We start from the raw sequence: 57,671 nt of genomic DNA on the forward strand, positions 1-57,671 counted from the left end.
CGGCGAGCCCCGCGACCGCGAGAGCAGCGACGTCGCCCTGGCCGTGATGAAAACCCTCGCCAATCTCAACGCCAAGGATCGCCGCACCAAGCAAGTCGGCAAGTTCGGCGCCAAGTTCGAGGGCAACTCCTATCTCTGCGAACTCACCTGCCAGGGAACGCAAGCCGGCGAGCGAGTCGTCCTCCACCTGATGCACGACAAAGGCCGCCCCGCGACCTACGATCAACTCGGGATGCGCGAAGGGCTCCAGGAAAAATGGGGCGAGCTCATGGCGCGCGACCGCGGGCTGCTCGTCTTCTCGGCGATGCCTGCCGGCGGGCTGACGACCATGATCGACGTCTCGCTTCACGAAACCGACCGCCTCATGCGCGACTTCGTGGCGATCGAGGAAGTGCACCATCGCGAGCACGAAACGCAAAACGTCAACGTCACCACCTACGACGCTGCCAAGGGCGAGTCGCCCGTCACGATTCTGCCGGCGCTGATCCGCACGTATCCCAACGTCTACATCCTTCGTGATTTCTCGAATCCCGATGCGGCCAAGATGCTGATGAGCGAGATCCGCGACGAGCGGCTCGTGATCACCAGCGTCCAGGCGCGCGACGCGGCCGAGGCCCTGCTGAGGATTCTGCAGCTCAAGGCCCCCCAAGATTTGTTCGCCCAGAACGTCACCGCAGTGCTGTACCAGCGGCTGGTCCGCAAGCTGTGCGAGACGTGCAAGGTGGCCTACAAGCCCCCGCCGGACGTGCTGAAAAAACTGGGCATCCCGCCGGGGAAGGTCGCCGAGCTTTATCGCCAGCCGAAGCCCGAGGAGTTGGAGAAGCCCTGCCCGACCTGCGCCAATCTCGGCTACGTCGGCCGCACCGGCATCTTCGAATTGCTGGAGGTCACCGACCAGATGCGCGAGATCCTGCTCAAACAGCCCAACGGCGACCTGCTGCGCAAAGCGGCCCGGGCCTCCCAGCAACGCTCGCTGCAGGAGGAAGGCATCCTGCTGGTGGCCAAGGGCGTGACCTCGATCCCCGAACTGATGCGAGTGCTCAAAACCTGAGATGCGAGGCCTGAGCAACAAGCCTCCCCCGTCCTCAAGACATACGACTCACCCCCCCCCGACTCACTCACCCCGACGCCCCCATGCTCTGGCTCAGCATCCTGCTGTTCGTCGTCCTCTTCGCCGGCATTGCCATGACCGTCAACGAAGGGTTGTGGAGCAACACCGTCTCGCTCCTGGCGATCTGGCTCGCGGGAATCTTCGCGACCTTGCTCGGCCCGGCCGCAGGGGCGTGGGCCCTCGAACAGTTCGGCAAGGACCCGCAGCTTGGCTGGTACTTTCTGTTCGCCGGCATGTGGCTCGTCTTCTTCGTCGCGGTGATCGTGATTCGCGTGCTCTTCGATCGCCTCTCGCGCGTGCGGCTGAGGTTCATTCCCCAACTCGACGCCGCGGGAGGGCCGCTCATGGGCCTGTTCGTCGCGGTCATGTTCGCCAGCTTCTGCGCCTATACTCTCGTCAAGGCGCCCATCGCCGCCGGCGAGTGGAAGATGTCCGACGCCACGGAGTGGCAAAAATCGACCTTCGAGTATTTGCAGGCCCCGTTCCACAATCTCGACAAGGCGTGGGACGGACAGAACGTCGACTTCGGCAAGTGACGTGAGCGATCGGTTCGCCGCGCAGCGGCGTCCGTGGCGTTCGGGTTTTGGCTTTCGGCGATCGGCCGCGGAGGATGACCAGCATGGAGCGACCCGACCGCGAACCTCAAGTGTTGCTCAGCGCCGTCGACGAGGAGACGTCCTACCGACCGCTCGCGCCGCTGAGCTTGGCGGCGTTGGCGTTGGGACTGGCGGCGCCGCTCGCCTGGGCGGCCCCGTTTCTGATGATCGTCCCCGCCGCGGCCATCGCCGCTGCGCTGATTGCCCTGAGCCAAATCAACCGCAGCGGCGACCGGCTCAGCGGACGCCGCGCCGCGCTGGTCGGGTTCGCCTTGGCGATCGCCTTCGCCGCCTCGGCCGCGGTTCGCGGGCCGATCCGGGCGAGGATCATGCAGGGACAAATCGATCAAGCGGCTCAGCACTGGGTCGAGCTCGTCGCCGCCGGCGAGTTCGACAAGGCGTCGATGCTGATGACCGCCTCGGCGATCTCCTCGTTCAGCCCCCAACGCGACCCGGGCGCCCCTCCGCTCGGCGAAGACGAGATCCGCGAGAACTACTTCCTCAAGATCGCCCAGGACGACGTCGTCCAGACGCTGCAAGCGATCGAGCCGCGACCCGCGGTGCGCCGCCAAGGGCCCGTCGGCGAGCCCGCCTTCGAGGGCCCCTCCACGCGCATGCGCTCGCACTACCTCGTCGCCTCTGCCGAGACTCGGGACTCGAAGTCGCCAGGCGTGACCCTCGAACTGCAGTTCTTGCGACTCGCCGCCTACGAAGCCGACGGCGCCCCCTGGCGCGTCGAACGCTGGACCCTCGTCGCGGCTGACGGCCAATAGCGTCGCTCCGTTGCTCCTCCCGTCGCGGCGCCCCGTTCTTGGGCGCCGGCTCCTGCGGTTTTGCCCGATTTGACAATCCGCCGCCGCCGAAGCCGGCGCCCCCTCCGCGGTTTCGCGAGGCGCTCTTTGCCAGCCGCCGACTCGGGGTTCGGGGGAGTTGGGGAACCTTTGCCGCACGTCGTTGCCGCGTGATGGCGCCCCGGCGCGACGCCGCGTCCGGCTTGGCCGGCCTACGATTCGGTCAACCGGCAAAGTTTGCCAAAAATCGGACAGGGCGAAGCAATTTTGCGGCAAAAGCCCGGCCGGCCCGTCGATCGGCAAGCTCGGCGTCGTCGATACATGACAGCGAGGCGGATGGAAGTCCCTCGCAAAGGCGCTGCCAATGCCAACCGTCCCTTGGCAGCGGCTTTGCAAACCCACCGTGTCCGACGGCCTTCCCCCCCGAGCCCAAGAATGGGCCTGTCGTCGGACCGTTTCGAGAAGGAGCGAACCAGTGAAGATTCGGAAATGGACAGCCGGTTTGGCCGCGCTGGCGTTCTACGCGGCCCCCGTGGCCGCGCAAACGAACGTCGATGCGTGGTCCTATGACAATCATGTGCAAGGCGTCGCCTTCGCCAGCGATTGCTGCGGCGACGACTGCTGCGGCGATCCCTGTTGCGGCGACGACGCTTGCTGCGGCGACCCCTGCTGCGGCGCCGGCGTTGCCGGCGGCGGCTTGCTCAGCGGCTGCGGCCTGCTGGCCCCCGTCGAGGGTTTCTCCCTCGCCTCGGCCCTCGGCCTGGCTGACTCGGGCCTCGAGTTCGGCGGCTGGACCCAGATCGGCGGCGTGACCGATTTCACCCCCCTCTCGACCGCCTCGAACGACCTGTTGTCGTTCAACGATCACCGCGATCGCATCGACCTCCACCAACAGTGGTTCTACCTCGGCAAGGTCGCCGACGGCTCCAGCGGCTTCGGCCTCGGCGGTCGCGTCGACGTGGTCTACGGCATTGACGCGCAGAAGACGCAAGCCTTCGGCAACCCCAACGCCGGCGTCCCCGGGTTCGGCACCTGGGACGCCTCGCTTGACCATGGGTCCTACGGCTGGGCCATCCCGCAGGCCTACGGCGAAATCGCCATGGGCGACCTCTCGGTGAAGATCGGTCACTTCTTCACCTTGGTCGGGTACGAAGTCGTTCCGGCGACCGGAAACTTCTTCTACACCCACGCCTACACCATGTTCAACAGCGAGCCGTTTACCCACACCGGCGTGCTGGCCACCTACAGCGGCATGGAAAACCTCACCCTGTACGGCGGGTGGACCGCCGGCTGGGACACCGGCTTCGACTCGGTCAATTCCGGCAGCAGCCTGCTCGGCGGTTTCTCCGCGCAGGTCTCGGACGCCATCAACTTCACCTACATCAACACCTACGGCAATTTCGGCTGGCGCGACGGCGGCGCCGACGAGAGCTACAGCCATAGCTGCGTGCTGATCGTCGACGTCACCGACAACCTGCAGTACGTCGGTCAAAGCGACCTCGTCGCCACCGACGACTCCGCGGGCGTCGCCTACGACACCGTCGGTTTGAACCAGTACCTGTTCTATTCGCTGAACGATGCTGTCCGGCTCGGCACCCGGCTCGAATGGTGGAAGGCCGACGGCGTCAGCTACAACGCCGTCACCGCGGGCGTTAACTTCAAGCTGCTCGACAACTTGATGATTCGCCCCGAGTATCGGCAAGATTGGTCGCCCGGCGCCGGCATCGATCAGGAACTCGTCGGCATGGACATGATCCTGACCTACTAAGGTCGGTCACGTCCGCGACGCCAGTCGCGAGAGGAGTCGGAGCAATCCGGCTGACGGCCCGCACCCGGCTGGCCGCCGACGGACGACAATGCGAATTCCCCCTTCGCCCGGGGGTCGAACTTCGGTTCGGCCCCCGGTTTTTTTGTGCGCTGGCAGCAAGCCCCTCAGCGGACGGCGCCAGCCGGTTCCCGCGAGTGCGTTGTCAGATCGGATGCTTCGGGCTGGCGGGTCCGTCACTTCCACGGCACGCCAATGTCGACGACGCGCACTTCCCCGAGCCGTTCCCGCGCCGCCGGCTCGACGAACCCCCGTTTCCGCGCGACGAACGTGCAGGTGAGATCCGCTTGCACCGTCGGGTCGCCGACCGTCCCCGCGTCGGCGTCGAGTCCCGTGGGGAGATCGAGCGCCAAGCGCCGCGCTCCCTGTGCGTTCATCCACCGCACGGCTGCGGCCAGCGGCGGCCGCAACGGCCCCGTCGCCCCGGTCCCCAACAGCGCGTCGACCAGCCAGGCGGCGCCCGCGAGCGCCCCGTCCAGCGCCGCAACGATCCCCGGCTCGTCGTCCGCCGGCAAGGCGCTCGCGTCGACGATCCGCAAGCCCAGGCGCGCGGCGATCCGAAAATTGAGCGCCGCGTCGCCGCTCATTTGCCGGGGATCGACCAGCGTCGCGACGGTCGCAGGGATCCCCAGCACGGCCAGCCGCCGCGCAACGACCAACCCGTCCCCCGCATTGTTTCCCCGGCCGCACAAAATGCCGACGGAACGGCCCCCGTCGCACAGCCCCGGATCAAACCGCAATAGCTCGTCGACCGCCCCCCGCCCGGCGTTCTCCATGAGCACGACGCCGGGAACGCCAAGCTCGTCGATAGCCGCGCGATCGACGAGCCGGCACTCGGCGACAGACAACAATCGCGCGGGGTCCATGCCCCCATTGTAACGGTCCCGCTTCGAGTTTTCGTACCGTTCGATTTTTCTGTCGAAAATGGGCCACCCGATCTGCGATAATGCCCTGCGTTCGACGACGGGCACGCGTCGTTCGCAGCCGCGGCGAGAGAAGGCCGTCGGCGGACTGGCAGGCTGAAATCGCCGCTCGGCTCGCGAGCCGGCGGTTCCCGGGGGCTTGCCGGGCCGATCGACGACTGACTCGCACGACGCGGCGCGCCGCCCCCGTCGCCCCCGAGTCGGCGCTGCTGACGTCACTTCCGCTCCCTACGCGGCAATACGCTCCAGAGAGGCCGCTCGCTTCGAGCGTTGGGATCCCAACATTTTTCGATCAACTGAAGAAACGCTGCTGCTGCATCATCCGCCGAACGGCCGGGGCCTCGCTGCGCTCGACCCCAGTCGCGCTCAGTTCAGGGTCGTCGGCGTTACGGAATCACGAACGCCGTGCCGGTCGTGATGAAGCCTTGGAACGCCGCGGCGCGCCAGGTGAACGGCACGGGCTCGATCATGTACGGGGCGCAACTCCCCGGGCGGTAGTGCCCCAGCGTGTAGACGCACTCGTTGGGCGTTTGCAGACCCATCTTGTACGGCAAGATCGGCAGCGACGCGAAGAAGTGGGCGCCCGACACGACCGGGTCCAGCAGCGGTCCCCACGAATGGCCGTAACGCTCGAGGTGCGCCTGCTCGAAATAAAGCGGCTTGTGGCACAGCCCCGCCGCCTTCCAGCGGTACGTGATCTCGGGCCACGAGCGGCCGGTGAACAGCTCGTCTCCCAATCCGCACTCGAACGGGAAATCCTCGCCGGGGTTCCCCTTCACGCCAATGTCGAGACTGATGTCGGTCAGCTTGCGCTGCCGGGCCAGTTCCTGCATTCGGCGGCAGTCCTTCTCGGCTTGCGCACTCTCCGCGGCGATCCGCTCGCGACGGGCCGCCTCCTGCTCGGGCGTCGCTTGCACGGCGCCGTCGTCGTGGCGCCAGTTGCGCGGCTCGTCGGTGAACTTGTCGAGATTGCTCGGGGCGCTCGCCGAGTCGAACCCCGGCAGCTCCTGCTCCTCGTCCGCGACCAACTCCTCCTCGACGGCGCCCTCGATCGCCGGCATCTCCGCGGCGAGCGATTCTTGCGCCTCGCGACGCACCAACTCTTGCTCGATCGCCTGGTCGGCGGCGCGCAGCTCCTCCTGCGGCGAGCTCAACGGCCGCGCCGGCGGAGCGGCGTACGCCTCCTCGGCCGACGTCTCGATCGCGACCGGCTCGGACCAAACGTCGCTCGCCGCAGAGCTCGAGTCGTCGATCGCCTCGGGTTCTTCGGTCGTTTCGACAGGTTCGGCGTCTTGGCCGAACATGTCGGGCGAATCGAACGGATCCGCCTCGGCCGGCGCACCGCGCTGGCCGATTGCGTCTTGCTGCGGCTCGGTCGCCTCGAACGGATCGAACTGCGCCGCTTGGCGAATGCCGAAGGAGCCGTCGACCTGCTCGGCGCCAAACGCTTGGGGCGCGGCGACCGGCTCGTTCCACGAGGCGAGCTGCACCCCGGTCGCGGCGGGGCGCGTCGGCGCCGCGGCGACGGCCAGCGTGGCGCGAACCCGCTGGCCGGAGTTCGTCGGAGGACCCCACTGCAACGGCGCGGCGAGCGCCGAGCCGGCCGTCAGCGGCGCCATCATCGCCGCGACGACCGCGACGAGATTAGTTGGCTTCGGCCGATTTGAATTCGGCCGTGTAATTGGGCGCTTCCTGCGTGATGGCGATGTCATGCGGATGGCTTTCCCGCACACTGGCCGGCGTGACCTGAACGAATCGCGCCTCCGTGCGCAGCTCCTCGATGGTTCGTGTGCCGCAATATCCCATGCCGGCCCGGAGGCCGCCGATGAGCTGATACAGGAAGGGGCTCAGGGGGCCCTTGTAGGGGACCCGACCTTCGACCCCCTCGGGGACGAGTTTGCCGTTGCCGGCGTCTTCTTTGGATTGTCGGTAGCGTTCGCTGGATCCGTGAACCATGGCGCCCAGCGAGCCCATGCCGCGGTACGCCTTGTAGGTTCGCCCTTGGTACAGGACGCGTTCGCCGGGGCTTTCGTCGAGGCCGGCCAGCAGGCCGCCGAGCATGACGACGTGGGCCCCCGCGGCGATCGCTTTAGTAATGTCTCCGGAGTAGCGGATGCCGCCGTCGGCGATGACCGGCACGTCGGCGTCCTTGGCCGCTTGCACGGCTTGGTGAATCGCGGTGATCTGCGGGACGCCGATGCCCGAGATGACGCGAGTCGTACAGATCGACCCGGGCCCGATGCCCACCTTGACGGCGTCGGCCCCGGCGGCGATCAGGTCGCGCGCTCCCTCGGTCGTGGCGACGTTGCCGGCCACGACGTCGATGTCCCAGCGAGCTTTCAGTTCCTTGACGGTGTTGAGAACGTTGGCCGAGTGGCCGTGGGCGCTGTCGACCACCAGGAAGTCGACGTCCTTGTCGATGAGGCTCGCGGCGCGGTCGAGGTCGTTGACCCCGATCGCGGCGCCGACGCGCAGGCGTCCCTGCGCGTCCTTCGCGGCGCGGGGGAACCGGCGCATCATGTCGATGTCTTTGATGGTAATGAGGCCCGTCAGTTTTCTGTTTTCGTCAACCAGGAGCAGCTTCTCGACCTTTTTTGCCATCAAAATCTTCTCAGCTTCCGCAAGCGTCACAGTCCCCGTCGCCGTGACGAGCTGCTCGCGGCCGGTCATGACCTCGGCCACCGGGATGTCGTTGCTCTCCAGGAACCGCAAATCCCGGCGGGTGAGGATCCCCACGAGCGTGCCGTCGGCCTCGGTGATCGGGATGCCCGACACGTTCGACTGGATCATCATCTCCCGCGCGGCAGCAACGCTAGCAGCGGGGCGCATCGTCACCGGATCGACGATGATCCCGTTGGCCGAACGCTTGACCTTGTCGACCTCCTCGGTCTGGGCCTCGATCGACATGTTCTTGTGAATGACGCCGATCCCCCCCTCCTGGGCGAGCCCGATCGCCATGCGGTGCTCGGTGACCGTGTCCATCGGCGAGCTGAGCAGGGGGACCGGCAGCGCGATCCGTCGGGTGAGCCGCGAGGCGACGTTCACCTCCGAGGGGACGACCTCGCTGTAGCGGGGGACGATCAGCACGTCGTCGAAGGTGAGCCCGGTCGTCGTCAGCTTGTCCTGCATGGCTCGGGTGGTCTCCAGGGCCGTGAGCGGGGAGGGGCGTTCGCAGAGGAATCACGCATTATCGGGCGGCTTCGAGAGGCTGACAAGTTGTCCGGTTCGCGCGGATTTTGCCGGCCATAGCGGCCTCGGCCTCGCCGCGGCGAAGTTTTGCAATCTCGGGACCGGAAAACCGCACTCCCGGTCGGGCCGCAAAGGCTATTCCTTTGGAGTGACCGCCTTGAATGCCGCGCCCTGCCGGGGGCGTATGTCGCCGCAGATTGCCCCATGCTTGCCGAGTCGCCTCCTGTCGAACTCCCAGTCCCGCCGGTGGCCGAGGGTTACTCTCGGCTGCCGCTCGCGGCGTTTTGGGAGGCGCATCGCCCGCAGGCCGCGCTGTACCTGCAGCCGGCGCCCCATGCCGCGCCGCGATTGTTGTGCAAACGGGGCTATGAGCTCAGCGACGCGCACCTAGAGGAACTCGTGGGCCGCGGGGTGCAGTCGCTGTTCATCGCCAACAGCGAGCTGTCCGACGTGGCCAACTCGCTTCTGGAGTCGCTCGACGGAATCCTCGCCAGCGAGCGAATCGCGCCTCACGATCGGGCGGCGATCCTGCAAGTGGCCGAGGCCCCGGCGCTCGAATCGGCGCTCGTCGCGATCGACGCCGGCCGGTCGATCGCCACGGCCGAGCGGATTGCTGCGCGGATGGCTCGACTTCTCTCCGAAACCGAAGTCGACGCCCGGAGCCTTTACTCGGCGCTGCAGCACGACGACCGGGCGAGCGTGCGAGCGTACAACGGCGCCGCCTATGCGGTCGTACTGGCCTTGCTGCTGGAGCTCGTCGCGCCGACCCAGGCGGCCGAACTGGCCGTCGGAGCGATGCTTCGCGATCTGGGCGAGCGCTTCATACCGTCGGCGATCCTCGGCAAACGGGGGCGCAACTCGCACGCGGAACGCGAGCTGATCGAGTCGCATCCGACGCGCGGCTACGTCGAGCTGCGGCGCCGCGGCGGGCTGACGACGGAACAACTGCTGATCGTCTACCAGCATCACGAGTGCTTTAGTGGAGGGGGTTACCCGGTCGGCGTACTGGCCGACGAGATTCATCCCTGGGCCCAGGCGACGGCCGTCGTCGACGCCTTTGACGGGCTCACCGGGTGGCGATCCTATCGCGCGGCGCTCGACGCGGTGACCGCGCTGCGGCAGATCGAGGCCAGCGCTTACAGCCAATTCAATCCGGAGATGGTGCGGTGTTGGTCGAACGCGATCTTGATCTGAACGACGATCAATGGGCCCGGCTGACGCCCCGCACGGCGCTGCCCTGCAGCGAGGCGGAGTTCCTGGCGCCGACCGGACCGGCGTACGCCAACAACTCCTCGCGCCGACTGTATCATCGATTCCACTATCGCCGCCGCGGCGTCCTGCACCTCAACGAGGAAACGCTTGCCGTCTACGCCAAGGACGTCTCGCGAATCGGCATCGGGCTGCTGGCGCCCCGGCAGCTCTTCCCTTGCGACCAGGTGCGGCTGGAACTCGCGGGGCTCGAGATCCCGCCGCTCGTGGTGCGGCGCTGCCGGCGAATCCAGACGGACTGTTACGAAATCGGCACCGCGTTCGAGGACGGCGTCCTCTCGACGGAACTCTACAAGAAGATGATTCGCCACACGTGGGAGTAGGCGTTGTGCGGTCGCCGCCGGCGTGCGCGGCGCGTTGGCGTGAGATCGGCAGGAAGCCTACAATGAACGGCGGCGTCGGCGTCGGCCGCGTCCGCATTGTTCCTCATCAGGCTCGGACTGCGATGGACAAACAACGCTTGCTGTCGTTGCTGGAGGAGTTGCACGCCGAACTGGCCGAGGCCGTCGAGCTCGACGCCGAGACGCGGACCGCGCTCGCCGGGCTGGCCGGCGACGCCCAGCGAGTGCTCGAATCGCCGGCCGAGCAGGAGACGACCCCCTCGGGGGACGACGCCCCCGTTTCGGGGTTGCTGCGGGAACGATTGCTGGAGTTCGGGTCCGAGCACCCGCAACTGGCCAAAGCGCTCAACCAAGTGGCAGACGGGTTGGCGAACCTGGGGATTTGACGCCTCCGGGGAGACGTGCGTAACAATCCCCCGGGGGGCTCGCTTGCAGTTCCAGCAACATGGTCGCCGGGCGCCGTGATCGAACACGACGGCCGGTTGCCTTGCCTCGTCGGCAGGGCGATACTGGGGGGGAGCTGGCCCGGGCGGACGGAATCGCCGCGAACGGGCCGCGCCGTAGTTTTCGTAGTGAAAGGAAATGGTGCGTGATGGCGTTTAAGAAACTGATTGCGAGCGCGGCGGCATGCGTGGCGACGACCTTGGTCGCGAGCTCGGCCGAGGCCCAGGTTCCCTACGTCGTGGGTTACCGACCGGTGACGGCGTTCTACGCCCCGGCGCCCTACGTGGTGGCCAGCCCCGTGATTCAGCCGGCGCCGGTCGTCGCTTACTACGCCCCGGCCCCGACGGTCGTGTACCAGCCGGCGGCGCGGGTGGTGACGCGGTATCGTCCGCTGTTGGGCGGATCGGTGACGCGCGTTCGCCCGGCCGGCTACGTGCCGGTCGTCTATCCGTAATCGGGCCGTTGCGCCGGGGACGGTCGGCAGGGGCGCGCGACCCCTCCGCGACCGCGTCGTGCCGACGCCGCCCCCCGACCTCAGCCTGCCTGCTCCCCCTCCATGGCCGAACTGAAGACCTTTCTCTTCACCGACATTTGCGGCTCAGTTCGCCTCAAGGGCGAAATGGTCGGTCGCAGCGTCACTGAACGGGACATGGCCTTCATCACGACGGTGCTCACGCCGCATCGCAAGCGGATCGAGCACGATCTGGCCGAGCGCGGCGGACGCGTCGTCTCGACCGCGGGCGACGGCCATTTTCTGGTGTTCGGCACGACCATCGACGCGGCGCTGTGGGCCGTCGGCGTTCAGGAGAGCCATCGCGACGACCCGATCGCGACCCCCTCGGGCGAACCGGTCGAGGTGCGGATCAGCATGCACGTCGGCGTGCCGCAGGTCGATCCCGGCGATCCCAACAATTTCGTCGGCAAGAGCGTCGACTACGCGGCTCGGCTCAACGACTACGCCACCGGCGGCCAGATTCTGGTGAGCCGCAGCGTGATGGCGATCCTCGACGACATCGGGCTCGAGGGGATTCGGCTCCATCTCCACGGCCGACGGCTGCTCAAGGGGATCGGCAACGTCGAGGTCCATGAGCTGCTGTACGACGACGTCGGACCCCGCCTGCTGCGCAATCAGCCCAAAAGCGGCGACGGTCGCCAATGGACCGTTCTCCCCACGATGGGGCACGACCGCTTCGAGGAGGAGACGCATCAGCGCGGCGGCGTGACTTCGCTCGCCAAGCTCGAGCGAGTCGGCAACTACGAACTCCAGGAGCTCCTCGGCTCGGGGGGCATGGGGGACGTCTACAAGGCCCGGCACGTGCAGTTCGATCGCGTCCGGGCCGTCAAGGTGATCAAGCCGCAGTTCCTCGGTCGCGGGCACGAGGACGTGGTGCGCCGCTTCTACAACGAGATCAAGGCGGTCGGCAAGCTCGAACACAAGAACATCGTCGTGGCGATCGACTCCTCGGCGCCGACCGATCAGATTCATTACCTCGTCATGGAGTACATCGACGGGGTGGGGCTCGACGAACTGGTGGCGCTGCACGGCCCGTTGGCCGTGCCCGACGCTTGCGAGGCGATTCGCCAAGCGGCCCGCGGGCTGCAGTACATCCACAAGAACGGCATGGTCCACCGCGACATCAAGCCGTCGAACCTGATGGTGACGATCGTCGACGGCGACCAAGTGCACAGCGACGGCTCGGGCACGCAACTCGGCGGCGAGCAGGAGCGGGCGGTCGTAAAGATCCTCGACCTGGGGCTCGCGCTGCTGGCCCAGGACGGGCACGATCGGCTGACGCGGTTCGAGAACCGCGCCATGGGGACCGGCATGTACATGTCGCCCGAGCAGTGGAAGACCACCAGCGTCGACATCCGCTCGGACGTGTACAGCTTGGGGTGTTCGCTTTATCATTTGCTGGCCGGTCATCCGCCGTTCGCCGATTCGGATCTGCGGCCTGAAAAGGCTCACGAGAAGTCGGCCATCCCGCCGATCCGCGCGAACGTGCTGCCGCGCAAGCTGTGGGACGTCGTTCGCAAGATGATGGCCAAGCTGCCGGAGGAGCGCTACAGCGAGCCGGCCGAGGTCGCCGCGGCCCTGGCGCCGTTTTGCGAGGGGCACAACCTGACGGCGCTGTTGCACGAGTACCTCGACGCCGAGGCGCCCCCTCAGTCGCGCTTGGCGACCGTGCCGAAACGTTCGTCGCAAGTGGACACGTGGCGCAGCCGGTTCACGGGCAGCACGCTCGTGCCGACGCGGCGGTGGCTGTTGGGAACCGGCGTGCCGCTCTTGTTGGTCGCGACCTTCGCCGGGAGCGCGCTGTTCTTGCTCGGCAAGCAGGCCGCGGCTCGCGCCGAGGCCGAAGCCCGCGCCGACTTGCCGGCCAAGGCGAAAACGGCCGCCACGATCGAGCTGCCCAAATCGATCTCCGAGCGGTTCGACTTGCTGATCACGTTAGCCGCGGACGAGGAACTGCTGAAACAACTTGCGGCGCACAACGCGGCTGCCGCGGCGCTGGCGGCCGCGGGAGACGACGCCTCGGACGAGGACAAAGCCCGCTGGCTCGCGCAGTTGAAGACTGCGAACGGGGCGCTCGAGAATTGGATCAACGCCATGGCCAACCCGCTCCACGAGAAGGCCCAGGCCGACAGTTGGTTCGTCAACGACGTCGAGGGGGTCCAGGTCGCACGGTTCACGAAGGGGGACACCGTGGGGCAGAGCTTCCGCGACCGCGACTACTTCCACGGGCAGGGCGTCAACCTGACCGACCCGCAAGCGATCTCCGCCGCGACGCCGATTCAAGAGCCTCACTTTTCGGCCGTGTATCGCAGCAAGACCTCGAACGACCTGAAGGTCGCGTTCTCGGTGCCGATCATCGCGCCGGCCGCCGAGGAGTCGGACGACGAGCCCGAGGTGCTGGGCGTGTTGTCGATGTCGGCCAAGGTCGCCCAGTTCAAGGTCCTCGACGAGGGGCTCACCGGCGCCGCCGACGTGGTGCTGATCGACTTGCGGCCCGACTCGGCCGACGAAGGCTCGCGCGAAGCCGAAGAGGGGGGGCTCGTGCTTCATCACCCGCGGCAGCAGTTGGGCAAGCGGGCTCGACTCGACGAAGTCTGGCGCGAAGTGATTCAGAACAGCCAACCGCTCGCCAAGGGCTTCCGCAGCGAGGAGCACTTTCTCGTCGGCTATCGCGATCCGCTCGAGCCGAACCCGAACAAGCTCTACTGGGCCGCCTACGAGCCGGTGCGGTTCGCCTACCGCAACCAGCGGACCGGCGAATCGCACGATGTGGCCCCCGGCCTGATCGTGCTGGCCCAGAAGCCGATGCAGCGGTAAGCGCGCAGATCGGGTTCTTCGCAACCGGCAATGTCACGGGCCCGGAGCGCGGGTCGCTTCCGCTGGACCCCGTGTTACGTCCCCGCGGCTGAACTCGCGCGGCGCTCCAGGCGCCAATCGATCAGGCCGGCCGAGACGTGCTGCAGCAGCGTCGCCATCATGATCACGAGGATCACCCGCGGGTGCTCGGCGAGAACTTGCCCGGCGAGCACGAGGGCGAGCCCCGTGTGCTTCATGCTGAGGGCGAACAACAGCGCGTCGCGCGAGGGCCGGCCGAGTCGCCACAGCTTGGCCAAGACGAGCCCGACGGCGACGCCGATCGCGGCGATCGAGGCGCCGATCACCACCGCGGCGGCCAGCGTCGCCCACTGTTCCTCCTGCCAGATCTGCCGCGCGGCGAGCGAACCGTTGGCGTAGTTCAGCACCAGGATGTCGGCGAGGGTCGTCAGCCGGATGATCGGCTTGAGCCGTGCGATCCGCTCGCGTCCGGCAAGCCACGCGACAAGCGCCCCGGCCAGCGACGGCAGGATGACCCACACGATGAACTTCCACCCCGAGAATTCGGCGACGACGCGTTCGATCTGCGCGGTCTCGGAATCCGAGAGCGCAAAGCCCATCACGTTGAGCATCTGCGGCGTGGCGAGCGGGCTGATCAGGATCGACAGCACGATCAACCCGAGCGCGAGCGCGACGTTGCCCCCCGCGTTCTGGGTCCAGCCGGCCGCGGAGTTGGCGACCGGCATTGCGGCCACCAGCGCGAGTCCCACGAGCAGGCCGGAGGTCGACGCGGTCTCGAACAGTCGCGGCAACAACACCCCGAGCAGCGCGACCGCCAGCGCCGGCGCCAGCCAGCCCGACAGCAGGGCGCCGAGCAGCACGGAAGGGCGTTCGACGACCTCGCGGATTTGCCCCAGGTCGATCACCGCAGCGGCGCAGAACAACAACAGCGCCACCAGCAGCATGGGGGCGTGGGTTTCGTGCCCGGCGATCAGCGGGATGGGATACTCGCGGATCGCGGCGCCCGGCCCCGGCGCCAGCCCTGCCAGCACGTACACGGTTGCGAGGATCGGCAGGAAGTAGTGATGCAGCGTCGCCCCCCACCGGGCCAGCGGCGTGGCGGGGGGACTGGTTGAGGACCGAGCGGACGCCATGCGGCACGTCGAACTGGCGAATCAGGGCGAGTCGAATCGTCGCCGCACGAGCGTCGACAGCCCCAGGATAGCACACCCTGAGAGTCCTTTCAGCCGCAACATGGGCTGCTCAAACCAGGGCGCGCGGTTCGGGGCGACGGTCGCCCCGCTCCAACCGAGCCCGCGAATCGCGCGATTGACCGCACCTCGGAAGCCGCGACCAGCCGCGGAATCGCCGGAGACCAACCCGCGAAAAGCAAGGGGACGTCGTCATCGATCGTCCTCGTCAGGGACGAAGCCGACCGCCGACAGCATCGGCGCGATCTCGGGGTTCGCCATGAACTTCTCCCATACGAGTCCCGTGCGGTGGTTTTCGATCATCACCGTGATCTGCGCCTGGTTGAGCGCCATGTAGACTTCGTCGAACCAATCCTCGGTCTCGTTGAACCCGTCGTGGAAACCGTACGCGCCCCAGCACTTGTCTCCCAGTTTGCGGTAGAAGTGTTTGAGCGCGGCGAGCGATTCGTCCGGCGTGAACGGATACACCCCGAGCGCCGCCGAGCAGCAGATCGTGCCGTTGTCGTCCCGCGGCAGGGCCCGACCGCCCCCCGAGTTGACCCCGGCCGAGCGCCCCCAACAGTCGGGGCCGTAGCCGGCGCGCCCCAGCGGGTTGTCGATCGCGTAGGCTCGGCTTGCCAGCGCGATGTTGCGGTTGTTGCGGAAGTAGTTGGCGTACTTGTCGCGCTTCCCGCGCGGGTCGAACCCCAGGAACGAAAACTGGTTGAAGAACAGCTCGCCCCCGTTGCCGCAGCCGACGTCGATTTTGTGGCCGTAGTACTCCTTGCCGTTGACGTACTGGTCGCCGTCGGTCGTACGGCTCCAGTTGCGGCGGTACTCGACGTGCAGCGGCTCGGTCCCCGCGAACCCCGTGTGGAACATCTCCGCGGGAACGCCGTGCGTGGGCGAGGCGATCGCCAGCAGGTAGACGATCATCGACTCGTTCCATCCCACCAGCGGATGGCTGATGTGCCACGCCGCGTCGGGGGACCAGTGCCAGTACAACACGGGGCCGGCGGGGGTTTTGCGGTGCCAGTCCCACTCGACCTCGCGCCACAGTTGCGTCGCCGTCTCGCGAATCTCGCGCTCGGCCGGCGTGTCGCGGTCGAAATACTGCCGCGCCGCGAGCAGCCCTTGCACCATGAACGCCGTCTCGACCAAGTCGCCGCCGTTGTCGTACTTGCCGAAGAAGGGGATCGTTTTGCCGGTGCGGCCGTCGAGGAAGTGGGGCCAAACGCCGTGGAACCGGTCGGCTGATTTCAGGAAGCGAACGATCCGCACCATCCGCTCGGCGATCGCCTCGCGCGGGGCGAAGCCGCGCTCGGCGCCGACCACCAGCGCCATCACGCCGAACCCCGATCCGCCGAGCGCGACAAGGTGCTCGTCGCCGGGGAGGATTTCGAGCCCGAGCCCCGCGTCGGGGTGGGCCGCCTCCCAGTAGAACCGAAAACATGCCCGTTGGACCATCGTCAGCAGTTCGTCGTCGGCCATCGCGCGGGTCGTCGCCGCGACCGGCTCCGACAGGGGCGATTCGTTCCCCGCGACGTCGACGGCGGTCACGCGATAGGCGTGGGAGACGCCGGGTTCGCCGACGAAATCAACGGCGCGCGTGAAGCTTGCCGACCGCGTGGCGATCGGCACGAAGCCGCCGTCGTCCGATCTTGCCGAGCCCGTAGGCGGATCTCGGCGAGACTCGCCTGCCGCAGCGCGATAGATCCGGTAGCTCGCCACGTCGTCGTCGTCGACTGGCTGCCACGCGAGGTCGACGTGCCGCTCGCCCCCTTCGGCCGTCAGCCCCGCGGGGGGCGGGGGGGGAATTTTGTCGTCGAGTTGCCTTTGATCGACGATCCGCACGTCGTCGACCAACAGCACATGGGGCCGACCGTCGTCGAGCCCTTGCATAAAGAACACGGTCTCGAGCTGCGTGACGTCGAACTTCGAATCGTCGGTCCCGCGGAACTGTCCGGCGAAGCTCGCAAGCGGGAATTCGAGCTGCACCCATTCGCCCGCGGGAAGAGGTCCGTGATGCTTGAGAAGCGGGATCGCGTGGAGCCAGGCGCCCGGGGAATTCACCCCCAGCCGCGGCGCTGCGTCGGGCTCGAGCCCCTCCTCGCTGCAGCACCGCATGACGAGCGTGTCGCCGGCAAACGCGAATCGCTGGCCGTAGCGCGTCGCGGCGTTGATCCGCGCGTGCCAGTCGCCGCCGAACGCCGAGGTCCACGCCAGCCGCAGGCAGTTCGGAGGGCTGGCGTACGTGCCGTGCTCGACAGGGATTTTGCCCGCGACGATCTCCAACCGGCTGGGCGCGGTGACGTCGGCCGAGCTGTGGCAGTGGGCGCGGCGCGAGGCGCTGAAGTCGAAGAAGACGTGCCGCTGATGGGCCTCGCCGGCGTCGGTTCGCACCGCGGAAAGGGACGACGAAACGGCGAGCATGAGGGCGACTCGTAGGGGCAAGGGGCGGGTCATGGCGGCGCGGTCCGAGGTCGAGAGGAGAGCGGAGCGGCGAAAGAAGACGAGGGAAGCTGAAAGCGCTTTCATATCGTCGGGGGCTGGGAGAGTCAAGCAGTTCGCTCACCATCCCCCCATAGGCCCATGGGACGCAACGTACCGCCCTTGCTTGATTGCCGAATTCCTCAGCCCAGGTGCAACGCTTTGCCGAGAAGTCAGGGTCGTCTCAGCCGCGGCGAGCGTCTGATGACAAAGTATTGAAATCCGCAATATCGTTGTCGCCCGAAGAAAGCTTTGGACCATTCTCCGGGGAGAAGATATCGTGGCTCGACACCCCTTGGAATTAGCTTACGGACTGACAAGCCATGAGTTGTTGGACGCCGTCAGCTCGCGCTTTCGGCTCAAAGTGGCGCTTGAGGGGGCTGTCGCCGAGGTGCACATGGCCAAGCACATCGAGCGATTAGTAGGGACCGCCGTCAAAAGGTACGAAGCGCACGATCTGGACGGGCGACCGGATTTCTCGATCTGGGCCCCGAATCGTAAAGAACCGCTGCTTGCCGAGTGCAAGAACGTACGAGAGAGCGGCAAAGCCGGCGGGGAGGCCTATCGCGAGAAGGGACAGGTCGTCGCTTACAAGGTGGAAACCCAGAAGACTCGGGCCGCCACGGGCGATCCGTCGAGCCGCTACTACGGTTTGGATCAATACGATATACTGGGCGTATGTTTAGGCAAGAAGACGGGCGACTGGTCCGATTTTCTCTTTGCACGTACTGCGGACCTCGAGCGTCATGCCAAGCACCCTCTCAAACTTGCGGTGATGCAGCGCGTGCCGTTGCCGGACTCCGGCGACCTGCAGTGTTGGTACGCTGACCTCAGCGAACTACTCCGTCACTTCGATGATCCGCCATGTCTATCTCGCCGATCTATGAGACCGAACTAGGACGCGCTTACTGCGGCGACAGTTTGGAGTTCATGCGATCGCTGCCGGACGGCGAATTGGACTTGGTCTTGACGTCGCCTCCCTATGCGCTTCACTTCAAGAAGGCCTACGGGAACGCCAGCCAAGCCGAATACGTCGAATGGTTCTTGCCGTTTGCCGAGCAGATCAAGCGAATTCTCAAGAGCACGGGGAGCTTCGTTCTGAACGTAGGCGGGGCGTGGACCCCCGGTGCGCCGCTACGATCCCTGTACCACTATCGCCTCCTTTTGGCGTTGTGCGACGACGTCGGTTTCCATTTGTGCCAGGAGTTTTTCTGGTACAACCCGGCGAAGATGCCTGCTCCGGCTGAATGGGTCAACGTTCGTCGCATTCGTGTCAAGGACTCCGTCGAGTACATCTTCTGGCTGGCTCCGACGCCTAGTCCGCAGGCGGACAACACCAGGGTGCTGCAAGAGTACAGCCCCGACATGAAGCGTTTGATCAAACGCGGCGCCAAAACGGCGAAGCGCCCTTCAGGGCATCACATCAAGGGCACGTTCGCCGCCGACAAGGGAGGTTCCATCCCCCCGAATCTGATCGAGTGCGGCAACAACGAGAGCAACAGCTACTACATCAAGGAGTCAAAGCGGCGTGGCTGCGGCATTCATCCGGCGCGGTTTCCGGCTGCTCTGCCCGAATTCTTCATTAAGTTTCTTACCAACGTCGGCGAGACGGTGTTGGACCCTTTTGCAGGGTCGAACACGACGGGCCGTGTCGCGGAATCTCTCGGTCGCAAGTGGGTGGCCGTCGAGCAGGACCGCAGCTATGCCGAGAACTCGGCTCTCAGGTTCCAAGGCGAGAGCGAGCCCGTCGAGTCGTCGAACGGGCAGAGTCTGCTCTTCTGACTGGGCCCCGCGCGGCTACGACCCGAGCCGAAGGAGCGGCTCTACCCCGGCGGCAGCGCGTTGAGCGCGTCGATGAGTTGCCGCAACCGGCCGTAGCTGCGGCGGTTGAAGTGGAACACCAGCCGGGACAGATCGGCGATCTCGACGTCGTCGGACTCGTCCTTCAGCGCGCCGCGTTGCACGAATGCGCCGTCGGCCAGGATGTCGGCGTACTCGGCGTTGATCGTCGCGAGCTGGTCGTCCGTGAGCGCCTGATTGAGCCGGAACACCAGATGCTTGCGCACGTACCGCTGACTGTGATAGACGCGGTAGAAGCTCAGCACCTCGTCGACGGCCGTTCCCACCCGGTCGGTGATTTTGTACAGCGACAGGTCGGTCGGCGAGATCATCTTGGCGCCCAGCAGTTGCTTGACGACGTACGCGTGCCAGTCGTGCCAGAAGGAACCGCCCGGTTCGTCGAGCATGACGATCGGGATCATTTCGCGTTTGCCGGTTTGCACCAGGGTGAGCACTTCGAGCGCCTCGTCGAGCGTGCCGAAGCCGCCCGGGCAGCAGACGACCGCGTCGCACTCTTTGACGAACATCAGCTTGCGCGTGAAGAAGTACTTCATGTTGACGAGCTTCGGGTCGTCGCGAATGACCTCGTTGGCGGACTGCTCGAAGGGCAACATGATGTTGAGCCCCATCGAGTTGGCCCGGCCGGCGCCGCGGTGGCCCGCTTCCATGATCCCGCTGGCGGCGCCGGTGATGACCAGCCAATTCCGCTTGGCGAACGCGGCGCCCAGCTCCATTGCTTGCTGGTAGGTCGGCGCCGTGGAGAGGGTGCGGGCCGAGCCGAACACGGTCACCTTCTTCCGATCGCGGTACGCGGCGAACACCTTGAACGCGTACCGCAGCTCGCGGAGCGTGCGGCTGAGGATTTTCAGATCGCCCCGATCGGTGCGATCGGCGTGGAGCCGGTCGGCCGACTCGCGGATCCGCTCGATCAGGTCGGCGATCGGATCGCCCCCGCCCCCGGCGGTCAGGTCGAGGTCAGGAACGTCGCGAGGCAAGTCGGCAGAGGCCATGGCGGAGAGGCAGGGTCGACGGCGTGGCATTCATGCGAGCAGGGCGGCAAGTCGCGAGCGGTCCGGATTCAAGCGCACTCGCGACTGGGCGCAAGTTCGTCCGTTCGAGACCGGTTGCGAGGCGTCGTTATACCGCAATCGCCGCGCCGGCGTCGCTAGCGATTGGCGCGAAAAAAACCCGGCAGAGCGACTGCCGGGTCGTCGAAATTGCCGGCAGGTCGTCCGCGACGGCTCAGGCGCCGGGGCGGCGATAGTACTGGTACGCCAACAGAACTTCGTACAGATCGGTCGAGATCGTGACTTCGTCGTCGGCGAAGTCATCGAGCCAAGTGCGGCGGGCGTTGGCGGCTTCGGCGAGCAGAGGGAGCACCTCGCTCAGCGCGACTTTGACGCAGGGGGCTCCTTCGGCAGTCTTCGCGAGCGCGGGAGCTGCGGTCTCTTCGGGGCAATACAAGCGGAGTCGGCTGGCCTGCATCGAGGGGTCCTTCCCTGTGAGCGGTCGGGGGGCGTACGCTTGCGTCCGCGCAAGCGCCCGCATTCGCGGCGGCCCCCCGTCGCAGAAGCAGGTATCGGCCTCGTCGCCTGGACGACTTGACCCGACTCGGAAAAAAAAGCTCGCCGCTAGCGACGCTATCTACTGCTGCCGGCTGACTCTTGCGCTGCAAGCGGCGCAGGGGACGCGGAGCGACTGCTGGCGGCGAAAATCCCGCCTGGAGGCGCAGGGCGGCATGGCGTACGATGATTCGTTGACGCTAGCACCCTTCCATCGACGATCGCCCGCTATGGATTTTCAGGAACGATTGCATCGCGCCGCCGAGCGCGGTCGGCAGGCTCGGGACGAGAAGGCCCGGGCCGAGGCCGCCGTCGCGATGAGCGAGGAGGAGTGCCGTCGGCGGCACGCATCGCTGCGGCATGACCTGAACGACCACATCGAGGCGTGCCTCAAGCAACTGGCCGACAACTTCCCCGGCTTCCATTACGAGCCGGTCGTCACCGAACGCGGCTGGGGAGGCGCCGTGCGGCGCGACGACTTGGCGATCGCCGACGGCCGGCGCGAGAATCTTTTCAGCCGGCTCGAGATGGTCGTCAGCCCTCACAACAAGTACCACGTGCTCGACGTCGTGGCGAAGGGCGCCGTTCGCAACAAGGAGAACTTCACGCGCAACCACTATCAAGCGCTGCGCGAAGCGAATCTCGATCGGTTCCGCGAATTGATCGAGCAGTGGACGCTCGACTACGCCGAACAATACGCCGCGGCGGAATAGCGTAGCCGATTCTCTCCGAGAATCGGCCAAAGCGGTTTCCTTACGGGCGAGCCGCGATCTTGGCTCCAGCCGGGCGATCGAGGCGGGGCGAGTTGGTCAATTCTCGGAGAGAGTTGACTACGGGCGGAGAGAATTGACGACGGGATCAATCCAGCGGCGCTTCGGCCAATTGCTTCAGGGCGTCGAGGCACTCGACGACCGCCTCGGGGGTGGTTTCGCTCCATCCTTCGCGGCGATGGGCGATGATCGCCAGTTTGAATTGCTCGAACGCCTCGGCCAAGTCGTCGGGCAGTTCGTCGACTTCGACCGACAGCCGCGTACGAGCGGCCTTCTTCGTCGCCGGCTCCGCGGGGCCGCCGCTCGCTTCGGTTCCGTCGTCGAACGGGGCGTCAGCGTCGTCGTCGTCGGTGCGGGGCTTGCTCTTGGCGGTCTTGGCAGCCTCGGCTTCCGCCTCGCGGGCCTCGACCTCGTCGGCGGTCAGTTCGCCGCCGCGCGGGCCGGTCGACTCGCCGCGGTCGGCCGGGTCCTCGACGACGAGTCCCTCGGCCGCGAACCCGTTGGCCACCGCCGCGTCGTCTTCCGCGGGGACCTCGCCGGGCGAGCCGAGGGTCTCCCACCGCTTGCCGCGCATTTGCGAGACGCTCCACCCGTTGTGGATGGCGCCCTCGAGCCACATTTCGGCGTCGTCCCAATCGAGCGCCGCTTGGAAATGGCTCCAGAACAGCCCCTCGTACTGATCGCGCGCTTCGCCGAACCGTTGGAACACGCGCCGCAGTCGGCCGACGTGTTGGCTGGTCACGCCGCCGACGAGTTGGGTCCAGGCTTCGTCGGAGTAGTCGGTCACCGGGGCGCCTTCGGCCAGCAGCGCCTCGCGCCATTGACAGATGATGCGGCCCTTTTCCCAGTTGGTCGTACTGACCAAGCGGTTCCATTGGCCGAGGAACTGCCGACCGACATCGTCGGCGGCGACTGCGGACGAGGCTTCGGCAGGGGACGAGGTCTTGCGGGACGCCATGGCGAGGTTGCTCCGTGCGGGGCGCGAATCCAAATTGGTCCGCCCGCGGCGATATCAGGGTCGGCAGGAACGCAAGGGACAGGCACGCTCGCGGAACGCTGCTTCCCGTGAGTTGCAGACGTTGGTCCGCGAGCCAGTCCCCGTGTTCAACGAGCCTCGTGGCGCCGAGCGGGGGGCGGATTCTAGCACGAGCGCACCGGGCCCCGCGACGACCTCGGAGGGGGGCCGACGAAAATCGAGCCAGTTGCGGCGCGGCACGGGCGGCGCATTCGGCAACAGTCGCAAAGTTTCCGCGCGGCGCGGCGCGGGCGCCGGTCCGAATGTGCCCGACATGCGGGGGATAACGCGTCGACAAGCGCGTGCGAGTCGGCCTCGAGACGCCGTCCGAGTCCAGGCGCCGGGCGGGCCTTCAGCTCGGCGATTGCTCGTCCGACTCGAACCCGCAGGTCTTGTGCGAGCCGTCGCAGAAGGGGCGGTTCTTCGATGCGCCGCACCGGCACAGCGCGAACGCCGGCTTGGCGGGATCGAGCGGGAACGAATTCCCCGCGGAATCGACCAGCGTGAACGGTCCTTCGACCAGGAACGGACCGTTGGGGCGGATGCGGATCGTGACGTCGGCCATGGCAAGACTCGCGGAGCGAAGGGGGAAGTCGGCAAAAAACAGCCCGGCCGTCACGCGGGGCGAACAGGCCGGGCGCCAGTCGATTAGTGTACCGCATCGAGCGGGCGCACATCACGCGCTACGGATCGGCGTCAGCGGGAGCCGCGACCGGCACGAGAACCACTGTGACGCGGACCTCGCCCGGAGTCGACTCGACCGCGGCCGCTGACGAGCGGGAACGCGTCTCGTCGTTGAAGCGTCGGTCGACCCGGCCTCCGCCGGAGAAGCCTTCGGGCAGCGACCCTGCGGGCAGATCGAGTCGCTTCGCCCGGCCGAACTGTTCGCGGGGAGCGTTCTCTGCGTCCCGGGCGGATTCCAGCGCCAGCTTGTCGGAGGTCGCGCTCGGGGAGGGGATCGTCGACTTGGACTTGGATGATTCGGGCTTGGACTCCTCAATAAAACGGAAGTGTTGCTGATCGAGACCAAAACTGGAGGGGATCGATTGCAGCCGGGCGACGAACCGCTCGACCTGTTCCGGCGAAGCAGCCACCAGATAGGCGACCGGTCGGGGCGATCCTGCGCCACGGGCCCCCGCGCCGCTGAGTCCTGGGCCGGCGAGGGAGGATTGGTCGAGTTCGACGCCTTCGGCAAATTCGCCCCCAGCCCCGCGGGCGGAGAGTGCGGAGAGCTCGGACGCTTGCAGCCCGTCGATCGACTCCGGCGAGCGGTCGACGCCGTCGTCTTTGGATTCCTGGACCAGCGCGATCCGCTCTGCGGCGAGCGCGGACCGCAGCGTCGCCTCGGCCGCGGCCATGTCGCCGGCGACGGGGATGCGGACGATCCGGTCGGCCGCCGCGACGTTGCTCTGCGGAAACGCTTCCGTGGCGCTCGGGGCAGGGGGGGACGCCAGCCCGTCGCTAAACGCCTTGCGAGTCGTTGCGCCGTCCCGACCATTGATCGCCGCACCGCCGCGACCTCCGAAGGTCGTCGCTTGGGGAGCGGCCGGAGCGCCCGTTGCGGGACTCGTCGGCGCGGCGTCGGCGGCCATGTCGAAGCCTTCCGCTACGGATTCGGGAGCGGCGGCGGTCGAAGCTTGGCGAGGCTGATCGGATTTGAGGAGGGCTCGCTCCGGTTGCGGACTTGCGGCGGGGGGGGAGGCCGCTTTCATGTCGAGCGGTTCGCTGCGTCGAGTCCGGTCGCCTGCGGGCGCCTGGGCGACTTGGCGTTCGACGGGGCCGGGCTCGTCGGGTTGAAACGCCGCGAGAACGAAGCTGGCCGCCGCGGCGAGACAGCCCCACGCCAGCCCGCGCCGCACGCCGGGACGACGCCAAACCGGCGCCCCCGGTTCGCGCGCGTCGCGTGCGGCGCCGGCCGTGGGACGGTCGGCGTCAATCGCCGCGAGCACGTCGCGCTGGAACTGCTCGTCGAGCGCCGGCAGCGGCAGGTTGCGGACCGCGTCGGCGGCGCTGCGCAGCTCGTCGAGCAACTGCCGGGCCGCGGGGTCGGCGGCCAATCGCTCTTCGACGAGCGCACGCTCGGCTTCGGTCGCCTCGCCGTCGAGGTAAGCGCTCAGCACTTCGTCGTCGAAGGGGGACATGGGCGGGGAGCGGTCGGGAGAAAGGGGTCGTAGGTCAGGAGGTTTGCGAGCGGTCGCGGCGTCGCGACCCCGTTTCGTCAAGCTTCATCTGCAGCATCTCGCGCAGTTGCATCCGCGCACGAAACAACCGGCTCCGCACCGTGCCGATCGGCAGGGCGAGGACTTCGGCGATGTCGTCGTACGAGCAACCTTCCATTTCGCGCAGGACGAGGATCTGTCGTTGGTCGTCGGGGAGCTCGGCCAAGGCGGCCCGCACATGGGCGACCTCTTCGGCCGCGGCGAGGGTACGGGTTGAATCTCCCGCAGGGTCGATCGGTTCGGCGCCGGCGTGTTCCTTCTGGTGATCGAGCGAGACGGTCGGGCGGCGCCGGCGTCGGCGGGTGAGTCCTTCGTTCATGGCGATGCGGTAGAGCCACGTGGCGAACTGCGCCTCGCCGCGGAACGCCCCGAGCTTGCGCCACGCTTGGACGAAGGCGTCCTGGGCCGCGTCGCGGGCCTCCTCGGGACAGCCGAGCAGGCCGACCAAGGCGGCGAACACCCGCTGTTGGTGGCGGAGCACCAACTCGCCGAATGCGGCGCGGTCGCCCCCTTGGGCTCGCTCCACGAGTTCAGCGTCGGCGATCTCGGGGCTCACGCTCGGCCAAGGGGTTGGATGCGCGGGGGCGGGGGAAAGTTCCGTCACGGTGCGGCATGGGGCGATCGCCGGCTCTCCTTGGCCCCGACGATCGGGCTGGATTGCGACCGGTTTTTTCCGCTGGCATTCTTTGGGGCTCGACGAGCGTTGTCAAACGGCGCCGGGGAATCGGCGTGGTACCATGAGCCGTCGGCGCTCGTTGCCGGCGAACGGCGAGCGAGGCCGAGTTTGCCTCAGACCCGTCGCGTGGCCGCGACCGTCGACAGCCTCGCTGACATTTCACCTCTCACCTCCGACCGCTTCCTCCCCCCATGTCCCTCGACTGGATTGCCGCTGAGCTGGCTGCATGGGAGGCCGCGGGGTTGCGCCGGCGGTTGACGCCGGGGCTCGGGGCGATGGGGCCCGTGGTGCACCCCGACGGGCGCGAGTTGGTGAACTTCGCCTCGAACGACTACCTAGGGTTGGCGAGCGACCCGCGGTTGGCCGAGGCGGCGATCGGGGCGTGCCGAGCGACCGGCGTGGGGCGCGGTTCGAGCCCGCTGATTTGCGGTCGCAGCGAAGTGCATGTCGAGCTGGAACGCCGGCTGGCGGCGTTCGAGGGGGTCGAAGCCGCGCTGTTGTTCCCCAGCGGCTTCGCGGCGAATTCGGGGACGATCCCTGCGCTCGTCGGTCCCGGGGACGCGGTGTTCAGCGATGCGCGCAACCACGCGAGCATTATCGACGGGTGCCGGCTGTCGGGGGCGGCGATCCATGTCTTTCCGCACAACGACCCGGCGGCGCTCGACACGCTGCTGCACGAGCAGGCCGGCTGTCATCGTCGGCTGTTGATTGCGACCGACACGCTGTTCAGCATGGACGGCGACCTGGCGCCGATGGCCGAGATTGCGGTGCTCGCCGCGCGGCACGGGGCGATGCTGCTGGTCGACGAAGCCCATGCGACAGGCGTGCTCGGGCGTCTCGGCCGGGGGGGCGTCGAGCTGGCCGCCGAGCGACGCCCCGAGTTGGCCGAGTTGCTGGAGCGCACCGTCCACGTGCGCGTCGGAACGCTGAGCAAGGCGCTGGGGACTGCCGGAGGGTTCGTCGCCGGGACGCGGGAGCTCGTCGAGTGGCTTGCCAACCGGGCGCGGAGTTACGTCTTCTCGACGGCGCAGCCCGCAGCGGCGGCGGCGGCCGGGATCGCGGCGCTCGAGATCGTGGAGCGCGAGCCGGAGCGCCGCACGGGGCTCTTGGCCGCGGCAGCCGAGTTGCGGCGTGCGCTGGCCGACCAGGGGTGGCGCGTCGGAGCGGGGGAGTGCCAGATCGTGCCGGTGATCGTCGGCGAGCCGCAGGCTGCGGTCGCCGTGGCCGAGAAACTGCGGGAGCGGGGCCTGTGGGTCCCGGCGATTCGCCCCCCGAGCGTCCCGGCCGGGGAGTCGCTGCTGCGGATCAGCCTCACGGCGAGTCATACCAGCGCGATGCGGGCCCGGCTGATTGAGTCCTTGGCCGCGGTCCGGTTGGGGGGGTAAACCGGCTCGTGCGGGGGCGCGGTCGCCGGCGCAAGTTGCTTTGCCGCAAAAACTTGACGCTCGGCAGGGGGCTACTTACCATCGAGATTGAATAGTTTCCCCAGATTGCCGCGCCTGACCCCGCGCCCAGGAACCGACGCGTTGAGTCTTGTCTTCACCATTTTGCTGGGCGTCGCCGTCTTGGTGGGGCTGGTGGCTACGTTCTTGACGATCAAGAACTGGCACTGGGCCCAGATGTTGCTGATGCTGGGGATCTTTCTGGCCAGCGTCGGCGCCGTGTTCTTGTCGGCCGAGGTGTTGCGGATTCACAAGCTGCTGCGGATGAACTTGCCGCGGCTCGAGGCGCAGCTCGAGGACCTCGAGACGCGCAACCGGGCGCTCCAGACCGGGGCGCGGGACCCGGCGGTGATCAACGCAGTGCTCAACGACTTGCGCGACCCCGAGGGGATCGCCGGCCGACTTGGCAACGACGAGGCTCAGCAGGCGACCGCCGAGGAGTTGCGGGCCCTGGCCGGGAACAAGCGGGCCCTCGACCGGCTGACGGCGATGGTCGACAAACTTGGCGAACTGGGGGATCTCCCCAGTCTGGCCGTGTGGAACCAACGCAACGCGATCATCGCCCGGCAACGGGGGCGGGCGTGGTTCGGAGCGAGCCCGGCCGGACCGGTGGCGCCGAACGGTCAGGTCCAGGTCGCCGTTCCCGTGCCGCGTCCGCACGGGATCGACAAGGACTCGATCGTGTACGTGTTTGAGATGGACTTGCCGCTCCCTGACGCGGCGCCGGCGCAGTACCTGGGCGAGTACCGGGTCGTCGAATCGTCGGGCGACGGCGTGGTGTTGTCGCCGGTGCTGCCGCTGGAGCCGCGTTCGCTGCAGCGGCTCGCCGCGAGCAAACGGCCGTGGCGACTGTACGCGACGATGCCGGCCGATCGGCACGAGTTGTTCGCGGGTTTGAGCGAAGAGCAACTGCGGCAGATGATGCCCCCGTCGACGGTCGAGGAGTACGTTCGCCACGGCGGCCCGGTCGACGTGAACGACGACGAATATCATCGGCAGAGCTTCAACGAGGAGGGTCTGCCGATCGGCCCCGAATCGACCGACAAGGTGGCCGAGGAGCGCTACAACCGGCCGCTGCGGGCGTACGAAGTGTTGTTCAATCGGCTGGCCGAGAAACGCGTCAACCTGCTGACGCAGATCGCCGCGAAGAAGGACGAAATCGTCAAGCTCGGCGAGACCGAGGCGAAGGGACAACAACTGCAGGCCGAGCGGTCCGAGGAGAAGCGCAAGTTGCTCGCAGACCAGGAGCGGATGCAGCGCGATCTGGCGACGATCCGCAAGCTGAGCGAGGCGATCGCCGGGCAGTTGGCGGTCGCCAAGCAGGGGCTCGTCGACGGTCTGGCGGCCAACGCGCAACTGGCTGCGGAGCTGGCCCGCCGGCAGATGGCGTTTCTCGGCGCCGCGGCGCAGTAAGCGAGCCTTCTTACGCCGAGACGCGGCGCTCGCAGTGTCGGGCGCGGAGGTTCTTGTTCAGCGCCTTGGACGCCGTCGTCCATCACGAATTGCGCTCCTTTGCGCAATTCGCGGGATCTTCCGGGGCGCGACTGGCGGCGACGGGATTCAACGCGGCGCGTACAATGGGGCGACTCGGGCAGGCCGCCGGCGTGGGCCGTCCCGACCGTCGGCGACGGCTCTCGCGCCGCCGGGGTTCGCCGCGCCGAGGGACTCGCTAGCTGGCGTTATGGGCATCTACGACCGCGAATACTCGCGCGACTCCGAACCGGGGGTGCAACTCGGGCTTCCTTACTCGATCACGGTGCGGCTGGCGCTCGTGACCGGGGCGGCGTATCTCGTGCAGATCTTCGGCACGGAACGGTTCACCGAGACCTTCGCCCTGTGGAACGACTGGTATCGCGAGCCGTGGCGGGCGTACCAACTGCTCACCTACGGATTTCTGCACGCCCCGCACGACATCGCCCATATCCTGATCAACATGCTGGTGTTGGTGATGTTCGGCCGCGAGCTGGAGTCGCGGTACGGGCGGGCCGAGTTCCTGCGGTTTTACCTGACGGCGCTCGTCGTTGCGGGGCTCGTATGGACCGGGTGGGAGATCGCCACCGGGCATGCCGCGGCGCCGCGGGTCAATCCCGGCAGCCCCAACGGCATCGTGTTCGGCGCCTCGGGGGCGGTGACCGCGCTGGTGGCGCTGTTCGCGGCGAACTATCCGCGACGGACCGTGCTGCTGAACTTCTTCATCCCGGTGCCGATGTGGCTGGCCGGGCTGCTGATGGTGCTGAGCGATCTCGCGGGCGCCAGCGGGCGATTCGGTCCGAGCAACGTCGCGTACTCGGCCCACCTCGGGGGCGCCGCGTTCGGGCTGTTGTACTTCTACACGCAGTGGCTGCCGCTGCGGAGTCTGGAAGGGCTGACCAGCCGGCTCCCCAAGGCTCCGCGGCCGACGCTGCGGGTTCACGAACCCGAGGAGGGGGACGACCTGCAGAGCCAGGTCGATCGCATTCTGGAGAAGATCCAAAACGAAGGGCAAGACAGCCTCACCCGCCGGGAGCGGGCGATCCTCGAACAAGCGAGTCGCCGGTACCGCGAACAACGGGGCGGCTGACGGATGCGCGGGGCTCCTGCCGAGCCGAATCGCACTGCGGCTTCCGGCTCGGCAGGAGCTTTGCCGCTTCCTGAACCGGGGCCGCTCGCCGTCGTGCTGATCTTGCGAACCATGGCGTTCCTGCTGGCCGGGGCCGCGAGCCTGTGGGGCGCCGCGTCGGGTCGGCCGCTGCTGGGGCCGGCTGTGGTCGCGGCGCTGCTGGTGGTCCATGCGTGGACGCTGACCGACCCCGTGCGGCAGTTGCGGTCGCTGTTGGCGGCGACGGTGATCGGAACGGCGCTCGAGTCGACTTGGATCGCCCTGGGGGCGTACGTCCCCGCCGGCGACATGCGAGGCACGCCCGTTTGCCCGCTGTGGGTTACCTCGGCGTGGTTGAATGCGGTCCTGTTTTGGCAGGGGGTCGCGGCGGAGCGGCTTTCGCCCGGTCGGGCGGCTGGCGCGGGGGCGATCGCGTTTCCGCTGGCGTATCTCCTGGCCGACCGGGTGCATGCGATCGTCGTCGTTTGGCCGCCGTGGGCGTTCGCCGCGGCCTTCAGCCTGTACGGGGCGATCGCCCTGGGGGCCGTCCACATCCTCATCGCCGTCAACGCACCCCGAGACCAAACATGTCTGAACGGAAAGTGATCGTCACCGGCGCGTCGGGGCTCGTGGGAACCCCGTTGTGCGAGAATCTGACCAGCAGCGGCTGGCAGGTCGTTCGCGCCGTGCGCCGTACGCCGCGCCCCGGCGGGGGGGAAGTGTACTGGAACCCTGCGCAGGGCGAGATCGACAAGGCCGGCTTCGAAGGCGCCAAGGCGGTCGTCCACTTGGCCGGCGAGAACATCGCCGAGCATCGTTGGACCGAGGCCTTCAAGAAGAAGATCCTCGACAGCCGCATACAGGGGACGCTGCTCGTGAGCGAGACCCTCGCGGGGCTCGCCGAAAAACCGGATGTGTTCGTCTGCGCCTCGGCGATCGGCTACTACGGCGATCGGGGGGACGAGGTGATGACCGAGCAATCGGCCCCCGCGGACGATTATCTGGGGCAGGTGTGCGTTCAGTGGGAGGCGGCCTGCCAGACGGCTCGCGATGCGGGGATCCGCACGATCAACGGCCGGATCGGCGTGGTGCTGAGCCCCAAGGGGGGAGCGCTCGCCAAGATGCTGACGCCGTTTAAGTTGTGCGTCGGGGGGACGATCGGCAGCGGCCGGCAGTACATGAGCTGGATCGCGCTGGACGATCTGGCCCGGGCGCTGCAGTTCTTGGTCGAGACGCCGGGACTGTCCGGGCCGATCAATCTGGTCAGTCCGCAGCCGGCCACCAACGCGGACTTCACGAAGACGCTGGCCCGAGTGCTGGGCCGGCCGGCGCTGCTGCCCATGCCGGGCTTTGCGGCGAAGCTGGCCTTCGGCGAGATGGCCGAGGCCCTGCTCCTGGCGAGCACCCGGGTCGTTCCGGAGGAGTTGGAGCGAGTCCGGTTCCGGTTCGAGTACCCGGAGTTGGAGGCGGCGCTGCGGCATTTGGTCGCTCGCCGGTGATCGGCCTCGAACGCCAAATTGAGCCCCGGGCGAATGACCGGGGGCCAAATAGGTTCACCAGGGGCCAAATAGGCCTCTCAAACGACCGACTCGCCCGCCGCGGCGTCCTTGTGGCCGCGATCTGACCCGGTAAACTAAGCGGTTCGGTCAAACCCGGCTGCCGTCGGCCCGCCGCGGTCCGATTGCGCAATCCCCCGACCGTCGTCCCGCCTTTGCCGACGTCGCGCGTCCGGGTTCCCCGCGCGGCCTTGCTGCGTTTGTTTGGCGTCTCGATTCCCCACCGAGTTGGTCTATGCATTCTCAAGTCGTTGTGCTCGGGGGCGGTCCTGGCGGATACGCCGCCGCGTTTCTTGCCGCCGACCTGGGGATGGAAGTGACCCTGGTGGAATCGGATCCGCGTCTGGGGGGGACGTGCCTGCTGCGGGGCTGCATCCCGTCGAAGGCGCTGCTGCACGTGGCCAAGGTGATCGCCGAGGCCCGCGAGATGATCGAGTGGGGGGTCGAGTTTGGCGCCCCGAAGCTGGCCGTCGAGAAGATGCGGGCTCGCAAAGAGAAGGTCATCGAGACCCTCTCCGGGGGGCTCGCCCAGTTGGCCAAGCGCCGCAACGTGAAACGCATTCACGCCACGGGCATTTTCGTCGACTCGAACACGCTGCAGCTCGAAGGGGGCGACCCCGCGACGTACGAGGAGGAGCGGCTGACCTTCGACCACTGCATTCTCGCCACGGGCAGCACGCCGGCGATGCCCAAGATGTTCGCCATCGGCAGCGAGCGGGTGATGGACTCGACCGGGGCGCTGCAACTGGCCGACATTCCCGAGTCGCTCCTGGTCGTCGGCGGCGGGTACATCGGGCTGGAGATGGGGAGCGTCTACGCCGAACTGGGCTCGAAAGTGACGGTCGTCGAATTCACCGAGGGCCTGCTCCCGGGGGCCGATCGCGACCTCGTGAAGCCGCTCCACAAGGCGCTCGTCGAACGGTTCGAGAAGATCTATCTCGGCACGAAGGTGACGGGGCTCAAGGCGGTCGGCGACAAAGTCGAAGCGTCGGTCGAAGGACCCGAGACGAGCGGCACGCTGACGTTCGACCGCGTGCTGGTGTCGGTCGGCCGGCGGCCGCGGACCGCCGGCATCGGGCTGGAAAACACCAAGGTCACGCTCGACGACAAGGGTTTCGTGCGGATCGACGACCAGCAGCGGACCAGCGACCCGGCGATCCTGGCGATCGGCGACGCGGCGGGCGAGCCGATGCTCGCCCACAAGGCGTCGCACGAGGGGAAGGTGGCGGCCGAGGTGCTGGCCGGCGAGCCGGCGGCGTTCGACAAGGCGGCGATTCCCGCGGTCGTGTTCACCGACCCCGAGATCGCCTGGGCCGGTCTGACCGCCGATCAGGCGAAGCTCGAAGGCCGCAAGGTCGAGATCGCCCAATACCCGTGGCAGGCGAGCGGCCGGGCGATCGCCATCGGCAAGACCGACGGCATGACCAAGTGGCTCATCGACCCCGAGACCGACCGCGTGCTGGGCTGCGGGATCGTGGGCTCGGGGGCCGGCGAGCTGATCGCCGAGGCGGTCGTCGCAATCGAGATGGGGTGCAACATCCGCGACGTCGCCGAGAGCGTGCACCCCCACCCCACTCTCAGCGAAACGGTGGCCTTCGCCGGCGAAGTCCACTTGGGCGCCGCGACCGAGGTGTACCGCCCGAAGCGCAAACACGCCCAACCTAACTAAGTCACGTGCTTGCCGGCATTTCACGCAGGGAACACAGAGGGCAAGAAGCAGTGCACGCGAAGTCATGACGACGCATCGTTTGCTCCGAGCTCTCTGTGCATTCCGCTGCGACTTGACCGCCAGATCACCAATAGCGAAATCCTACTAGGATCGCCCTATGGCTCAGACGAAGATGACGCCCCGCTCGCCCTTGCCGAACGACGTCGATCCGGCCGAGACCGTCGAGTGGCTCGAGTCGCTCGACTACGTGCTGGAAAGCAAGGGACCCGAGCGGGTCAGCCAGTTGCTCAGCGCGCTGGACGAATCGGCGCACCGCAACGGCGTCGAGTTGCCGTTCACGGCGACGACTCCGTACATCAACACGATTCCGCCGGACAAACAGCCCCAGTACCCCGGCAATCGCGAGTTGGAGCGGCGGATCAAGAGTTTCGTCCGCTGGAACGCGATGGCGATGGTCACCCGCGCCAACCGCGATCCCGCGGCGCCCGGCGGGCACATCAGTACGTTCGCCAGTTCGGCGACGCTGTACGAGGTGGCGCTGAACCACTTTATCCGCGGCCGGGGCGAGAGCGGCTACGGCGGCGACCAGGTGTATTACCAGGGTCATGCAGCCCCGGGAATGTACGCCCGGGCGTATCTCGAAGGACGGCTCACCAAGCAGAACCTGATCAACTTCCGTCGCGAGCTGAGCGACGGGGGCGGGTTGTCGTCCTATCCTCACCCGTGGTTGATGCCCGAGTTTTGGGAATTCCCCACGGTGTCGATGGGCCTGGCGCCGATCATGGCGATCTACCAGGCGCGGTTCAACGAGTATCTGACCGATCGGGGAATCCTCGACCTGAGCGGGAAGCGGGTCTACGCCTTCTTGGGCGACGGCGAGTGCGACGAGCCCGAGACCCTGGGGGCGATCACGCTGGCGTCGCGCGAGCACCTCGACAACCTGTGCTTCGTGATCAACTGCAACTTGCAGCGGCTCGACGGTCCGGTGCGCGGCAACGGCAAGATCGTTCAGGAACTGGAAGGGGCGTTCCGCGGCGCCGGGTGGAACGTCATCAAGGTCATCTGGGGGAGCGACTGGGACCCGCTGCTCGAGGCCGACGACACGGGGCTGTTGGCCCTGCGGATGATGGAGATCGTCGACGGCCAGTCGCAGAAGTACGTCGTTTCGGACGGCTCGTACGTTCGCGAACACTTCTTCGGCAAGTACCCCGAGCTGCTCGGACTGGTCAAAAACTACAGCGACGAGAAGCTGCGGAAGCTCAAGCGCGGCGGACACGACCCCGAGAAGGTGTACGCCGCATTCAAGGCGGCCGCCGAGTGCAAGGGCCGCCCGTCGGTGATCCTGGCCCAGACGATCAAGGGCTACGGCCTGGGCGAAGGGGGCGAGGGTCGCAACGTGACCCACAACCAGAAGAAGCTCAACGAGTCGGAGTTGCACGAGTTCCGCACGCGGTTCGGGATTCCCATTTCCGACGAGCGGGTGGCCGAGGCGCCGTTCTACCGCCCGCCGGAGAACAGTCCCGAGATGAAGTACCTCCGCGAGCGCCGCGCCGCGCTGGGGGGCTCGGTTCCGGCGCGGAACAACGCCCCGGTGACGATGAACGTGCCGCGACTGGCCGATTACCAGAAGTCGCTCGCCAAGCTGGTCAGCGCCGGCCCAGGCAAGGAAATGTCGACCACGATGGGCTTCGTCCGATTGCTGACCGACCTGCTGCGCGACAAGCAGATCGGCAAGCACATCGTGCCGATCGTCCCCGACGAGTCGCGGACCTTCGGCATGGAAGGCTTGTTCCGGCAGGTGGGAATCTACGCCCATACGGGCCAGTTGTACGAGCCGGTCGACTCCGATCAGGTCGCCTATTACAAGGAGGCCAAAGACGGTCAGTTGCTCGAGGAGGGGATCACCGAGGCGGGGAGCATGAGCAGCTTCATCGCCGCGGGGACCGCCTACAGTTCGCACGGCGTGAACATGATTCCCATGTTCATCTACTACAGCATGTTCGGGTTCCAGCGGATCGGCGACCTCGTGTGGGCCGCGGCCGACGCCCGGGCCAAGGGCTTCATGCTCGGCGGCACCGCGGGCCGCACCACGCTCAACGGCGAAGGGCTGCAGCACCAGGACGGCCACAGTTTGGTGAACGCCGCGGCGTTTCCGACGGTGCGGTCCTACGATCCGGCGTTCGCCTACGAGACGGCGGTGATCATTTTCGACGGCCTCAAGCGGATGTACGAGGACAACGAAACGGCGATCTACTACATCACGCTCGAAAACGAGAACTACCTCATGCCCGAGATGCCCGCGGGGTGCGAGGAAGGGATCATCCGCGGGCTGTATCGTTACAAGTGCGTCGACGGTGCGCCGGGCAAGCCGCGCGTGCAGTTGCTGGGAGCGGGGCCGATTCTCAACGAGGTGCTCAAGGCTCAGACGCTGCTGGCCGAGAAATACGGCATCGGCAGCGACGTGTGGAGCGTGACCAGCTTCAACCAACTGCGGCGCGACGCCCAGGAGTGCGAACGCTGGAACATGCTCAACCCCGACAAGCCGGCGCGCACGAGCTACCTGGAAGAGCAGCTTGGCGGGACGACCGGGCCGATCATCGCCGCGAGCGACTACATGCAGATGCTCGCCGACCAGTTGGGCCCGTGGCTGGGGGGCCGGATGTTCGCCCTGGGGACCGACGGCATGGGCCGCAGCGAAAGCCGCGAAGCCCTGCGCCGGCACTTCGAGGTCGACGCCGAGTGCATCACCGTCGCCACGCTGTACAAGTTGATGAAGGACGGCCAGGAAGAGGCCAAGACGGTCGCCCAGGCGATTAAGGAGTTCGGCATCGACCCGAACAAGCCGTCGGCGCTGTACGCTTGAGGGCGCGGCGATCGGCGACTCATGAATCGAGGCGGATCGTACCGAGCGTCTGGGTGCGAACCGTGGCCGAAGCCGTCGCCGCGATCGAGGACGCCGACCATCGACTCCATCGCAACCAACCGTAAACCTTTGGCGCCTCTTCGCGCCGTTCGCGGTTCAGACAATCGAACCAACTGCAAGCCATGCCGACACAAGTGAAGCTCCCCTCGTTGGGCGAAAATATCGATTCGGGCGACGTGCTGTCGATCTTCGTCAGCGAAGGAGACGTCGTCGCGAAGGATCAGGACCTGATCGAGATCGAGACCGACAAGGCGACGATGCCGATCCCCAGCCCGCAAGCGGGAAAGGTGGTGAAGATCCTCGTCGCCGAGGGCGAGACCCTGTCGGTGGGGGGCGCGATTTTGGAGCTTGAGGCAGCGGACGCCCCGGCCCCGGTTAAGCCCTCGGCGCCGGCGCCGGTTGCCGCGGCCCCAGCCCCGGCGGAGCCTGCTCCGGCCCCCGCGGCCCCGGTTGCCGTTGCTCCCGCTCCGGTTGCACCGGCGCCTGCCGCCGCGACCGCGGCGCCGGCGAAATCGGCTCCGGCCCCCAAGCCGGCCAAGCCGGGCGAAGACGTCCCCGGCGACGGGCACGCCTCCGCCGCCGCAGGGCCCGCGGTTCGACGGCTCGCGCGCGAGTTGGGGGTCGATCTGCGCCGCGTGCGTCCCAGCGGCGACGCCGAGCGGATCACCGAGGAGGACGTCCGCAACCATGTCCGCACGGCCCAGCAAGAGGCCACCGCCGCGGCCCCCAAGGGGATCACTCCCCCCGGCGCCCCGGACAGCGACGCCCACGGCGCCGTGCGGCGCGAGAAGATGTCGCGAATGCGGCAGACGATCGCCCGCAACATGGTGCAGTCGTACACGACGATCCCGCAGCTCACGAACTTCGACGACGTCGACGTCACCGAACTCGAGCGGCTCCGCAAAGACAGCGAGAAAGACTACGCCTCTCAAGGGGTGAAGCTCACCGCGATGCCGCTGTTGGTCAAGGCGGTCGCGGTGGCGCTCAAGCATCACCCGATCGTCAACGCTTCGGTCGGCGAATCGGGCGAGGAGATCGTCTACAAGGAATACGTCAACGTCGGCATCGCGGTCGACACCCCCAAGGGACTGATGGTCCCCGTGATCCGCGACGCCGATCGCAAGGGCATCGCCCAATTGGCTCGCGACCTGGTCGAGTTGGCGACCGCGGCCCGGGACGGGACGCTCGCGATCGAGGACATGCGGGGCGGAACGTTCACGATCAGCAACCTGGGAGCGGTCGGCGGGACGTACTCCACCCCGATCATCAACCCCCCCGAGGCGGCGATCCTGCTCGTGGGCCGCAGCCGGATGATGCCGCAGTTCGTCGACGGCGCGTTCCAGCCGCGGCTGATGATGCCGCTGTCGCTCACGTACGATCACCGGATCGTCGACGGCGCCGCCGCGGCGCGGTTCTTGAACGACGTGAAGGGGTATCTGTCGAACCCCGGTCGGCTGCTCCTCGCCCCCGCGTGAGGTGACGCTCAGGGGGCGGCTCACCACGGCGGATCGGCCGCTTCAGCGACTCGCCCGGCGGCGCAGATAAAGCGGAGCGTCGGCGCCGGGGCGAGAAGGGCGACGTGAGGCGAGGATTCGGCTGCTCGCGCGCGGGGGCGAGCAGCGCCAGTCCGCGTCTCCCCTTGCATGGGGGGGTCGTACAGCCCGTACGTCATAGCCAACGGTTCGCGCCCCGCCGACAAATCGCCTCCCTAAGGGGGTTTTCTGGCCCAAGACCTCAAGACTCAAGACCCCCCGGTCGCAGAATGAATTGACAAATCGCGTGCCCGCGGCTATTGTCGCCCTAGGAGTCTGGAAGAATCCATTGACGTTTCCGGGCGATTTTGACTCGTCGCGTTCGGTCGAGTCGTCGCCAGTACAGCATCGCACGCGCAACTTTTTGAGAGGGGACGCCTAATGAGTCGGATCACTTCCGGGGGATTTTATCTCGTCGCATCACTCCTCTCTCTCTTCAGTCTCGCCAGCGTCTCGCAGGCGGGCATTCTTAACGGCCATGGAGCCGCTTACGGCGGCGTGACGGGCTCGGTCCCGTTCAACAACGGCGTCGGCCTCAGCGGAACCATCGACTACGCCGTCTTTACGGCTGGCGCGTTCAACGCCAATTTCGGCGGCTTGGGGTACGTGCCTGGCGATGCGCTGGTCTACACGTATCAGGTGAACGTCATCGGCAATCTCGGCGTGTCGGCCGAGATCATCGGCGTCAGCAATCCGGCCAACACGATCGGCACATTTAACATCGGCGATCAGGATGCTGCTTCGGCGTCGTTTACGCCGAACGCGCGCTGGCTCTTCTCGCCGGAGATTCCCACGGGGATGAGCAGTTGGGGGCTGGCGTTCTCCTCGCCGAAGCTGCCGATCGTCGGCGCATCGTTGACGATCGACGGCGGCACGCAAGCGCTGGTGGCCGGCGTGCCGACGCCGGGGCCGATCTCGATTCCCGAGCCGGCGACGCTCGCGCTGAGCGCCGGCGGCTTGGCGCTTGTGCTGCTGTCGAAGCGAGTCCGCGGCTAGGCGGGCCGCGCGCACCGGAGAAGTACGTCGCCGTCAGAGAAATCCGTCCGCAATCTCGCTTGTGATCTGCCGCCGTGAAGATCGAACTGGAGTTCCAAATCATGAGACGCGCTAAGGCTGGTCGATTTCTTTTCCCGGCGTTCGCAGCGGTTTGTTGTGCGCTGGTCGGCTCGCAGGCGGCGGCGGGGCCGCTGGCGACGACGGCGTTCGCCCTGAACGACGGTTTTGGTCCGGCTGGCGGCGCGTGGCGCGGAACCGTGTCGATTGCCGGCGCCGCTTTCGGGGACACAGTGGTGGCGGAGGTCGACTGGGCGGCGTTCGGCGTGGGCGGATTTCAGCAGTATCTCAACAGCCAGGCGATCGCGCAGGTTGATCCCTCGGGTCCGAACGAGGTGACGTACGTTTACCAGATCAGTTTGGTCACGAACGCTTCGCCGGGAATCGATACGCTGACCGTAGGCCTCGATGCGGGCGACGGACGGGGGACCGTCTTGGCTCCGACGTTCGTGCCGACCGGCGCCGCGAATGAACAGTCGCCCGCCAGCGGCGGAGACAATTCGACTTCGATGGCGTGGTTCTTTAACGGCGCCGAACTTGCGCCGGGGGACGTCAGCAGTTTGCTGGTCTTTACAAGCCCCTTCTCGCCGGAGTTCGACTTTCTGCAAGTGAACTCGGGGCTGGCGGGGCCCGTGGTCTCGCCGCTGGTCGCGAGCCCGAGCGATCGGGTGTACATCGTTCCGGAACCGGCGTGTGGACTGTTGCTCGCGGTCGCCGCGGTCATCGGGGCGTGGCGGAGAGCGTCTGCGAAGGCGTGACGATCGTCTTGAAGGGGGCACGCCGCAATCGAGCGGTGCTATTGACGCTCCGGACTTTGAGCGCCGGAGCTTCGCCCATGGCTTTTCGAAGCCCCATGGCTTTCCGGAGCCGCTTCCCACGGAAGCGCCTCGCTCCGACACGGCTTACGGAGCAAAAAGAGGAACGCTCCCTGCTTGAAATCGCTCTGGTCAATCTCGTCGTGGTCAAGCGATCGATTGGGGCGGCGAGTTGCGTCTGCCGCAATCCGAACCACCTCGTCCGGCACGTGACGACGGGCTGGTCACATGCTCGACGCCGGCCTGGGCCGCGAACAAGCCGCGCATCAAGGCCGGCTTGAGGGCAGCAATTCGCCGTCACTGCTCCCCGGAGCGTGAACGGTTACGCCGACAGTTGATCATCAGGGTCGGCGATTTTCTCCTTGCCCCCCGACTTCGTTTACACTGGTGCGGGCGTCGGCAAGACCGGCCTTCCTCGTTTGGAGGTGCTCCATGCGGCTTTTCACGACAGGCTTGGTCGCGGTTCTGAGCGTCTTGCTCTTCCCCGCGGCGACGTGCGCCGACCTCTTCGGCAGCGGGGCGAACTCGTTCACCATCGACTTCGTCACGATTGGCGCGCCCAATAACCCGCAGGACTACTTTATCGCCCCTGGCGACGTCGCGGCGCCGCCGGGGGGGGGATCGGTCCCCTACGTCTTTCGGATGGGAACCTACGAGGTCTCCGAGCGGATGATCGCCGCGGCCAACGCGGAGGGGAACTTGGGGATCACGCAGACGTCGCGCGGACCCGACTTCCCCGCGGGGGGGATCTCCTGGCTCGACGCGGTCCGGTTCGTCAATTGGCTCAATACGAGCACCGGCAACCCCGCCGCATACAAGCTCGATCCAGCGGGGAACTTCCAACTGTGGGCGCCGACCGATCCGGGCTACGACCCGACCAATTGGTTCCGCAATACGCAGGCCAAGTACTTCTTGCCGTCGCACGACGAGTGGTACAAGGCGGCCTACTTCGACCCGCTGCTGGGGGTCTACTACGACTACCCGACCGGCAGCGACACGGCGCCGCTGCGAGTCGCCGGCGGCACGGCCCCCGGCACGGCCGTCTATGGTGGCTCGTTCTTCGCCCCCACCCCCAGCCCGATCATGTCGGCCGGCGGACCCAGCCCCTTCGGCACGTTCGCCCAAGGGGGAAACATCGGCGAGCTCATCGAGACCGAGATCGACAAGGTCAATGACTCGATCGAGAGTGCGCGAACGGCCCGAGGGGGAGCGTATACATCAGGCGCAGCAGAACTTGTTTCTTACACCGCAATCGGCTATGGCCCGAATTTTCAGTCTCCAAACCTCGGCTTCCGCGTGGCCAGTCGGATTCCCGAACCGTCGACCTTGTCGCTGGCGATCGGGCTCCTGTGGCTTGCCGGCGGGGTCGCCAAGCGAACCGCCCGCGTCTCCTTGCATGGGGAGATCTCATAGCACGCACGTCTTATCCAACGGATCGCGAAGCTCTTGACGCGCGCCGGCGAGCGGGCCCATGTTCGACGCCAGCCTGGGGCGCGAACAGGCCGCGCATCAAGCCCGGATCGGGCCGTTCCTCAAGCACGACGGCGTCGAGCAACAGCGCCAGCGCACGGGCTCTGCGTCCGCCGTCATCTGGCGCAAGCTCTCCTTCGGCACGCAAAGCCCCGCGGGGAGCAAGGACGAAGCGCCTTCGCCTGCCTCGTCCAAGCAATCCAAGACCGACTTGACGGCAACAAAACCCCGTCACTGCTCCCCGGGGCATGAACGGTTACCATCTGCCATGATTCTCGATTGTCAACGATTGCGAGCAACGATGTCGTGCCGTTGTTGCGATTCGTAGGCAACTCGACTAAGCGACGACACGAGCCGCCGCGCGATTGGCCGGCGGGATCCCGACGAGCGCGTTGTCGAATTCGTTGTTGAAATTGGGCCAGCGCATCGCGTACAACCAACATGCGCGCCTCAAGGCGTGCCGAGCCGGGGTGCGCCGCAGGGGCATTGGCTCCCAGGGCTTCGGTCTTGGACAAGTGCAAACGTTCGACGAGCGCCAGGACGTCGAGCGCCAAGACGACGACGGAAGATCGCCATTTTGCTCGCCCGGTCGGAGTATTGCGAGCAAAACTCGGCGGCGGCACGCGGCGAGCGCACGCCTAAATCGCTGACATGTCGGCGGTTAGGGCCACGATCGGCAGCGCCGCCGGCGGAGTTTTGCACAAAGGACGCGTGTGTTTTTGCTCGACGGAAGGGCCGCTCCGACGCCGAGAACCGGCGGGGCGGCCCCCGCGAGCGGCGTCAACCTCGCTCGACGAAATCCGCAGCGCGTCGGCGTCTTCCGTGGTTGTCAAAAAGCGCTGGAGAACTGCCAGGGCCGATCCGTTGTTCCCACGGCCATGCTTTACCGACACGGCTCCCTGCCCACGCGGACGAGGGCAGGGCGCCCCGGGGAAAACGGACCGGCCCTTGCGTCGCAGGCGCCGTTACTTGCAGCACGGGCAGCAGCAGGTCGTCTTGACGACGACGGTGCAGCAGACCGGCTTGCAGCAGGTCGGCTTGCAGCACGGGTCGGCGATCGGGATGCAGCACTCGCCCCGGCGGGCGGCGCGGCGGGCTTGCCCGGGTCGCATCGTCTTGACGCAGGCCTGTTCGCAGCAGCAGTCGTCGCAGCACGAGCAGCAGGGCGCGGCCTGATAGCACAGGTACTTGGTCGCCCGAGCGCTCGCTTCGTCGGGATTGCCGAGCACGCCGGCCCCGATGAGCAAGGCCGAGGCGGCAAGCCCAAGAGCAGATTGGCGAAACATGGCAATACCTCCCCCTTCGAAACAAAACCAGCAGGACAAAAGGCAGAAGCGCTGCAAAGTCGTACGGCGCCGCTCTCACGGAGAACACGGCGCGCCGCGAAGGCGCAACACCGACTGCCAACCTCGCGCGAACTGGGCAGCGCTTCTGGAACAAACCGCGTGCGCCATCCACCACAAGGCGGCAATTGACGTTCCGCTCGCGGGGATGCAGGATCGCCCGAGAAAACGCGGGTTTTGCCTCGGGCGCCCCGTTTGCCCGCAGTTCCCAATCGGCACAGTTGCGTCGTCGCGGCACAGTGCTCCGGGGGCGGAGACTTACCGGTCGCCGCGTCTCGCCGAGACGCGAAGCGCGTGCCGACCGCGTCTTGGGGTCGTGATCCCATTTGCGCCCTTGGAAGGGCGCCTGGGGTCGCAGCGCAGCGGAGCCCCCAGGGAATCCGCTGGGGTCGCACTTCGTTCGACCCCAACCACCCATCAATTTGGCAAATGGGTATCACGACCCGTTTTGTCGACGCGGCCACGTAGGAGTCACGGGCTACGCCACGGCGATCACTCGGCGAGCCAGCCTCTGCTCCGCTCCACCGCGGAGGTCCAGCGTTTGATGCGCGTCGTTCGTTCGCGCGGGGGAAGTTGCGGGGCGAACTCGCGGTGGAGCGCCCATTGCTCGGCCAAATCGGCCGGCTTCGACCAGACCTGGGCGTGCAGGCCCGCGAGGTACGCGGCGCCCAGCGCGGTCGTCTCGGTGACGACCGGGCGCTGGACCGGCTTGCCGAGCAGGTCGGCCTGGAACTGCAGCAGTTCGTCGTTGACCGCCGCGCCGCCGTCGACGCGCAGCTTGGTGAGCTTCACCCCCGAGACCGCTTCCATGGCGGCGATGACGTCGCGGCTTTGGTAGGCCATCGACTCGACGGTCGCCCGGGCGATGTGGCCGGCAGTCGTCGAGCGATCGAGCCCGATGATCAGTCCCCGGGCGTACGGGTCCCAATGGGGCGTGCCGAGCCCCACCAGCGCGGGGACGAAGTACACCCCGCCGCTGTCGGGCTGACTGCGCGCGAGGCGCTCGACGTCGGCCGAGGTCTTGATCAGTTGCAACCCGTCGCGCAGCCACTGCACGGCGGCGCCGCCGATGAACACGGCCCCCTCCAGGCAGTAGGACGCCTTGCCGGCGAGCCTCCAGCCGACGGTGGTGAGCAGGCCCGGGGGGGACTCGACCGGTTCGGCGCCCGTGTTGAGGAGGATGAAACAGCCGGTGCCATAGGTGTTTTTAGCCATGCCCGCCTTGAAGCACGCCTGACCGAAGAGGGCGGCCTGCTGATCGCCGGCGACGCCGCCGATCGGAAGCTCGAACCCGAAGTGCCGTTTGTCGGCGACGCCGAAATCGCCGCTGGAGTCGCGGACCTCGGGCAGCATCTCGCGCGGCACGCGGAGCGCGTCGAGCAGTTCTTGATCCCAGTCGAGGGCGTGGATGTCGTACAGCATCGTCCGGCTGGCGTTGCTGCAGTCGGTGGCGTGGACGGCGCCGCCGGTGAGCTTCCACAACAGCCAGGAGTCGATCGTGCCGGCGAGGATCTCGCCCTTGGCGGCGCGGCGGCGGAGCTTGTGCTTGTCGAGCAGGTGGCGAATCTTCGTGCCGCTGAAGTAGGGGTCGATCACCAAGCCGGTCTTGGCGCGGACGACCGGTTCCAGCCCGGCCCGTTTGAGCCGCTCGCAGAGCGGGGCGGTGATGCGGCTTTGCCAGACGATCGCGTTGTCGACCGGGCGGCCGGTGGCGCGGTCCCACAGGACGACGGTCTCGCGCTGGTTGGCGATCCCCAGGGCCGCGACGTTGCGACCGTCGGCCTTCGCCTGCCGGAGCGCAGCCCGAGCCGTCTTGAGCTGCGCGGCCCAGATCGCCTCGGGATCATGCTCGACGTGTCCCGACGAGGGATAGATCTGCGGGAACTCTTGCTGGTCCTGGCCGGCAAGGCGTCCCTGGCGATCGAACACGATGCTGCGACTGGAGGTGGTCCCCTGGTCGAGGGCCAAGACGAATTGCGTCACGAGGTTGCTCCGGTTCTAGCGACAAGAATTGCGACAAGGTGCGCGTCATGCTACGACGAGCCTGAACCCAGTGCGACGCCTGCGGTTGGCGCCGGCCGGCTCAGGCGAGCGCGGCGTTACAGGCCGAGGACGCGCCACAGCAGGGCGCCGACCATGGCGCCGGCGAAGGGGCCGGCGACGGGGATCCAGGCGTAGCTCCACCCCGAGTCTCCTTTGCCCGCGATCGGCAGCAGCGCGTGGACGATCCGCGGGGCGAAGTCGCGGGCCGGGTTGATCGCGTAGCCGGTCGGTCCTCCCAGCGACAGCCCGATCCCCGCGACCAGCAGCCCCACCAGCAGCGGATTGACCCCGACGGAAAACGCCTTCGCAAGGTCGACCTCGCCTTGCGGCAACTCGCCCGCATTGGCGCCGATGGCCAAAATGCCGAAGATCAGCACGGCCGTGCCGATGAACTCGGTGACGAAGTTCCAGAAGGGAGCGTCGATCGCCGGCCCGGTGCAAAAGCAGTTGCGAATGGCCACGGGATCGTCGGTGGCGTCGAAGTGATACTTGTAGGCGAGCCAGACGAGAACCGCCCCGATCGCGGCGCCGACCTGCTGTCCGGCGAGGTACTGGGGGAGGAGGCTGCCGTCGAGTTGCTCGAGGCCGTACAGCGCCAGGCTGACCGCCGGATTGAGGTGGGCGCCGCTGATCCGCCCGACGGCGTACACGGCCAAAGCGACCCCCAACGCCCAGCCGGCCGTGATGCAAATCCACCCGCCGCCGTTGCCTGCGGTCTTGTTGAGCAGGACGTTGGCGACGACCCCGTTGCCGAACAGGATGAGAATGGCGGTCCCCGCCGCCTCTGCGAGAAACAAGTCCATGGTTGCGATCGCCTCGTGCCGTCGGAGCAGGTCCCCCCGGCGCGGGCGTCCGGAGGCCTCCGCATGGTAGCGTCGGCGGCGTCCGGCGTCACTTGCAGCCGCGCGGCTTGCTGCCGCAACCGGCGAGGGGTCATCCGTGCCCGGCTTGGAGCGGTTCGGCGGCTTGCACTCTCGTTGCGGGGCGGGAGAAGCCAACTCTTGGGCGCGCGGCAAGAATCGCCGCAACTCACGCCCCGGGCGCGGAGTTGATAGGATTGTCGCCACCCCGGGCGAGACCGGCTCGGGGTGGACGTGCGAGGATGAACCGAGTAGTCAGTGAGTCGGTCACCGGAAAGCGAGGGGAGCCATGGGCATCGTCCGTCGTCGCCGATCCTGGTTGCTGGCGATTCTGTTGGCGGCGCGGATTGTGCCGGTCGAGAGCGTCGCTGCGAAGGATGCGTACGATCCGTTGGCGGTCGACGACGCGGCGTTGCCGCCGCCGCTCGATGCGACGGTGCATGACGCGGCCCGGGGCCGCGACGTCCCGGTGTTCGTTTACCTGCCGGCCGACCCCGCGCCGACGCCGGTCGTGCTGTTCAGCCACGGGTTAGGAGGAGATCGCCAGGGGAACGGGTATCTTGGTCGGCATTGGGCGGGACGGGGGTACGTCGCCGTGTTTCTTCAGCATGCAGGGAGCGACGGGTCCGTAGGAAAGGACGCCTCGCCGTTGCGCCGGATGAGCGCTCTGCGCGACGCGGCCACTGGCGAGAACTTCCTGCTGCGAGTTCGCGACGTCTCGGCCGTGCTCGATCGGCTGACGGAGTGGAACGAGTCGGGGCGCGATGCGCGCGGGACCGACCCTGCAGACGGAGACCAGGAGATCGCCGCGCTCGTGGCGGGTCGGCTCGACATGGGGCGCGTGGGGATGTCGGGTCACTCGTTCGGCGCGGTGACGACGCAGGCGGTCGCCGGTCAGTCGTTCGCCCGGGGGCGCATGTCGATGACCGACTCGCGGATCAAGGCCGCGGTGCTGATGAGTCCCAGCATGCCGCGGCGCGGCTCGGCCGCCGACGCCTTTGGCCAAGTCGCCGTGCCGTGGTTGCTGCTGACCGGGACGGAGGACGGATCGCCGTTGGGGGATCAAACGCCCGCGACGCGCCGGCAGGTGTATCCGGCGCTCCCTGCGGGAGACAAGTACCAACTGATGCTCGCGGGAGCGGAGCATTCGGCGTTCGGCGATCGACCGCTGCTCGCCGATCGCAAGGCGCGGAACCCCAACCACCATCGGGCGATCGTGGCGCTGACGACGGCGTTCTGGGACGCATATCTGAAACAGGATCCCGCCGCCCGAGAGTGGCTCGCCGGGGCGGGGCCGCGATCGGTGCTCGAAGAAGGGGACGCGTGGGAGAAGAAGTGAGGGGTGGCGAACGTCATGCGATCACGACTTGATGTTTTCCCCTCTCGCTCACGCGCTCGTACGGCTTTGCGCCCGTCCGCGCCGGCTTCGCCATTGCAGCGGCGATTCATCGGTCTGAACATAAAACATCAATAGCAGGTCGCCCCCGATCGAAGAATTGTCATCGTTGACCGTCATCAGGTCGGCTATATGATCCCACCACCGTCGCACGACCGAGTGATGAGGAGAACGGACGGTCGACTTGTTGTTGCGGACAAGTTCCTAGGCAAACAGCACGCCGGTCGATTCGTACTGCCAGAAAGCGTAGTCGACGAGGCCCGCCTCGCGTAGTGCCGGGTCCATCGCCGGCCTGACTTCGTCATGCCGCCGGCGACAATCCTCGGGCATGACGCGATTCAGTTGCACGCGGAAGGCGAGGCGGTTAATGTGCAGTCCCATCAGTAGGCGGTAGCGAGTAACACGGGTGTGTTCACATAAAATACCGCAGATCACCCCGTGATCGCCGGGGCGGCTGTCCGGCTTTGACAAGCTCCATCCGATCCGCATTGACAGAGCTAAGGCAATTATTCGATGGGCAATGGCGATGCCCCGGGATGTCTCGGGTGGTTGTTGGGAGGAGGGCGACGCACGTCGACCGACGGCGAGGCCTCGGTGCATGCTGACGAGTGGCCGTTTCGCCAGCGAGACGACTTTCTCACTCCGGCCGAGTTGTCGTTCTATCATGTACTCGAGGGAGTTGTACGCGGCGTGGCGGTCGTTTGCCCAAAAGTCCGGCTTGCCGACGTGGTGTTCGTCAAAGCTCAAGACGGCAAGCTCAACCACCAGAATAGAATCGACCGCCAACACCTTGACTTCGTCTTGTGCGACCCCCAGACCATGCGACCGCGATGCGTGGTGGAACTCGACGACACGAGCCATGCAGGAAAGCGTCAGCAAGAGCGGGATGGCAAGAAGAATAACGTCCTGGCGGCCGCGGGACTGCCGCTAGTGCGCATCGCGGCACAGCGGCAATATCGTACAGCGGAGTTGGCCGCACAACTGCGTTCCTATCTCGTACCTACGCCCGAAATGTCGTCCTCGCCCGCCGCGCCGCCCGTCCTGCCGTCGCAGAGGGCCCCAAGCGTCGCCGAGTCGCCCGTTCACCCGCTTTGTCCCAAGTGCGGCATACCGATGATAGCGCGTATTGCCCAAAAAGGGCCTCACGCGGGAACGGAATTCTATGGCTGTGCCAACTATCCGCAATGTCGTGAAGTGCGGCGACGGTGAGAGCATGCCATGCGAGAGACCAACGCTGCGACGCCGCATGGGGCCGGCGCTGCGAGGATGTCGTGGTATGCTGCGCGGGAGTCGTGGCCAGGCATCTGATTCTTGCGCCATAAGATATTTGAAGAGACCAATTTGGATAGCTCGCTGTCTTGAGGCGGCCAACTCATCCTAATCGAAGAGATTCTCGTGTGGCATGGCAAGCCACTTGGGCGAACATCCCAAAATCACGCGCTTCGCCGACGCCGCTACGTGACAAGTTTGCAGGCAAAGCCGGGGGCCCTCGGCGCTTGCATTTCCCCAATCCCGGCGTGCGAAAGCGAGAAATTCGGATTCCTGATTTCAAGAGACGACAGTCGGCTAGCGTTGACAGATGCCCGGAAGGTACATATAGTATACAAATGTATGCTGTATGTCGATTGGCTGTTTCTTGACATGAATTCGTTCTTCGCCTCGGCGGAGCAGCATCTGCAGCCGCGGTTGCGGGGGCGGCCGGTGGCGGTCGTGCCCGTCAGGACCGACCGCACGTGCTGCATCGCCGCCAGTTACGAGGCGCGGGCGTACGGCGTGAAGACCGGCACGAACGTCGGCGAGGCGCGGCGTCGCTGCCCGGGGCTGGTGCTTGTCGAGGGGCGGCACGAACGGTACGTCGAACTCCATCACCGGATCATCGCCGCGGTCGAGACGGTGCTGCCGGTCGAGAAGGTCTGCTCGATCGACGAAATGGCGTGCCGGTTGTCGCCGCAGCATCGCGAAACGGGCGCCGCCATGGCGTTGGCGCGACACGTGAAGTGCGCCATCGACGAGCAGATCGGGCCGAGTTTGAAATGCTCGATCGGGCTGGCCACGAATCGCTTTCTGGCCAAGGTGGCCAGCAACATGCAGAAGCCGGACGGCTTGTCGGTCATCGCGCGCGAGGAACTCCCCCGGCGGCTGCACGCGCTGGAACTGACCGATTTCCCCGGCATCGGCCGGAACATGGAGCGGCGCCTGCATGCCTGCGGCATTCGCACGACGCGGCAGTTGTGCGGGCTGTCGAAGCAGGCGCTGGTCGATGCGTGGCAAAGCGTGCTGGGGGAGCAGTGGTGGCACTGGCTGCGCGGCGACGATTGCCCCGAGCGGCCGACCGTGCGCCGCACCGTGGGCCATTCGCACGTGCTGCCTCCCGAACTGCGGACCGACGACGGGGCCCGGGCGGTGCTGGTGCGGCTGTTGCACAAAGCGGCGATGCGGTTGCGGCAGATCGGGTACTGGGCGAAACGGATGTCCGTGTCGCTGCGATACGCCGACGGCTCGCCCCGTTGGCGACGCACGCTGTATTTGGGCTGCTGCCAGGACACGCCGACGATGCTCAAGGCGCTGGACCGGGCGTGGCGAGAGCGGTTGCGCGGCGGTCGGCCGCTGCAACCGGCGATCACGCTGCTGGACCTCGTCCCGGCGGCGAGCGCGACGCCGAGCCTGTTCGAGGAGGACCGCCGCGCGCTGGCCGCCGCCCGGGCGATGGACGCGGCGAACCTGCGATTCGGCGCGGGGGCGGTCTACTTCGCCTCGATGCCCGAAGCCCGCGCCGCGGCGCCCCTGCGGATCGCGTTTACGAACATCCCGGACGTGGCGAGCGAGAGCACGGACAAGGGGCGGCTCGAGTAGCCCGAATGGGTGGCTGGGGTCGGAGCGAAGCGGAGCCCCCAGATGCGTCCCATACGTTGAGGGCTACGTACGAGGCGCGTGCTTGGCCAATATCCAGCAACAGATTGTGGAAAAGCGGCTTCCATCGTACGCGACGAACAGGCGGGACAACAACAAAACAGTCGTTAACTGGGGGCTCGCTTCGCTCGACCCCAGCCACCCATCCTAAGTGGGGTCACTGCATACTACCCCGCCGCAATCGCCTCGCCTGCGTTCCAGCGCTCGCCTTGGCGCTGGACGCGGCGGTACAGCGTGTCGCGTTCCACCGGGTCGCGGCCGGCTTCTTCGATGAGGCGGCGGAGGTCGGCGACGCTCATCATCTCGGGGGTCTCGGCCCCCGCGTCGTGGTAGATCAGCTCGTGCCGCACGGTGCCGTCGATGTCGTCGGCGCCGTAGGCCAGCGCGATCTGCGCCGTGCCGACCCCGAGCATGATCCAGTACGCCTTCAGGTGCGGCACGTTGTCGAGCATCAGCCGGCTGACGGCCATTGTGCGCAGGTCCGTCAGGGCATTGGGCTTCTTGATGTGCGACAGACCCGTATTGTCGGGGTGAAACGCCAGCGGGATGAACGTTTGGAAGCCGCCCGTTTCGTCCTGCAGTTCGCGCAAGCGGCAGAGGTGATCGATGCGGTGATACGGCTGTTCGATGTGGCCGTACAGCATCGTGCAGTTGCTCTTCAGGCCGAGGGCGTGGGCCGTGCGGTGGGTTTCGAACCAGCGGCCGGCGTCGGCCTTGTGTTCGCAGATCTTGTGGCGAACCTCGGGATGAAAGATCTCGGCTCCGCCGCCGGGGAGGCTGCCCAGGCCGGCGTCGATCATGTCGCGCAGGACCCACTCGATTGACTTCTTAGTGAGCCGGGCGAACCAGTCGATTTCGACCGGCGTCCAGGCCTTGAGATGAAGCGTCGGGTGCGCGTCGTGGAGCAGGCTGATCACCCGGCGATACGCGTCGTAGGAGTGCATGTGATGCAGCCCGCCGACGATGTGCATCTCGGTGCAGCCGTTGGCGACCGCCTCGGCGCCGCGGGCGAGGATCTGCTCGTCGCTCATCCAGTACCCCTTCGGATCGCGGAGATCGGCCCGGAAGGCGCAGAAGGTGCAGCGATAGACGCAGACGTTCGTGGGGTTCAAGTGGGTGTTGATGTTGTAGTAGGCGGCGTTGCCGTTCTTGCGCTCGCGGACCAGGTTGGCCAGCTCGCCGAGTTCCGGAAGGGGCGTCTCGTCGCGGAACAGGAGCAGCCCGTCGTCGAAGGACAATCGCTCGCCGGCTTCGACCTTGTCGCGAACGGGCTTCAGGATGGGGGAAGAGGTGCGGAGCATGGCGACACTTTCAGGTCAATCGAACAAAAACTCGCGCCCAGGCGCGAAGGCGCAAAGATCGAGAGTCTCGCTTGAACGGTACGGAATGACCTAAGCCTTGGCGCCTGGGTGCGAGTTGTTTCCTTGAACGTTAACCGAGAACAAGGTCTACGATCCCAACCGCCAGCAGGCCGAGGCTGATCACGGCGTTGACGTTGAAGAACGCGGCGTTGACTCGGCTGAGGTCGTCGGGCCGTACGAGGGCGTGCTCGTAGACCAGCAGCACGGCGACCGCGGCCACCCCGGCGCCGTAGATCCAGCCGAAAGGGGGATAGACCAGGGGCAGGGCGGCCAGTGCCGCTATTGTCGCCAAATGGAGGCCCGCGGCTAGTCGCAGGGCGCCGGCGACGCCGAATCGCACGGGGATGCTGTGGAGCCGCGCCTGCCGGTCGAAATCGACGTCCTGACAGGCGTAGATCACGTCGAACCCGGCGACCCACGTCAGCACGGCCAGCCCGAGTACGGCCGCGGGGAGCAGGTCTGTCGGGGCGGCAGCGACCTGCTCTCCCCGGACGGCAATCCATGCCGCCATCGGCGACAGGGCCAACGCCGCCCCCAACCAGAAATGGGCCAGCGCCGTATAGCGCTTCGTGTAGCTGTAGCCCAGGAGGAACGCGAGCACGGGGAGAGAGAGGCCAAGCGGCAGGCGGTTGGGGAGGAAGAGCAGCGTGCTCGCGACGAACGCCAAGCTGCACGCGATCGCCAGCGCGGCGACTTGGGGGACGCTGAGAACGCCGGCGGGGAGGTGCCGCCCCGCGGTGCGGGGGTTCAGGGCGTCGATGTCGCGATCGGCAAGGCGGTTGAACGCCATCGCGGCGCTGCGGGCCGTGACCATACAGAAGACGACGCCCATGAGTTCGCGCCAGCTCAGCGTCCGCGTCTCGCGCACGGCCGCCGCCATCAACATCGCCAGCAGCGCAAACGGCAGCGCGAACAGCGTGTGGCTGAAGCGGACGAGCGACAGGAAGTGGCGGACGGTGGCGAACATTGCGGGGCGAATGACCAATGACCAAGCACCAATGACCATAGCCGGGATTTCGCCCATCCGACTTTGGTCATTGGGACTTGGTCATTGGTGCTTAGTTATTGGCGCATCACTTCTTCACCCCCCAGCGTTCGACGAGGCAGTTGTCGATGCGGAGCTGGTCGCAGATGCGTCCCACGATGAAGTCGACCAAGTCGCGCAGCGTGGTGACGCCGTGGTACCAGCCGGGGGAGGCGGGGAGGACGACCGCGCCGGCCTCGGTGCATTTGCGCATGTTGTCGATCGCGGGGAGCGACAGCGGCGTTTCGCGGGGGACGAGGACCAGTTTGCGACGCTCTTTCAGGTGAACCTCGGCGGCGCGTTGGATCAGGTTCCCCGCCGTGCCGTGGGCGATGGCCGACAGGGTCGTCCCCGAGCAGGGGGTGACGACCATCCCCTCGGTCAGGAACGACCCGCTGGCGATCGGCGAGTTGAAATCCTTGTAGTGGTGATAGTGCAAGTCGCCCACGCGGCCCGCGTCGACCGACAGGACGTTGCTGTCGGCCGTGCCGATGCCGGCCGAGGCTTGCAGCAGACGGATCTTGCTGTCGGAGGCGTGGGTGACGTCGTCGAGCATGAGGGCGGCGGGATTGAAATCGTCCAGGTCGACGGTCAGGTCCATCTCCTCGCGGATGACGTGGGCCCCGGTCGGGCTGATCGACAGGTGGACGTCGTGCCCCGTGGCGAGCAGCACCTCGACGAGTCGCAGCGAGTAGACCGCTCCGCTGGCCCCGGTGACGGCGACGACGATGTTCTTGGGGGTCATGACTTCAAACAGCTCGGGGGTCGGGGTGACTTGACCACGGCGGTCACGGAGAATCGATCGGTTTGGTCCCGACGTACAGCGTCGCGACGCCGAGGGTGAAGGGGCGGAACTCGACTTGGGTCAGGCCCGCTTGCTCCATCCGGACGACGAGCTGTTCGTACTGCGGGAACTGGCCGACGCTTTCCGGGAGGTAGTCGTAGGCGCTCTCGCGATTGCGGGCGAGCAGTTGGCCGATTCGCGGCAGGACGCGACGAAAGTACCAGCCGTAGACCGAGCGGAGCGGCTCGCGTCGCGGGGTGGTGAACTCGAGCACCGCGACCTTTCCCCCCGGACGGCAGACGCGGGTCATCTCGCGGAGGCCCGCGTCGGCGTCCGACACGTTCCGCAGGCCGAAGGCGACGCTGACCACGTCGAACCGGTCGGCGGGGAAAGGGAGCTGCTGGGCGTCGGCCTCGATCCAGGGGATCGTCGCGGACTTCCGGCGGGCGATATCGAGCATTTCGTGGCAGAAGTCCGTGCCGACGACCTCGACTTTCTCGCCGCCTGCGGCCAGGTACGCCAGGGCCAAGTCGCCGGTCCCCGTGCAAACGTCCAGCACGCTCGCCCCCGGCGCGGGGGGAACGAGCGTCACGGTGCGGCGGCGCCACCGTTTGTCGATATTGAGCGACAGCAGGTGATTGAGCAGGTCGTACCGGCCCGCGATCTGGCCGAACATGCGGCGCACGCGCTGGCCCGATTTGTCGACGGGGGCGACCGGCGGCGGGAGCGTGGCGGGCATGGGAGGGGCGGGCAGTCGGCGGCCGGGGCGGGGCGATGGCGACCTGTTCAGTATCGCCATAGAATGGGGCCCTCGCTAGCGCAAACCGGGGGCGGGCAGGGGGCTTAACTCCGTGCCGCCGGGGGCGAGAACGTTGCGCCGCCGGGGGCGGGGACGCCGTGTGCTCGCTGCATTGCGACGACTGACCGCCGACCTCGACCCTCGCGTCTTTCCCAATGCCATGTCGCTTCGCGTTCACTACTTGCCGCAGTTCGTGAGCGAGGCCGAGTTGGCCGGGCGGACGGTCGTGGTCGTCGATCTGTTGCGGGCGTCGACGACGATCTGCCAGGCGCTTGCCGCGGGGGCGCGGTGCGTGCTGCCGTTCGTCGAGGTCGACCAGACGCTGCGCGCGGCCCAGGGGCTCGATCGGGCCGAGACGCTGCTGGGGGGCGAGCGCGGGGGGCGGCTCATCGAGGGCTTCGACCTGGGGAACTCCCCCGCCGAGTACACGCCGGAGCGCGTCTTCGGCAAACGGGTCCTGTTCACCACGACCAACGGCACGCGGGCGCTGGAGCATGCTCGACTGGCCGGCCGGACGCTCGTGGGGTGCGGGGTCAATCGCCGAGCGATCGTCGAAGCGGTCGCCGACGATCGCGAGATCGACGTGCTGTGCGCCGGCACGGCCGGGATCGTGGGGCGCGACGACGTGCTCGCCGCGGGGGCGATCGCGCACGAGTTGCAGCACGTGCGCGGCGACGACGCGACCAACGAGTGGGCCGACGCGGCGATCCGCGAGTGGGCGGAGCTGCTGACGACGGCGCGGGCCCTGGGCCGATCGCCGACCGAGCAGTTTGCCGACGAGCTGACCCGCACGACCCACGGCCGGACGCTGCTGGACCTGGACTGCGGCGACGATCTGCCGCGGTGCGCGAACCTGGACAGCCTGGGGGTCGTCCCCGAGCGAGACCCCCGCACGGGCGAGATCACGCTGGCGTAGGCGAGCGGCGCGTTCGCAAGTAAACTGGAGGATTCGCCGCCGATCGGCCGCCCTGGCGAGACAATACGCACGCAGAACAGAACATCGAGCGCATCATGGAAATGGACAAACTCGTCTCGCTGTGCAAGCGACGAGGATTCTTGTTTCAGTCGAGCGAGATCTACGGCGGGCTCAACGGGTTTTGGGACTACGGCCCGCTGGGGGTCGAGCTGAAGCGGAACATTAAGAACGCCTGGTGGCAGGACATGGTCACCGGGCACGACGACCTCGTCGCGCCCGCGGGCGCCCCGCAGCCGTACGAGATGACGGGTCTCGACTGCACGATCATCATGCACCCGCAGGTGTGGAAGTGCAGCGGGCATTTCGATTTGTTCTGCGACATGATGGTCGACTGCCGCGAGACGAAAGGGCGTTACCGCGCCGACCATATTCGCTGCTATCCGGTCTCGTCCTTGGACAGCCAAGTGCTGGGGTGGGTGGCGTCGCTGCTCGAACCAGCCGATTTTGCCGCGTCGTTGTCAAATTCGTTTGAGAAGAAAGTCGGGAAACTGTTCGGCACGGCTGAATTGTGCATCGACCAGGTTCGCTCGATTCCCTATCCCTCGGTGCTCGAAGCGGATCGCTCCCGAGTCCTCGGTCCTGACGCGACGCAACTCGGCACACTGACGGCGCCGCGCGAATTCAATCTCATGTTCCCCACGACCGTGGGTGCGCTTAGCGGAGAAGAAGGCCGCGCCTTCCTCCGCCCCGAGACCGCTCAGGGGATCTTCGTCAATTTCAAGAACGTGCTCGACAGCACCCGCGTGAAGGTGCCGTTCGGGATCGCCCAGGTGGGAAAATCGTTCCGCAACGAGATCACGCCGCGGAACTTTACGTTCCGCAGTCGCGAGTTCGAGCAGATGGAGATCGAGTTCTTCTGCCATCCGAGCGAGTCGCGCAAATGGTACGAGTACTGGCGCGATCGGCGGATGCGGTGGTACACCGACTTGGGGCTCGCCGGCGAGCGGCTGCAGATGCGCGAGCACGCGGCCGACGAGCTCAGCCACTACAGCGTCGGCACGGCCGACATCGAGTATGCGTTCCCGTTTCTGCCGCCGGGGGAATACGGCGAGCTCGAGGGGATCGCCCATCGCGGCGACTTCGACCTGCGGAGCCACATGGAAGGCAAGCTGGTGAAGAACGCCGCGGGGTGTTTGGAGGTCGAGATGGTCCCGGTCGAAGGCAAGCCCGACAAGATGCGGCCGAAGCACAAGGGCTCGGGCCGCGATCTCACCTACCGCGACGAGGTCACGGGCGAGCGGTACACGCCGCACGTCATTGAACCCTCGGCAGGAGCCGACCGGGGCGTGCTGGCGTTTTTGTGCGAGGCGTACCACGAAGACCAGGCGCCCGACGACAAGGGCGAGCTGCAGACGCGAGTCGTGATGAAGCTCCACCCGCGGTTGGCGCCAATCAAGGCGGCGGTCTTCCCGCTCGTGAAAAAGGACGGCCTGCCGGAGATCGCCCAGGAGATTTACCGCGGCCTGAAGAAGAAATTCCCCGCGTTCTACGACGAGAAGGGCGCCGTGGGGCGCCGCTATCGTCGCCAGGACGAAGCGGGCACGCCGTACTGTATTACGGTCGACGGGCAGAGCCGCGAGGACGGCACGGTCACGGTGCGCGACCGCGACACGCTGGAGCAATGGCGCGTGAAGATCGACGACGTGGTCGCGGAGATCGAGAGCCGAGTGAGCTGAGGCGGAGAAGTTTGAACTGCGACGACGCGATTAGCGCATCGAGCATGCCGCTTTGGCCGTCGTGTCGTCGAGGCTTCTTCGCTGAGAAGCGAGCTATCGCTCGAGTCGCGCCGCGAGCTGGTCGAGCTGCCCGCGCAGGTTCGCCATGGTCAGCGACGGGCTGGCCGTGGCGCCGAAGTGTTCGTAGTAGGCCTGGCTGCAGCTCATGCGGGCCATGGCGAGCCGTCCGGCCAAGTCGCCGAGTTCGTCGATCTGGGCGCCGACCCCCTCGAGTTGGCGGTTGATGCGGCGGCTGTTGCGCCACAGTCGCACCGCGGCGAGCGACAGGCCAAGGATGAGCATCCCCTCGCCGAAGATCGTGGTCGAGAGCCCCCATTGCCAGGCCGACGGGACGGCCAGCGCGGCGGCCCAGGTCATCGCCAGGGCGCCGGCGAGGAAGACGCCTCCGCCTCCCCACAAGAGCAGGGCGACGGCCCACGCGGCGCTTTGCCGGGCGACCGGAGGGGCCGCTGGGGCGCGGGGCGGGGCCGAGACGGCGGTTGTCAGCGGCACGGCGCTCTCGGCCCAGCGGAACGGCGCCGTGCGGCCGAAGGCGGGGTCGATACGGCGCCGGGGGCGGAGCTTTTCGGCGAGCGCCGCCAGGGGATCGCGATCGTCGTCCGCGCGAGCCGGGACGGCGTGCGCGTCGTCGCGGCCCGCGGAGGCGCAGTGGACCGCGTCGAGTTCAATCCCGCGGTCGTCCGGACGGGCGACGGCGAAGGCGACGCCGCACCGGGCGCAGGCCGGGGCGCATTGGCCGGCGGCGCGGCCGGCCGGCACGTCTTGCTGGCAATACTGGCACCACATGCGAGGCGCTCTACGGCGACGAGGCAAGCGAGAAAAGTGCGGCGCGAAGAGTCCGCGCCGCCATTGAGAGTGATCGGCGCCGGGGTTGGGCGCACTTCAGCGAATGACGCTGCGAAGTGAAATGACCGCTGACCAAGCTCTCATAACCAAGGGACGCACCTCGCCGGTTGCGGCGCTCGGCGCTTGATCATTCTTGCTTCGCGCTTTGGCGGTCGTCTTGCTCCGGCCGGGCCCACTCGCCGCGGAGCCAGTCGACGATCAGTTCGATCGACTTCTGGTCGAGCTGGTTGAGTCGCGGGTCGTCGTGCGCGGCGAACGCCGGCATGCGATCGTTGTTGTCGCCGTAGAAGCGTTCGCTGGAGGGGTTCTTGATGAAGTCGATAAGCCACTCGCGCGACATGTACCCGGTGAGGTCGGGCGCCGAGCCGAGCTCGCCCGCGTCGTGGAATTTGTGACAGTCGGTGCAGCTCATGCCGCTGGTCAGGACGTCGGCGAGGCCGCCGGTCATCAACTCGCGCCCCGCGGCGACGACTGCGGCGACTTTCGCGTCGGCATCGTGTTGGGACGACAGTTTCGCCTCGGCGGAGAGCGCGACGGCGACCGTTGCGAACGCCTCGCGGACCGCGGCTTGCTGATCCTCGTCGGCGTCGTCGCCGAATTCGTCGCGGACGTAGGAGACCATGTCCCCTTCGGCAAACGGGGAGCCCTCGTATCCGTAGAGGTGGGCGGATGCGATCTGCTCGGGGTCGAGCAGCGCGGCCGCCCAGGCTCGCGAGCCGACGCCGAACAGGTTTGGCGCCGTGGGGGCGGCGTTGGCAAGATCGCCGGCGTCGGGTTCTTTCTGTGCGACCGATACGTGGTTGTGACAGCTCGCGCAGTACTGCCGATACAACTTCGGCCCCTGCAGGTACGGGTCTTCGTAGACGAGCGTGAGCGCGCCGGTCGGGGGGATGCGGTCCGGGCCGCCGGCCAACTCGATCACGCGCTCGGCGTCGTGCTCGGCTTGGCGTTTGGCGCGCAAAAAGCGGTCCGACGCC

The 57,671-nt window shown here is 67.1% G+C and carries 49 protein-coding genes (2 of these 49 cut by a window edge); 28 read left to right on the forward strand and 21 right to left on the reverse strand.

The genetic code is table 11. The features are described 5' to 3' along the window. From KF688_09690 to KF688_09705, 4 genes are all read left to right on the forward strand, one after another. On the forward strand, positions 1–1,051 hold the 3' portion of the coding sequence (locus KF688_09690) for a hypothetical protein (protein MBX3425937.1). The gene continues 833 nt to the left of window position 1, outside the view; the window shows 1,051 of its 1,884 coding nt (coding positions 834–1,884); the start codon falls outside the window, past its left edge; the stop codon is at positions 1,049–1,051. 83 nt (positions 1,052–1,134) lie between these two features. Next, on the forward strand, positions 1,135–1,647 hold the full coding sequence (locus KF688_09695; protein ID MBX3425938.1) for a CvpA family protein: 513 nt from the start codon (positions 1,135–1,137) through the stop codon (positions 1,645–1,647). 83 nt (positions 1,648–1,730) lie between these two features. After that, on the forward strand, positions 1,731–2,480 hold the full coding sequence (locus KF688_09700) for a hypothetical protein (protein ID MBX3425939.1): 750 nt from the start codon (positions 1,731–1,733) through the stop codon (positions 2,478–2,480). Positions 2,481–2,973: 493 nt separating this feature from the next. After that, on the forward strand, positions 2,974–4,266 hold the full coding sequence (locus KF688_09705) for a porin (protein MBX3425940.1): 1,293 nt from the start codon (positions 2,974–2,976) through the stop codon (positions 4,264–4,266). Between the two features lie 233 nt (positions 4,267–4,499). Here the strand turns inward: KF688_09705 and KF688_09710 are convergent, their stop codons facing one another. From KF688_09710 to guaB, 3 genes are all read right to left on the reverse strand, one after another. Continuing rightward, positions 4,500–5,189, reverse strand: coding sequence for an NAD(P)H-hydrate epimerase (locus tag KF688_09710; protein MBX3425941.1), 690 nt, complete (start codon positions 5,187–5,189; stop codon positions 4,500–4,502). Between the two features lie 443 nt (positions 5,190–5,632). Then, positions 5,633–6,865 (reverse strand): hypothetical protein, encoded by a 1,233-nt coding sequence (locus KF688_09715; protein MBX3425942.1) that lies wholly within the window; start codon positions 6,863–6,865, stop codon positions 5,633–5,635. Positions 6,866–6,890: 25 nt separating this feature from the next. Further along, the gene (gene guaB / locus KF688_09720) at positions 6,891–8,375 is read right to left on the reverse strand and encodes an IMP dehydrogenase (GenBank protein MBX3425943.1); all 1,485 of its coding nucleotides are present in this window, start codon (positions 8,373–8,375) and stop codon (positions 6,891–6,893) included. 264 nt (positions 8,376–8,639) lie between these two features. On the opposite strand from guaB, the gene KF688_09725 reads away from it, so the two are divergent. The 5 genes from KF688_09725 (at position 8,640) to KF688_09745 (ending at position 13,820) form a co-directional block, all read left to right on the forward strand. Then, positions 8,640–9,629, forward strand: a complete 990-nt coding sequence (locus KF688_09725; protein MBX3425944.1) for a hypothetical protein — start codon at positions 8,640–8,642, stop codon at positions 9,627–9,629. Further along, positions 9,602–10,027 (forward strand): PilZ domain-containing protein, encoded by a 426-nt coding sequence (locus KF688_09730; GenBank protein MBX3425945.1) that lies wholly within the window; start codon positions 9,602–9,604, stop codon positions 10,025–10,027. The genes KF688_09725 and KF688_09730 overlap by 28 nt, the downstream gene beginning before the upstream one ends. Before the next feature lie 122 nt (positions 10,028–10,149). Then, positions 10,150–10,431 (forward strand): DUF4404 family protein, encoded by a 282-nt coding sequence (locus tag KF688_09735; protein MBX3425946.1) that lies wholly within the window; start codon positions 10,150–10,152, stop codon positions 10,429–10,431. Positions 10,432–10,637: 206 nt separating this feature from the next. Further along, a complete protein-coding gene (locus KF688_09740) occupies positions 10,638–10,943 on the forward strand; it encodes a hypothetical protein (GenBank protein MBX3425947.1) in 306 nt (101 codons plus the stop codon). Between the two features lie 102 nt (positions 10,944–11,045). After that, positions 11,046–13,820 carry a protein kinase gene (locus KF688_09745; protein MBX3425948.1) on the forward strand — a complete coding sequence of 925 codons (2,775 nt, stop codon included), beginning with the start codon at positions 11,046–11,048 and terminating at the stop codon, positions 13,818–13,820. 74 nt (positions 13,821–13,894) lie between these two features. Here the strand turns inward: KF688_09745 and KF688_09750 are convergent, their stop codons facing one another. Beyond that, complete coding sequence (locus KF688_09750; GenBank protein MBX3425949.1) at positions 13,895–14,971, reverse strand: bile acid:sodium symporter; 1,077 nt, start codon at positions 14,969–14,971, stop codon at positions 13,895–13,897. A 249-nt stretch (positions 14,972–15,220) separates the two neighbouring features. Continuing rightward, entirely contained in the window at positions 15,221–17,473 is a 2,253-nt protein-coding gene (locus tag KF688_09755; GenBank protein MBX3425950.1) for a hypothetical protein, read from the reverse strand. A gap of 421 nt (positions 17,474–17,894) precedes the next feature. On the opposite strand from KF688_09755, the gene KF688_09760 reads away from it, so the two are divergent. Then, positions 17,895–18,395, forward strand: coding sequence for a hypothetical protein (locus tag KF688_09760; GenBank protein ID MBX3425951.1), 501 nt, complete (start codon positions 17,895–17,897; stop codon positions 18,393–18,395). Beyond that, positions 18,362–19,279 carry a site-specific DNA-methyltransferase gene (locus tag KF688_09765; GenBank protein ID MBX3425952.1) on the forward strand — a complete coding sequence of 306 codons (918 nt, stop codon included), beginning with the start codon at positions 18,362–18,364 and terminating at the stop codon, positions 19,277–19,279. The genes KF688_09760 and KF688_09765 overlap by 34 nt, the downstream gene beginning before the upstream one ends. 41 nt (positions 19,280–19,320) lie before the next feature. Here KF688_09765 and KF688_09770 read toward each other — a convergent pair whose 3' ends face one another. Then, on the reverse strand, positions 19,321–20,346 hold the full coding sequence (locus KF688_09770; GenBank protein MBX3425953.1) for a TIGR00730 family Rossman fold protein: 1,026 nt from the start codon (positions 20,344–20,346) through the stop codon (positions 19,321–19,323). A gap of 232 nt (positions 20,347–20,578) precedes the next feature. Further along, complete coding sequence (locus KF688_09775; protein ID MBX3425954.1) at positions 20,579–20,821, reverse strand: hypothetical protein; 243 nt, start codon at positions 20,819–20,821, stop codon at positions 20,579–20,581. 307 nt (positions 20,822–21,128) lie between these two features. Between KF688_09775 and KF688_09780 the strand changes: the two genes are divergently transcribed. Beyond that, positions 21,129–21,611: a hypothetical protein gene (locus tag KF688_09780; GenBank protein ID MBX3425955.1), complete on the forward strand. Its 483-nt coding sequence runs from the start codon at positions 21,129–21,131 to the stop codon at positions 21,609–21,611. 145 nt (positions 21,612–21,756) lie between these two features. Here KF688_09780 and KF688_09785 read toward each other — a convergent pair whose 3' ends face one another. The 4 genes from KF688_09785 to KF688_09800 form a co-directional block, all read right to left on the reverse strand. Next, entirely contained in the window at positions 21,757–22,626 is an 870-nt protein-coding gene (locus tag KF688_09785; protein ID MBX3425956.1) for a hypothetical protein, read from the reverse strand. A gap of 409 nt (positions 22,627–23,035) precedes the next feature. Then, on the reverse strand, positions 23,036–23,248 hold the full coding sequence (locus tag KF688_09790) for a CDGSH iron-sulfur domain-containing protein (protein ID MBX3425957.1): 213 nt from the start codon (positions 23,246–23,248) through the stop codon (positions 23,036–23,038). Positions 23,249–23,366: 118 nt separating this feature from the next. Next, entirely contained in the window at positions 23,367–24,824 is a 1,458-nt protein-coding gene (locus tag KF688_09795; protein MBX3425958.1) for a hypothetical protein, read from the reverse strand. Positions 24,825–24,858: 34 nt separating this feature from the next. Further along, entirely contained in the window at positions 24,859–25,458 is a 600-nt protein-coding gene (locus KF688_09800) for a sigma-70 family RNA polymerase sigma factor (GenBank protein ID MBX3425959.1), read from the reverse strand. A 311-nt stretch (positions 25,459–25,769) separates the two neighbouring features. Between KF688_09800 and KF688_09805 the strand changes: the two genes are divergently transcribed. The 11 genes from KF688_09805 to KF688_09855 all read left to right on the forward strand — a co-directional run bounded on the left by KF688_09805 (position 25,770) and on the right by KF688_09855 (position 40,559). Then, positions 25,770–26,963, forward strand: a complete 1,194-nt coding sequence (locus tag KF688_09805; protein ID MBX3425960.1) for an 8-amino-7-oxononanoate synthase — start codon at positions 25,770–25,772, stop codon at positions 26,961–26,963. Positions 26,964–27,104: 141 nt separating this feature from the next. Beyond that, positions 27,105–28,433 carry a hypothetical protein gene (locus KF688_09810; protein ID MBX3425961.1) on the forward strand — a complete coding sequence of 443 codons (1,329 nt, stop codon included), beginning with the start codon at positions 27,105–27,107 and terminating at the stop codon, positions 28,431–28,433. A gap of 268 nt (positions 28,434–28,701) precedes the next feature. Next, complete coding sequence (locus KF688_09815) at positions 28,702–29,580, forward strand: rhomboid family intramembrane serine protease (GenBank protein ID MBX3425962.1); 879 nt, start codon at positions 28,702–28,704, stop codon at positions 29,578–29,580. A 60-nt stretch (positions 29,581–29,640) separates the two neighbouring features. Continuing rightward, complete coding sequence (locus KF688_09820) at positions 29,641–30,204, forward strand: DUF2878 family protein (protein ID MBX3425963.1); 564 nt, start codon at positions 29,641–29,643, stop codon at positions 30,202–30,204. After that, entirely contained in the window at positions 30,186–31,097 is a 912-nt protein-coding gene (locus tag KF688_09825) for a TIGR01777 family oxidoreductase (GenBank protein ID MBX3425964.1), read from the forward strand. Before KF688_09820 ends, KF688_09825 begins: the two co-directional genes overlap by 19 nt. A 292-nt stretch (positions 31,098–31,389) precedes the next feature. Continuing rightward, positions 31,390–32,823, forward strand: coding sequence for a dihydrolipoyl dehydrogenase (lpdA, locus tag KF688_09830; protein MBX3425965.1), 1,434 nt, complete (start codon positions 31,390–31,392; stop codon positions 32,821–32,823). A gap of 172 nt (positions 32,824–32,995) precedes the next feature. Next, entirely contained in the window at positions 32,996–35,686 is a 2,691-nt protein-coding gene (aceE, locus tag KF688_09835; GenBank protein MBX3425966.1) for a pyruvate dehydrogenase (acetyl-transferring), homodimeric type, read from the forward strand. Positions 35,687–35,868: 182 nt separating this feature from the next. Continuing rightward, positions 35,869–37,221, forward strand: a complete 1,353-nt coding sequence (locus KF688_09840; protein ID MBX3425967.1) for a 2-oxo acid dehydrogenase subunit E2 — start codon at positions 35,869–35,871, stop codon at positions 37,219–37,221. A 438-nt stretch (positions 37,222–37,659) separates the two neighbouring features. Beyond that, complete coding sequence (locus KF688_09845) at positions 37,660–38,274, forward strand: PEP-CTERM sorting domain-containing protein (protein ID MBX3425968.1); 615 nt, start codon at positions 37,660–37,662, stop codon at positions 38,272–38,274. Between the two features lie 101 nt (positions 38,275–38,375). Continuing rightward, positions 38,376–39,089, forward strand: a complete 714-nt coding sequence (locus KF688_09850) for a hypothetical protein (GenBank protein MBX3425969.1) — start codon at positions 38,376–38,378, stop codon at positions 39,087–39,089. A gap of 489 nt (positions 39,090–39,578) precedes the next feature. Then, positions 39,579–40,559 carry an SUMF1/EgtB/PvdO family nonheme iron enzyme gene (locus KF688_09855; protein MBX3425970.1) on the forward strand — a complete coding sequence of 327 codons (981 nt, stop codon included), beginning with the start codon at positions 39,579–39,581 and terminating at the stop codon, positions 40,557–40,559. A 1,022-nt stretch (positions 40,560–41,581) separates the two neighbouring features. Here KF688_09855 and KF688_09860 read toward each other — a convergent pair. The 3 genes from KF688_09860 to KF688_09870 all read right to left on the reverse strand — a co-directional run bounded on the left by KF688_09860 (position 41,582) and on the right by KF688_09870 (position 44,805). Further along, positions 41,582–41,902 carry a hypothetical protein gene (locus KF688_09860; GenBank protein MBX3425971.1) on the reverse strand — a complete coding sequence of 107 codons (321 nt, stop codon included), beginning with the start codon at positions 41,900–41,902 and terminating at the stop codon, positions 41,582–41,584. Positions 41,903–42,451: 549 nt separating this feature from the next. Continuing rightward, positions 42,452–43,942, reverse strand: coding sequence for a glycerol kinase GlpK (gene glpK / locus KF688_09865; protein MBX3425972.1), 1,491 nt, complete (start codon positions 43,940–43,942; stop codon positions 42,452–42,454). Between the two features lie 116 nt (positions 43,943–44,058). Then, entirely contained in the window at positions 44,059–44,805 is a 747-nt protein-coding gene (locus KF688_09870; GenBank protein ID MBX3425973.1) for an aquaporin family protein, read from the reverse strand. Between the two features lie 346 nt (positions 44,806–45,151). Between KF688_09870 and KF688_09875 the strand changes: the two genes are divergently transcribed. Beyond that, positions 45,152–46,201, forward strand: a complete 1,050-nt coding sequence (locus tag KF688_09875) for a dienelactone hydrolase (GenBank protein ID MBX3425974.1) — start codon at positions 45,152–45,154, stop codon at positions 46,199–46,201. A 261-nt stretch (positions 46,202–46,462) separates the two neighbouring features. Here KF688_09875 and KF688_09880 read toward each other — a convergent pair whose 3' ends face one another. Continuing rightward, the gene (locus KF688_09880; protein ID MBX3425975.1) at positions 46,463–46,639 is read right to left on the reverse strand and encodes an L-rhamnose mutarotase; all 177 of its coding nucleotides are present in this window, start codon (positions 46,637–46,639) and stop codon (positions 46,463–46,465) included. A 213-nt stretch (positions 46,640–46,852) separates the two neighbouring features. On the opposite strand from KF688_09880, the gene KF688_09885 reads away from it, so the two are divergent. Then, positions 46,853–47,467 carry a DUF2726 domain-containing protein gene (locus KF688_09885; protein ID MBX3425976.1) on the forward strand — a complete coding sequence of 205 codons (615 nt, stop codon included), beginning with the start codon at positions 46,853–46,855 and terminating at the stop codon, positions 47,465–47,467. 402 nt (positions 47,468–47,869) lie between these two features. Then, a complete protein-coding gene (locus KF688_09890) occupies positions 47,870–49,111 on the forward strand; it encodes a type VI secretion protein ImpB (GenBank protein MBX3425977.1) in 1,242 nt (413 codons plus the stop codon). Between the two features lie 224 nt (positions 49,112–49,335). Here the strand turns inward: KF688_09890 and mqnE are convergent, their stop codons facing one another. The 4 genes from mqnE to ubiE form a co-directional block, all read right to left on the reverse strand. Continuing rightward, positions 49,336–50,469, reverse strand: coding sequence for an aminofutalosine synthase MqnE (gene mqnE, locus KF688_09895; GenBank protein MBX3425978.1), 1,134 nt, complete (start codon positions 50,467–50,469; stop codon positions 49,336–49,338). A gap of 130 nt (positions 50,470–50,599) precedes the next feature. Further along, complete coding sequence (ubiA, locus tag KF688_09900; protein ID MBX3425979.1) at positions 50,600–51,496, reverse strand: putative 4-hydroxybenzoate polyprenyltransferase; 897 nt, start codon at positions 51,494–51,496, stop codon at positions 50,600–50,602. 106 nt (positions 51,497–51,602) lie between these two features. After that, positions 51,603–52,298, reverse strand: coding sequence for a UbiX family flavin prenyltransferase (locus KF688_09905; GenBank protein ID MBX3425980.1), 696 nt, complete (start codon positions 52,296–52,298; stop codon positions 51,603–51,605). 43 nt (positions 52,299–52,341) lie between these two features. Then, entirely contained in the window at positions 52,342–53,136 is a 795-nt protein-coding gene (ubiE, locus tag KF688_09910; GenBank protein MBX3425981.1) for a bifunctional demethylmenaquinone methyltransferase/2-methoxy-6-polyprenyl-1,4-benzoquinol methylase UbiE, read from the reverse strand. A 160-nt stretch (positions 53,137–53,296) separates the two neighbouring features. Here ubiE and KF688_09915 point away from each other — a divergent pair, with 160 nt between their 5' ends. Both KF688_09915 and KF688_09920 read left to right on the forward strand, forming a co-directional pair. Next, positions 53,297–54,052: a 2-phosphosulfolactate phosphatase gene (locus KF688_09915; protein ID MBX3425982.1), complete on the forward strand. Its 756-nt coding sequence runs from the start codon at positions 53,297–53,299 to the stop codon at positions 54,050–54,052. Positions 54,053–54,153: 101 nt separating this feature from the next. Beyond that, positions 54,154–55,788, forward strand: coding sequence for a glycine--tRNA ligase (locus KF688_09920; protein MBX3425983.1), 1,635 nt, complete (start codon positions 54,154–54,156; stop codon positions 55,786–55,788). A gap of 93 nt (positions 55,789–55,881) precedes the next feature. Here KF688_09920 and KF688_09925 read toward each other — a convergent pair whose 3' ends face one another. After that, entirely contained in the window at positions 55,882–56,634 is a 753-nt protein-coding gene (locus KF688_09925) for a hypothetical protein (protein MBX3425984.1), read from the reverse strand. Positions 56,635–56,821: 187 nt separating this feature from the next. Then, a protein-coding gene (locus KF688_09930) for a cytochrome b N-terminal domain-containing protein (GenBank protein ID MBX3425985.1) crosses the window boundary here: on the reverse strand, positions 56,822–57,671 show its 3' end. 1,100 nt of this gene lie beyond the right edge of the window; the window shows 850 of its 1,950 coding nt (coding positions 1,101–1,950); the start codon falls outside the window, past its right edge — the gene reads right to left on this strand; it ends in the stop codon at positions 56,822–56,824.

This window comes from Pirellulales bacterium, from assembly GCA_019636345.1.
In the GTDB taxonomy this organism is placed as follows: Bacteria; Planctomycetota; Planctomycetia; order Pirellulales; family Lacipirellulaceae.

Bases quoted from the DNA above. Each gene is read 5' to 3' on its own strand.
- KF688_09855 (MBX3425970.1), top strand. From the start codon at position 39,579: ATGCGGCTTTTCACGACAGGCTTGGTCGCGGTTCTGAGCGTCTTGCTC.
- KF688_09750 (MBX3425949.1), bottom strand. From the start codon at position 14,971: ATGGCGTCCGCTCGGTCCTCAACCAGTCCCCCCGCCACGCCGCTGGCC.
- mqnE (MBX3425978.1), bottom strand. From the start codon at position 50,469: ATGCTCCGCACCTCTTCCCCCATCCTGAAGCCCGTTCGCGACAAGGTC.
- lpdA (MBX3425965.1), top strand. From the start codon at position 31,390: ATGCATTCTCAAGTCGTTGTGCTCGGGGGCGGTCCTGGCGGATACGCC.
- KF688_09695 (MBX3425938.1), top strand. From the start codon at position 1,135: ATGCTCTGGCTCAGCATCCTGCTGTTCGTCGTCCTCTTCGCCGGCATT.
- ubiA (MBX3425979.1), bottom strand. From the start codon at position 51,496: ATGTTCGCCACCGTCCGCCACTTCCTGTCGCTCGTCCGCTTCAGCCAC.
- KF688_09795 (MBX3425958.1), bottom strand. From the start codon at position 24,824: ATGTCCCCCTTCGACGACGAAGTGCTGAGCGCTTACCTCGACGGCGAG.
- KF688_09890 (MBX3425977.1), top strand. From the start codon at position 47,870: ATGCTGTATGTCGATTGGCTGTTTCTTGACATGAATTCGTTCTTCGCC.
- KF688_09870 (MBX3425973.1), bottom strand. From the start codon at position 44,805: ATGGACTTGTTTCTCGCAGAGGCGGCGGGGACCGCCATTCTCATCCTG.
- KF688_09805 (MBX3425960.1), top strand. From the start codon at position 25,770: ATGTCCCTCGACTGGATTGCCGCTGAGCTGGCTGCATGGGAGGCCGCG.
- KF688_09770 (MBX3425953.1), bottom strand. From the start codon at position 20,346: ATGGCCTCTGCCGACTTGCCTCGCGACGTTCCTGACCTCGACCTGACC.
- ubiE (MBX3425981.1), bottom strand. From the start codon at position 53,136: ATGGCGATACTGAACAGGTCGCCATCGCCCCGCCCCGGCCGCCGACTG.
- KF688_09840 (MBX3425967.1), top strand. From the start codon at position 35,869: ATGCCGACACAAGTGAAGCTCCCCTCGTTGGGCGAAAATATCGATTCG.
- KF688_09860 (MBX3425971.1), bottom strand. From the start codon at position 41,902: ATGTTTCGCCAATCTGCTCTTGGGCTTGCCGCCTCGGCCTTGCTCATC.
- KF688_09760 (MBX3425951.1), top strand. From the start codon at position 17,895: ATGGCCAAGCACATCGAGCGATTAGTAGGGACCGCCGTCAAAAGGTAC.
- KF688_09825 (MBX3425964.1), top strand. From the start codon at position 30,186: ATGTCTGAACGGAAAGTGATCGTCACCGGCGCGTCGGGGCTCGTGGGA.
- KF688_09755 (MBX3425950.1), bottom strand. From the start codon at position 17,473: ATGACCCGCCCCTTGCCCCTACGAGTCGCCCTCATGCTCGCCGTTTCG.
- KF688_09790 (MBX3425957.1), bottom strand. From the start codon at position 23,248: ATGGCCGACGTCACGATCCGCATCCGCCCCAACGGTCCGTTCCTGGTC.
- KF688_09785 (MBX3425956.1), bottom strand. From the start codon at position 22,626: ATGGCGTCCCGCAAGACCTCGTCCCCTGCCGAAGCCTCGTCCGCAGTC.
- KF688_09925 (MBX3425984.1), bottom strand. From the start codon at position 56,634: ATGTGGTGCCAGTATTGCCAGCAAGACGTGCCGGCCGGCCGCGCCGCC.
- KF688_09725 (MBX3425944.1), top strand. From the start codon at position 8,640: ATGCTTGCCGAGTCGCCTCCTGTCGAACTCCCAGTCCCGCCGGTGGCC.
- aceE (MBX3425966.1), top strand. From the start codon at position 32,996: ATGACGCCCCGCTCGCCCTTGCCGAACGACGTCGATCCGGCCGAGACC.
- KF688_09920 (MBX3425983.1), top strand. From the start codon at position 54,154: ATGGACAAACTCGTCTCGCTGTGCAAGCGACGAGGATTCTTGTTTCAG.
- KF688_09775 (MBX3425954.1), bottom strand. From the start codon at position 20,821: ATGCAGGCCAGCCGACTCCGCTTGTATTGCCCCGAAGAGACCGCAGCT.
- KF688_09780 (MBX3425955.1), top strand. From the start codon at position 21,129: ATGGATTTTCAGGAACGATTGCATCGCGCCGCCGAGCGCGGTCGGCAG.
- KF688_09875 (MBX3425974.1), top strand. From the start codon at position 45,152: ATGGGCATCGTCCGTCGTCGCCGATCCTGGTTGCTGGCGATTCTGTTG.
- KF688_09850 (MBX3425969.1), top strand. From the start codon at position 38,376: ATGAGACGCGCTAAGGCTGGTCGATTTCTTTTCCCGGCGTTCGCAGCG.
- KF688_09815 (MBX3425962.1), top strand. From the start codon at position 28,702: ATGGGCATCTACGACCGCGAATACTCGCGCGACTCCGAACCGGGGGTG.
- KF688_09745 (MBX3425948.1), top strand. From the start codon at position 11,046: ATGGCCGAACTGAAGACCTTTCTCTTCACCGACATTTGCGGCTCAGTT.
- KF688_09700 (MBX3425939.1), top strand. From the start codon at position 1,731: ATGGAGCGACCCGACCGCGAACCTCAAGTGTTGCTCAGCGCCGTCGAC.
- KF688_09845 (MBX3425968.1), top strand. From the start codon at position 37,660: ATGAGTCGGATCACTTCCGGGGGATTTTATCTCGTCGCATCACTCCTC.
- KF688_09715 (MBX3425942.1), bottom strand. From the start codon at position 6,865: ATGGCGCCGCTGACGGCCGGCTCGGCGCTCGCCGCGCCGTTGCAGTGG.
- guaB (MBX3425943.1), bottom strand. From the start codon at position 8,375: ATGCAGGACAAGCTGACGACGACCGGGCTCACCTTCGACGACGTGCTG.
- KF688_09735 (MBX3425946.1), top strand. From the start codon at position 10,150: ATGGACAAACAACGCTTGCTGTCGTTGCTGGAGGAGTTGCACGCCGAA.
- KF688_09765 (MBX3425952.1), top strand. From the start codon at position 18,362: ATGTCTATCTCGCCGATCTATGAGACCGAACTAGGACGCGCTTACTGC.
- KF688_09710 (MBX3425941.1), bottom strand. From the start codon at position 5,189: ATGGACCCCGCGCGATTGTTGTCTGTCGCCGAGTGCCGGCTCGTCGAT.
- KF688_09915 (MBX3425982.1), top strand. From the start codon at position 53,297: ATGTCGCTTCGCGTTCACTACTTGCCGCAGTTCGTGAGCGAGGCCGAG.
- KF688_09880 (MBX3425975.1), bottom strand. From the start codon at position 46,639: ATGGGACTGCACATTAACCGCCTCGCCTTCCGCGTGCAACTGAATCGC.
- KF688_09905 (MBX3425980.1), bottom strand. From the start codon at position 52,298: ATGACCCCCAAGAACATCGTCGTCGCCGTCACCGGGGCCAGCGGAGCG.
- KF688_09740 (MBX3425947.1), top strand. From the start codon at position 10,638: ATGGCGTTTAAGAAACTGATTGCGAGCGCGGCGGCATGCGTGGCGACG.